This window comes from Lysobacter sp. TAB13, from assembly GCF_052113885.1.
Taxonomy (GTDB): Bacteria; Pseudomonadota; Gammaproteobacteria; order Xanthomonadales; family Xanthomonadaceae; genus Lysobacter; species Lysobacter gummosus.
The window spans coordinates 1-41,806 of sequence record NZ_JBFRDR010000034.1 but is presented as its reverse complement, the minus strand read 5'-3'; the positions used below and the strand labels follow the sequence as shown (position 1 = coordinate 41,806).

35 protein-coding genes, 1 tRNA gene and 2 pseudogenes are annotated in these 41,806 nt (G+C 62.6%); 19 read left to right on the top strand and 19 right to left on the bottom strand.

What is annotated here, in order from left to right; genetic code table 11:
* On the top strand, positions 1–628 hold a 628-nt coding region (locus AB4Y92_RS24300; protein WP_441821962.1), incomplete at its 5' end, for a terpene synthase family protein.
* 415 nt (positions 629–1,043) lie between these two features.
* Positions 1,044–1,496, top strand: coding sequence for a hypothetical protein (locus AB4Y92_RS24295; protein WP_441821961.1), 453 nt, complete (start codon positions 1,044–1,046; stop codon positions 1,494–1,496).
* 91 nt (positions 1,497–1,587) lie between these two features.
* Here the strand turns inward: AB4Y92_RS24295 and AB4Y92_RS24290 are convergent, their stop codons facing one another.
* On the bottom strand, positions 1,588–2,205 hold the full coding sequence (locus tag AB4Y92_RS24290) for a TetR/AcrR family transcriptional regulator (protein ID WP_441821960.1): 618 nt from the start codon (positions 2,203–2,205) through the stop codon (positions 1,588–1,590).
* A 102-nt stretch (positions 2,206–2,307) separates the two neighbouring features.
* On the opposite strand from AB4Y92_RS24290, the gene AB4Y92_RS24285 reads away from it, so the two are divergent.
* Positions 2,308–3,795, top strand: a complete 1,488-nt coding sequence (locus tag AB4Y92_RS24285) for a phytoene desaturase family protein (protein WP_441821959.1) — start codon at positions 2,308–2,310, stop codon at positions 3,793–3,795.
* 100 nt (positions 3,796–3,895) lie between these two features.
* On the opposite strand, the gene AB4Y92_RS24280 is transcribed toward AB4Y92_RS24285, so the two are convergent.
* Positions 3,896–4,207: a hypothetical protein gene (locus AB4Y92_RS24280; RefSeq protein ID WP_441821958.1), complete on the bottom strand. Its 312-nt coding sequence runs from the start codon at positions 4,205–4,207 to the stop codon at positions 3,896–3,898.
* A 285-nt stretch (positions 4,208–4,492) separates the two neighbouring features.
* Between AB4Y92_RS24280 and AB4Y92_RS24275 the strand changes: the two genes are divergently transcribed.
* Positions 4,493–4,912, top strand: coding sequence for an H-NS histone family protein (locus AB4Y92_RS24275; protein ID WP_441821957.1), 420 nt, complete (start codon positions 4,493–4,495; stop codon positions 4,910–4,912).
* 292 nt (positions 4,913–5,204) lie between these two features.
* Here the strand turns inward: AB4Y92_RS24275 and AB4Y92_RS24270 are convergent, their stop codons facing one another.
* Positions 5,205–5,783 (bottom strand): hypothetical protein, encoded by a 579-nt coding sequence (locus AB4Y92_RS24270; protein WP_441821956.1) that lies wholly within the window; start codon positions 5,781–5,783, stop codon positions 5,205–5,207.
* Positions 5,784–6,649: 866 nt separating this feature from the next.
* On the opposite strand from AB4Y92_RS24270, the gene AB4Y92_RS24265 reads away from it, so the two are divergent.
* Positions 6,650–7,531 carry an alpha/beta fold hydrolase gene (locus AB4Y92_RS24265; protein WP_441821955.1) on the top strand — a complete coding sequence of 294 codons (882 nt, stop codon included), beginning with the start codon at positions 6,650–6,652 and terminating at the stop codon, positions 7,529–7,531.
* A 228-nt stretch (positions 7,532–7,759) separates the two neighbouring features.
* Positions 7,760–8,698, top strand: coding sequence for a hypothetical protein (locus AB4Y92_RS24260; RefSeq protein ID WP_441821954.1), 939 nt, complete (start codon positions 7,760–7,762; stop codon positions 8,696–8,698).
* Between the two features lie 351 nt (positions 8,699–9,049).
* Here AB4Y92_RS24260 and AB4Y92_RS24255 read toward each other — a convergent pair whose 3' ends face one another.
* The 5 genes from AB4Y92_RS24255 to AB4Y92_RS24235 all read right to left on the bottom strand — a co-directional run bounded on the left by AB4Y92_RS24255 (position 9,050) and on the right by AB4Y92_RS24235 (position 15,123).
* Entirely contained in the window at positions 9,050–9,787 is a 738-nt protein-coding gene (locus AB4Y92_RS24255) for a LytR/AlgR family response regulator transcription factor (protein ID WP_441821953.1), read from the bottom strand.
* On the bottom strand, positions 9,784–10,827 hold the full coding sequence (locus tag AB4Y92_RS24250) for a sensor histidine kinase (protein WP_441821952.1): 1,044 nt from the start codon (positions 10,825–10,827) through the stop codon (positions 9,784–9,786). Before AB4Y92_RS24250 ends, AB4Y92_RS24255 begins: the two co-directional genes overlap by 4 nt.
* A 95-nt stretch (positions 10,828–10,922) precedes the next feature.
* Positions 10,923–11,840, bottom strand: a complete 918-nt coding sequence (locus tag AB4Y92_RS24245; protein WP_441821951.1) for an alpha/beta fold hydrolase — start codon at positions 11,838–11,840, stop codon at positions 10,923–10,925.
* 1,509 nt (positions 11,841–13,349) lie between these two features.
* Complete coding sequence (locus AB4Y92_RS24240) at positions 13,350–13,901, bottom strand: dihydrofolate reductase family protein (RefSeq protein ID WP_441821950.1); 552 nt, start codon at positions 13,899–13,901, stop codon at positions 13,350–13,352.
* A 298-nt stretch (positions 13,902–14,199) separates the two neighbouring features.
* Entirely contained in the window at positions 14,200–15,123 is a 924-nt protein-coding gene (locus AB4Y92_RS24235; protein WP_441821949.1) for an FAD-dependent oxidoreductase, read from the bottom strand.
* A gap of 93 nt (positions 15,124–15,216) precedes the next feature.
* Here AB4Y92_RS24235 and AB4Y92_RS24230 point away from each other — a divergent pair, with 93 nt between their 5' ends.
* Positions 15,217–16,170, top strand: a complete 954-nt coding sequence (locus AB4Y92_RS24230; RefSeq protein WP_441821948.1) for a GlxA family transcriptional regulator — start codon at positions 15,217–15,219, stop codon at positions 16,168–16,170.
* Positions 16,171–16,343: 173 nt separating this feature from the next.
* On the opposite strand, the gene AB4Y92_RS24225 is transcribed toward AB4Y92_RS24230, so the two are convergent.
* The 4 genes from AB4Y92_RS24225 to AB4Y92_RS24210 form a co-directional block, all read right to left on the bottom strand.
* On the bottom strand, positions 16,344–16,625 hold the full coding sequence (locus AB4Y92_RS24225) for a hypothetical protein (protein ID WP_441821947.1): 282 nt from the start codon (positions 16,623–16,625) through the stop codon (positions 16,344–16,346).
* 112 nt (positions 16,626–16,737) lie between these two features.
* The gene (locus AB4Y92_RS24220; RefSeq protein ID WP_441821946.1) at positions 16,738–17,451 is read right to left on the bottom strand and encodes a type 1 glutamine amidotransferase domain-containing protein; all 714 of its coding nucleotides are present in this window, start codon (positions 17,449–17,451) and stop codon (positions 16,738–16,740) included.
* Positions 17,448–17,741: a hypothetical protein gene (locus AB4Y92_RS24215; protein WP_441821945.1), complete on the bottom strand. Its 294-nt coding sequence runs from the start codon at positions 17,739–17,741 to the stop codon at positions 17,448–17,450. The genes AB4Y92_RS24220 and AB4Y92_RS24215 overlap by 4 nt, the downstream gene beginning before the upstream one ends.
* Before the next feature lie 77 nt (positions 17,742–17,818).
* Positions 17,819–18,262, bottom strand: a complete 444-nt coding sequence (locus AB4Y92_RS24210) for a MerR family transcriptional regulator (RefSeq protein WP_441821944.1) — start codon at positions 18,260–18,262, stop codon at positions 17,819–17,821.
* A gap of 124 nt (positions 18,263–18,386) precedes the next feature.
* Between AB4Y92_RS24210 and AB4Y92_RS24205 the strand changes: the two genes are divergently transcribed.
* Positions 18,387–19,313: an NAD(P)H-binding protein gene (locus AB4Y92_RS24205; RefSeq protein WP_441821943.1), complete on the top strand. Its 927-nt coding sequence runs from the start codon at positions 18,387–18,389 to the stop codon at positions 19,311–19,313.
* Positions 19,314–19,799: 486 nt separating this feature from the next.
* On the opposite strand, the gene AB4Y92_RS24200 is transcribed toward AB4Y92_RS24205, so the two are convergent.
* From AB4Y92_RS24200 to AB4Y92_RS24190, 3 genes are all read right to left on the bottom strand, one after another.
* Complete coding sequence (locus AB4Y92_RS24200; RefSeq protein WP_441821942.1) at positions 19,800–20,216, bottom strand: hypothetical protein; 417 nt, start codon at positions 20,214–20,216, stop codon at positions 19,800–19,802.
* A gap of 765 nt (positions 20,217–20,981) precedes the next feature.
* Complete coding sequence (locus AB4Y92_RS24195) at positions 20,982–21,509, bottom strand: hypothetical protein (RefSeq protein ID WP_441821941.1); 528 nt, start codon at positions 21,507–21,509, stop codon at positions 20,982–20,984.
* Entirely contained in the window at positions 21,500–26,851 is a 5,352-nt protein-coding gene (locus tag AB4Y92_RS24190) for an RHS repeat domain-containing protein (RefSeq protein WP_441821940.1), read from the bottom strand. Before AB4Y92_RS24190 ends, AB4Y92_RS24195 begins: the two co-directional genes overlap by 10 nt.
* A gap of 233 nt (positions 26,852–27,084) precedes the next feature.
* Between AB4Y92_RS24190 and AB4Y92_RS24185 the strand changes: the two genes are divergently transcribed.
* The gene (locus AB4Y92_RS24185) at positions 27,085–27,738 is read left to right on the top strand and encodes a response regulator (protein WP_441821939.1); all 654 of its coding nucleotides are present in this window, start codon (positions 27,085–27,087) and stop codon (positions 27,736–27,738) included.
* Positions 27,739–27,984: 246 nt separating this feature from the next.
* On the opposite strand, the gene AB4Y92_RS24180 is transcribed toward AB4Y92_RS24185, so the two are convergent.
* A tRNA-Arg gene (locus AB4Y92_RS24180) sits at positions 27,985–28,061 on the bottom strand.
* A 329-nt stretch (positions 28,062–28,390) separates the two neighbouring features.
* Here AB4Y92_RS24180 and ubiA point away from each other — a divergent pair.
* The 4 genes from ubiA (at position 28,391) to AB4Y92_RS24160 (ending at position 34,237) form a co-directional block, all read left to right on the top strand.
* Positions 28,391–29,302, top strand: coding sequence for a 4-hydroxybenzoate octaprenyltransferase (gene ubiA / locus AB4Y92_RS24175; protein ID WP_441821938.1), 912 nt, complete (start codon positions 28,391–28,393; stop codon positions 29,300–29,302).
* A 91-nt stretch (positions 29,303–29,393) separates the two neighbouring features.
* Positions 29,394–29,918: a Rid family hydrolase gene (locus AB4Y92_RS24170; protein ID WP_441821937.1), complete on the top strand. Its 525-nt coding sequence runs from the start codon at positions 29,394–29,396 to the stop codon at positions 29,916–29,918.
* Between the two features lie 127 nt (positions 29,919–30,045).
* Positions 30,046–31,488 (top strand): short-chain fatty acid transporter, encoded by a 1,443-nt coding sequence (locus AB4Y92_RS24165; RefSeq protein WP_441821936.1) that lies wholly within the window; start codon positions 30,046–30,048, stop codon positions 31,486–31,488.
* A 1,000-nt stretch (positions 31,489–32,488) separates the two neighbouring features.
* Positions 32,489–34,237, top strand: coding sequence for a M64 family metallopeptidase (locus AB4Y92_RS24160; protein WP_441821935.1), 1,749 nt, complete (start codon positions 32,489–32,491; stop codon positions 34,235–34,237).
* A 65-nt stretch (positions 34,238–34,302) separates the two neighbouring features.
* On the opposite strand, the gene AB4Y92_RS24155 is transcribed toward AB4Y92_RS24160, so the two are convergent.
* Positions 34,303–35,031 (bottom strand): ComF family protein, encoded by a 729-nt coding sequence (locus AB4Y92_RS24155; protein ID WP_441821964.1) that lies wholly within the window; start codon positions 35,029–35,031, stop codon positions 34,303–34,305.
* A gap of 168 nt (positions 35,032–35,199) precedes the next feature.
* Positions 35,200–35,385: pseudogene (locus AB4Y92_RS24150) on the bottom strand (double zinc ribbon domain-containing protein); the annotation flags it as partial.
* A gap of 377 nt (positions 35,386–35,762) precedes the next feature.
* On the opposite strand from AB4Y92_RS24150, the gene bioB reads away from it, so the two are divergent.
* The 6 genes from bioB to AB4Y92_RS24120 all read left to right on the top strand — a co-directional run bounded on the left by bioB (position 35,763) and on the right by AB4Y92_RS24120 (position 41,643).
* Positions 35,763–36,800: a biotin synthase BioB gene (gene bioB, locus AB4Y92_RS24145; protein WP_441821963.1), complete on the top strand. Its 1,038-nt coding sequence runs from the start codon at positions 35,763–35,765 to the stop codon at positions 36,798–36,800.
* Between the two features lie 18 nt (positions 36,801–36,818).
* A complete protein-coding gene (gene bioF, locus AB4Y92_RS24140; RefSeq protein ID WP_057945041.1) occupies positions 36,819–38,051 on the top strand; it encodes an 8-amino-7-oxononanoate synthase in 1,233 nt (410 codons plus the stop codon).
* Positions 38,048–38,500 (top strand): ACT domain-containing protein, encoded by a 453-nt coding sequence (locus AB4Y92_RS24135; RefSeq protein WP_441821934.1) that lies wholly within the window; start codon positions 38,048–38,050, stop codon positions 38,498–38,500. The genes bioF and AB4Y92_RS24135 overlap by 4 nt, the downstream gene beginning before the upstream one ends.
* Before the next feature lie 340 nt (positions 38,501–38,840).
* Positions 38,841–39,638: a pimeloyl-ACP methyl ester esterase BioH gene (bioH, locus tag AB4Y92_RS24130; protein WP_441821933.1), complete on the top strand. Its 798-nt coding sequence runs from the start codon at positions 38,841–38,843 to the stop codon at positions 39,636–39,638.
* Between the two features lie 104 nt (positions 39,639–39,742).
* Positions 39,743–40,654, top strand: coding sequence for a malonyl-ACP O-methyltransferase BioC (gene bioC / locus AB4Y92_RS24125; RefSeq protein WP_441821932.1), 912 nt, complete (start codon positions 39,743–39,745; stop codon positions 40,652–40,654).
* Positions 40,651–41,643: a multidrug resistance efflux transporter family protein gene (locus tag AB4Y92_RS24120; protein ID WP_441821931.1), complete on the top strand. Its 993-nt coding sequence runs from the start codon at positions 40,651–40,653 to the stop codon at positions 41,641–41,643. Before bioC ends, AB4Y92_RS24120 begins: the two co-directional genes overlap by 4 nt.
* 52 nt (positions 41,644–41,695) lie before the next feature.
* Here AB4Y92_RS24120 and AB4Y92_RS24115 read toward each other — a convergent pair.
* A pseudogene (locus tag AB4Y92_RS24115) lies at positions 41,696–41,806 on the bottom strand (IS1595 family transposase); the annotation flags it as partial.

Sequence of the window (41,806 nt, the reverse complement as noted above, 5' to 3'; positions counted from 1 at the left end):
GTGGAAACGTCTTGAGGAATCGCTGCATACCATGATCCTCAGGCAGACCGATTCGCTGGCGCTGCAGATGGACAGCTTGAGCTTCGATCGCTACCTGGAGCTGCGGCGCGTCGACAACTATGGCGAGTGGGCCGCCATGATGACCGAGTACGCGATCGACGTAGACATGACCGACGCGCTGGCTGCCGATGAGTCTCTGGTCGCGGTCAGAACCGCGGCCATCGACTCGATCACCCTGGTGAACGATCCCTATTCGTTCCGGAAGGAGATATATATCGCCGACTCGGTCAATTCCGTTTGGTTGTTGATGCACCTGGAAGGGCTTACGCTTCAGGCCGCGCTGGACAAGCTGGCGGTGCTGGTGTCCGACAATGAGCGCAGGCTGATCGCGGCTCGCGACCGGGTGCTGGAGGGGCCGCTGGGAAACGACAGCGATGTGCGCGACTACCTGACGGAACTGGAGCATCTGGCGTCGGGCAATGCGGAGTTTCATGCCATCAGCACGCGCTACCACGGCAAGGACTTCAAAGGGAAACGTTTTATCTCCGGCGAGGTCACTATTATCCCGCTGCCGTCTACCGATGAAGTCGCGGCTGCGGATATCGCGCAGATGCGCGGGCCCGATTGAACCAGGCCGGAGATGCCCGCGTCCTTGGTGGTGCAGGGGCGATGACGCGCATTACGACGCAGCTCGCTCGGACGACACGATTGCGATTCAAGCCAATCTGGCCGGCTTGCTTATAGAGTGGCCGCGCGCAGTTTAGGCGCCGTTCGGGAAGCTGGGAGCGGTTCGACCCGGGTGCTTTCGGGAAGGGCGCGCTGATGAATCGCTCATGGCCACAGACCTTAACCGTAACCCCTATTTCACGCCGGACTGCACGGGCGCTTAGCAAATCGATCGCCAAGATAGCGGTGACACTGACCCGTTGCCATGACGCAACAGGATAAAGCCCTTCGAGAGTTCGGCATGAATCAGCAATCCCGAAGGCTATGACGAAGGCCGAAGTCACCGGCCTTCGCAACTTCCCCCAAGGAGGAACGACATGATTACGCGCATCGTTGGCTTGGCGGTTTTCACTGCAGCTATGGCTGGAGCGACCGCGCTTAACCCCGTGCATGCCGCCGCAGCCGAGACCAAATGTCACATGACATTCAATACCTCGGGCTGGGCGGCCATATACAAACATATCAACGGCGCGGGGCACGTGACTTGCGATAACGGTCAGACTGCGTCCGTCCGAATTCACATCCGCGGCGCTGGACTTACCGCAGGAAAGTACAGCATTGACAACGGCAAGGGTGAGTTCACCAAACTGAAAAACCTCGACGAGATTTACGGAACCTATGCCACGGCCGGCGCGAATGCCGGTGTCGTTAAAAGCGCGGAAGGGTTGGTCATGACCAAGGGCGAGGTGTCATTGGCGGTCAACGGCACCGGACGCGGCTTCAATCTCGGCGTCGACGTGAGCGGTTTTGAGATCGAGCGCGCGAAGTAAGCTCTCGCACGCTGTAGCGAGATAAGAACGGGACGCCGATCAGGCGTCCCGTTTTGTTTTCGTCTTTTGGTCGTGGGCGGACTGGCCCGCGCTATTGACCGCGTAACTTCCGGCTCGTTGAGCCAGCTCCCGCGCCTTCATTGAAGAACATCAGAACATCCGCGAACTGCTCCGCCAGCGACAGATCGCTGTCGGCCAGCCAGCGCATCAGCGCGGACAGATACAGAAAATGCAGATAGTGCGCGAGTTGAGGCGGCGATAAGTCGCGGCGAATTTCGCCGTCGAGCTGGCCGCGTTCGATCAGCATTTCGTAGGCCAGCGCCAAGTCGGACGTCGGCTCTTCGGCGCGCTGCGCCTGTCCGACACTCTCGAACCGGTAACGGATGTAGGGCGCCAGATAGCGGCGATTGAGATCCCACCAACCCGCCGACGCTTCCAGCAGCGTGAGCATCCGGCCGTTGAAGCCGGCACAGCGCATCACTGCCTCCATGAGCGGCGTGAGATCGCTCTTGAGCTGCGCATGCATCTGGTACGCCAGCACCGCTTCCTTTACGGCGAAGTGGTTGTAGAGGGTGCCGCGGGCAACATCGGCGGCGATCGCAATCTGATCCATCGTCACCGCGTCGTAGCCGTGAGTTTCAAACAGCTCGAACGCTGTCTGGGCTATGCGATCGCGCGTGTGTTGTCGCTTGCGTTCCAGGCGGGTCATGGTCGGCGCGCTTGCGCCCTTGTATGAACAGTGTATATATTTGCACATTGTTCAAAAATGATCAAGCGCGCGGTGTACCGCGACTCAAGCCGGATAAACACAATGGCCAGCAACGACGAACCTGTGGTGATCATCGGAGCCGGCTTGGCCGGCCTCAGTGCAGCCGTCCACCTTGCGCGATCGGGACGGAAGGTCACTGTCCTGGAGGCGTCCGACGCCGCCGGCGGATGCTGCTCCACCAGCACGGTGGACGGATTTACCTTCAACAACGGCGCGTTGTACGTAGCCGTGCCTTCCGTGTTGAAGGCGACGTTCGCTCGGTTGGGTATCGATTTCGACAGCGAGTTGTTCCTGGTTCCCATCGCAAATCCCCAGCGGACCGTTCTGGACAACGGCACTGCGATCCATCTTTCAAGCGCAGACGGGTCGTATGTGGAAGGCGCCAACGCGAGGGAAAGGACTGCCAGCCTGCGGCAGGGACTCGACAGGCTGCAAAAGCATTGGGGACCGATCTACCGAACCCTGGTCCGTGATGTTCTGCCCACCGAGCCCTCGTTGCCGCACGTCATCGCCCGCCTGTGGAAATACCTGCCGCGCATGCACGGCAGCGTCGAACGGCTGATATCCAAGTATTTTGCCGATCCTGACGTACAGGCAGCCGTTGCCTCGACGTTGCTCTACACGGGTACGGCGCCTGCGCGCTTGCCCGCCACGCAGATCATCGGCTTCATGGCGCTGCTGGAGGAGGGCTTCCATCTGCCGCGCGGCGGCATGGGCATGATTCCCGCAGCGCTGGTTCGAGCCGCCGAAACGCATTCGGTGTCGATTCGTTATGGACAGCGAGTGAGCAAACTGCGGGTATCCGGCGGAAAAGTGTGCGGTGCTGAATTATCGACTGGCGAATTGATCGAGTCGCGCCATGTCGTCGCTACCTGCTCCGGCTTCGAGTTGGCGACACGTTTGTTGCCGGAAGACGTGGTTCCTGCGGCGTTGTTGAAACGGGCCCGGCGTTCGCCGCTATCGCACCGGGCCATTGCGATACAGATCGGTTGCGACGCCATTGCCGACGACGCTTTCATCGTCAACTACGTTCCGAATATGCGCGATCAGAGGCAGATGCACACGGCGACGCCGGAAGTGCCCCGGTGGCTCTCATTCACCAACCCAACCGCAACGCTTCCGGAACTGGCTCCGGAGAACAAAGCGATCATCGAGTTCTTCGCGCCCGTCAGCGGCATCGCATCGGCGTCGGATTGGAGCCGTGAGCAGACGCAGCGCGCCGTGGAAAACTTCATCGCAGGACTCAGGCAGAAGCTGCCGGCGTTGTCGATCGATACGGTGCGCGTGCTGGACCCGAACACCTTCGCGACAGATCGGAACCTCTACGAAGGCGCCCTGTACGGCATCGCGCCAGGCGCGGCCCCGGGCCAATTCTTTCCCCATTCCACGCGCATCCAAGGCTTGTATCTGGCGGGTCAAACCACTTTTCCGGGCTATGGGGTGCCGTCGGCCATGTTGTCCGGCATCCAGGCTTCGGATGCACTGCTGCGTGATGCAGGTGGTACGCGTCCGCCGTCTCGATCAAGCTGATCGCGACGACTCGGGCCGAAGGTGTAGTTTCCGTTTCGCTTGCCCCAGGTCAAAGGGCTTACGCAGACCGCAATTACAGCTTTCATCCGCTGGCGTGGGCCTAGGGAAGCTTGAACTTACGGGTGGAGCGAAGCGGCCAGATCGAAGTCAATTGCGCGCCGCCCGAAAGGCGGAACGCCGCCGAAACCGCATTCAGCGCGCCCAGCCTTTCCAGAACGTCTTTCGCGCGCCGGAACGAATGGCGAGGGTCGGAAGTGAGCATGAAAAGATTGATCTCTTTTGCGCTGACGTCGAGCCCCTCCAATTCGACGGTGGTGCCTAAGGCCTGTTTCAACTCACCTTCGACTGTGGCGAGGAAGGCTTCGTCCGCCAGCGACTTGCGCCAGAACTTGATGATCAATTGATATTCCATGGCGCGATTGTAGGCCCAACGGAGTCAGGCGGGACCATGAAGGGGAGGGCGTCTGCCCGGGGTGCACCGCCAAAAGAAGGACGCTGATTCTTGTCTGACACCCTACCGAACCATTGGGCTGCTCCTGCGTCTGTGGCGGCAAAGACATATCACCCTGAAGAAATGGCTGCGCGGGCGAGTCTGTTTTGGGACGCAACGAATCGCGATCCCAGGCCGGGCGCAATCGCCCAGGCCCCCGGGGTTGGTGCTTGACAGGTAGATAGGTATGGCTGGACCCTGCGCGGCATGAAAATCGATGTCGAAAAGCTCAGCCTGTCGGAACTGACTTCCCTTCTGAACGCCGCGGAGCGGCGGAGGCGCTTGATAACCAGCCGTCGCCCCATTGCCGTGGTGCGTCGGACAGTGATCGCTCTCGCCGCTCAGAACGGTTATACGATCGACGAACTCTATGGCGATCGGCCGGTAGCTGAGATCGCTGGCAAGAAGCGGGCGCCGCGGCGAAAGGCGAGCAAGGTTGCCGCCAAGTACCGCGACCCGGACAACAAGCGCAACACCTGGTCGGGCCGTGGGCGGATGCCGCGATGGCTGGCGCAGAAGACGAAGCATGGCCGCAGCGTCGCTGATTTCCTGATCCCCGGCCTGGCCAAGCCGACCGCGCGCAAGAACAGTCCAATAGGCCGGCGAACGCTCATCAAGCAGGGCTGACGCAGAATCCTTCAGCCAGGGCCGAGCCGCGAAGCGGCTTCGGCTTGAATAAACTGTCCAATGCCTGCTCAGGCAATTGCGTCGCCGTATGTGCGAACGCCGCGAGAGAACCCGAGTTGAGTACGGCCTCATCAACGATCACTGTGCTGCGTTTCGCACTGCGATGCTGCGTTCAGCACAGTTGGTAAGCACAGGAAAATCCAAGCCACGCACTCCGCGCCACCGGCTTAATAGAGTTAAGCCTGACTACACGCACGAATAGACGTTATGGGTGTGCGCAAATGTGCCGGTCTCACGGTTTGGGAGCCACCTTGATCGCGAGTCCCTCCCTTTCGAACCTTATATAGTTCACGTCACAAGCGGAGTGCTTTTCCGCAACCGCCAAATATCGGCCGATCGGGTCTCGGACTTTATAGAGATCGCCCTTATATCTGCCCAGGTTTTGCGAGCCGAAGTCGTAGCTGCCTGCGGGAATGAACGAGAAGCGCTCGTTGCCGGAGGATCTGGACGGTCGAACGTAGCCATCTGACTGGTACAAGTAATAGCCGGTGTAGCTTCCGCTGACGACCTTGATCTCGCAGGCCAGATACCCGTCCGAGTCCTTGCCACAATTGGTCAGCTCGAAATCGCTGCCGCCTACATTCGTTCTGAGCAGATAGCTGGCGTAGGTTGAGCGTTGAATATTGGCGCATTTTCCATTAACTGGGGCGGCATAGTCGAAGCCACTCGAGTCGGTGGTCGGACTGCTGGGGCTCGGCTCTCCCAGGTTGAGTTTGAAGATATCGCCTTGTTGAATCGCATAGGCACTCATCGGAAAGATCAGCAGCAATGACAGGCAGGACAAGGCCTTCGACAAGCGCAGTGTTTTCATGGTTCATGGCTCCTTAGCCCTTCGGAATGTGAATACCGCTCCGTTTGTGGCGAGCCGCCGTAGCGTCGGCAACAGCTGCGGCCACGCGCCAAGTCAGTTGCAGGTGCCGACCCTCAGATACCCATCGCGGTTGCTGAGCGCCTTAGCATCTAATAACGCCAGTCAAGTCGAAATGAGCGGCCGCAATCCTGAAACGCGGTCGATGCACCGATGTTCAAGGTTGGGAAAACCTAGCCTCGCTCATCGGTTAAAGATGTGATTGCGATCCATAGGTGAGCCTTGGTGGGAGTCGGGCATTTACCTGCGGACGAATTCGCAGCTAGCGCTTCTCTTAACCTTGTCAAGCGCAGCCGCGAAGCGGCTTCGGCTTGAACAAACCGTCCAATGCCTGCTCAGGCAATTGCGTCGCCGTATGTGCGACCGCCGCGAAAGAACCCGAGTTGAGTACGGCCTCATCAACGATCACTGTGCTGCGTTTCGCACTGCGATGATGCGTCCAGCACAGTTGGTAAGCACAAGGAAAATTCAGGGAGACGCTTAGGCTCCGTGAGCTTTTGTGCTTGTCCGTTAAATTCGGTGATCCAATTGGAGTCCGTCTACCCCGTCTCGGAACCGGATCCGAATGGACGGTATATCCAGCAGAACTTGCAGCAGAACTTGTTCGCAAGCCGCGTCGGCTAGGGCTTAGGCAGCCGGCTCGTTCTTCTTGTAATTGCGTTGATGCCAGTTACAGGGCGGCTCGACCGCGGCTGACAGATCTGCAAACCCGCGCGAGTCGCTCAGTTGGTTGCAGTCGAAAAACGTTGGCCCGTTCTATCCACGGATCTATAAATACCCATCCACGATGCCACTAGCGGAGAAACCTTATGGCGGTGAAATCCGAAGACTTATTCGTTGAGATCGAAGATGTGAAATTGTGCTATCGGGTCGGCGGCGACCCATCGCACCCGCCCGTGCTGTTGATCATGGGCCTGAATTCCCAGTTGATCCATTGGCCGCAGCAACTCGTCGACAAGCTGAAAGAGAAACATTGGGTCATCCGCTTCGACAACCGCGACAGCGGCCTGACCCGATGGCGGACCGGGGCGCCGCCCGCCGACGGGTACCGTCTGGTGGACATGGCCGATGACGCCATCCAGTTGCTGGATCACCTCGGGATCGACAAGGCCCATATCGTCGGGGCATCGATGGGCGGCATGATCGCGCAAAGACTGGCGATCAATTATCCCGCGCGAGCGCGTAGCCTGTGCTCGATCATGAGCACCACCGGCAATATCTGGGTCGGATATGCGCAGCCCGGCGTCATCGCGGAGTTGATCAAGGAGCCGCCGTCCGACCCGGAAGGAGCGATCGATCACGTCGCGGCGCTGTACGCTCTTATCGGCTCGGATACTTATGCTGCCGAAGAGGCGCCGCGTCGTCGAGCGCTCGCCGAGGCGGCTTATAAGCGTTCGCTCGATTCGAACGGTGGCCCGGCCCACCCCGGCGGCGGCGCGCGTCAAGTCGGCGCGATCCTGCTCGCAGGCGATCGTACGAAGGAACTCAATGACCTGACCCTGCCGACGCTGGTCATCCACGGCAACGAGGACGCGCTCATCCACATTTCCGGTGGCAAGGCCACGCGTGACGCGATCCCCGGGGCCGAATGGCTGGGGGACCCTGAGAAGGGCGTCGAGGGCATGGGGCACGACCTGCCGCAACCGCTTCTCGATGCGATCACTGCCGGAATCATCGCTCACCTCAAATAGAGTGCGTTCGCGGGCTGGGCTAACGGCGAGTGGCTCAGCCCGCGAAACAACCATCGACCACGTTGGCGACGCCGTCTTTGCAACCGGCTGCCGAGGCGCAGTGCGGTTGCTATTCCTGTCGGCAGCGAGAAGCGATGCCGATCATGTTGGATCCGAAATGATTGAAGCGTTTGAACGTCGTGATCGGATGCCGCATCCTATGTCCGAACCGACTCAGGAAAACCCACGATGCAGCGTCGCGACTTGCTGCGCTTAACGACCTTCTCAGTCTTGCTTGCCGCTGTTGGACGGCTTCCCGCTGCCGAAGCGCAGCCACCTACCGATCTGATGCCCGCGTTCTGGCGCGCATACGACGCCGGGCGCGATGCCAGCGATCGGGTGGAGGCGATCCGCGCCGCGTTCTTCGTGCCCAACGCCGAGCTGTATGCCGGTGCCGGGCTCAAGCCGACCTACGAACGGCTAGCCAGCTGGCTGCCGAAGTTTGACGCCATCGCTGTCGATGCCCGGCGCCTGAGCCACGGGTTCGACGATCACTACAAGCGTCACGTGCAGCATTTCCAGCGGGAGTTTCCGGATTTCCGTCGCGAGCGAGCGCCGATTTACCTGATGCCCTCGCTGTTTATGTTCGACGGCCATTTACAGCCCTGGCAGGGCAAGTTGCCGCTCTTCGTCGGCATTGACGGAATCGTCCGTTATCACGGCGCCGACGCCAATCTGTCGGTGCTGCTTGATCACGAATCCTTCCATCTGTATCACGGACAGCACCTGCCGCAATTGCTGATGGACGAGGCGCCGCCGGTCTACGGTTCGCTGTGGTTGGAGGGTTTAGCCACCTACGTCAGCGAACGCCTGAATCCAGAGGCATCGCTTTTACATGTCCTGCTCGACGACCAGAAGCTCGCCTCCGCCGACGACGCTACAGTGCGCGAACTCGCCGCCAAGCTGCTGGCAGTGATGGACTCCACCGCGCCGGAGGACACCAACCGATTTTTCAGCGCCGGCTACAAGGGGCCAGAACCCGCGCGTGGAGGCTATCTGGTCGGCTTGGCAATCGCCCGCGAGATCGGGCGCGGCCGGCCGCTGGCAGAACTGGCGCGAATCCCGATGCCGGAAGTGCGCGGGTTGATGCAGCAACAGTTACGGGGCTTGGCCGGGCGCGAATCTTGATCGTTAAGGTGATCTGGGGGGTATGCCCTGTGCATCGAATGACGGGAAGCTTCGAAGACAGCGCCTTCTCCTGGCGTTGGCCTTCATTGGAATCCATGAATGAGTAGTGCCGAGCCGCGAAGCGGCTTCGGCGTCAAGACTTAGCATATGCATCCAACCCGCAGTGCGCGCTGATTAAAGCAACCAGAATCAGGGGCGACCAAATCAGTGATGGCTCGAAAATCACGGTCAATAGCGCTACCACTAACCCAGCCGCGCTGACGACTATCGAGACGATGACCGAATTCGCGAATTAAGTCTTCATGCGATGCGGCCGTCCTGAACTGCCAAACTCAATCCGGGCCATTATCGCTACAACGCCAAGCGCTCGCGCAACTCGCGTGACTGCCGCCTCGACACTTCGATCCGGCTGCCGTCCTTGAGTTCCAGTTCGAAGCCGTCGTTGAGCGCCAGATCGATCGCTTTGACCGCGCGCAGGTTCACCAAAGTGTTGCGGTTGGCGCGAAAGAACAACGCCGGGTCCAATCGAGCTTCGAGCGCACTCAGGCTGCGCGCGAGCAGCGCGCATTCGTTGCGGAACCAGACCCGCGCGTAATTGCCATCGACCACGATCCGGCTGATTTCGCGCAGGGCCACGAACCAGCAGCGCTCGCCTTCGCGCAGGAACACCTGATCGTCCGCGCCCAGCAGGCCGCGTGGCGCTGCGCCGAGCCAGGGCGCTTCCGGCAGGCGCGTACGCGCGCGTTGCAGCGCCGCGGCCAGGCGCGAGGAGTCGACCGGCTTGACCAGATAATCCAGCGCATTGGCTTCGAACGCGCGTACCGCGTACTGGTCGTAGGCGGTGGTGAACACCACCAGAGGCACACTGTCCAGCCCGTCGATCACGTCGAAGCCGGTGCCCGACGGCATCTGGATATCCAGCAGCACCAGATCCGGACGTAGGCGCGCGATCGCCGCCTGTGCCGAGGGCACGTCGTCGGCTTCGCCGAGCAGCTCGATGTCCGGCAGATCGGTGAGCAAGGTGCGCAGTTCCTGCCGCGCCAGCCGGGTGTCATCGACGATCAGTACGCGCAACGGGCGAGCGTTCATTGCGGTATCTCCAACTGCGCGGTCACCCGGTTGCCGCGTTGCTTGAGTTCGAAACGTCCGGCGTTGCCGCCGTGGGCCAGGCGGGTGCGCAGATAGGCCAGACCGACCCCGCGTCGCGCCGGCTCGGGATCGATGCGACCGGGATTGCCGACCTCGATATGCAGCCGTCCGTTTTCGCAATGCGCACGCACGCTGAGTTCACCGCCTCCGGGCGTACACGCGATGCCGTGCTTGACCGCGTTCTCGACCAAGAGTTGCAACGCCATCGGCGGCAACCGCGCGCACAACGCATCAGCGTTGATCTCGCGCTGCACGCGCAGGCGATCCTCGTAATGCACCGCTTCGACCGCAAGGTAATCCTCGACCACCGCCAGTTCCTCGGCCAAGCTGGCCTGCTCGCGCTGGCTGTGATCCAGGGCGTGACGCAGGGTATTGGACAGCCGCGTGACCAGTTCGCGCGCGCGCTCGGTGTCCTCGTTGATCAGCGCACGCAGGTTGTTGAGCGCGTTGAACACGAAATGCGGGTTCAGGCGCGCGCGCAATGAATCGAGTTCGAACGCGTTGCGCAACGACTCGGCATTGAGCCGGGCGATCTCGCCTTCGCGATAACGCTGCATCGCCATGGTCCAGCTCCACAACGCAACCCATAGACCCAGCATAAACGCGGTGTTGGCCCAGTACACGAACAGCATCGCCGGGCGGTAGCCGGTCGATTGCGGCAACGACACCCAACTCTGGCTCAGCGCCAGCTTCAGCGTGGGGATCAACAGCAACTGTGCCAAGGCCGCGCCGAGCAGCACGCATAGCAACAAGCGCGCGGCCAGCCGGACCGGCCCGAGTTCGAACCAATGCCGCCGCAACGCGATGCGTCGCATCGCGCCGCCGATAACCCACAGCTCCAGCGATAACAGCACGCTTATCAGAATCGAGCCTGAGCTCATGCCGCCGAATACCATCGCCGCCAGCGTCAGGTTGAACACGGCCAAGCCGGTCCAGAATGCGGCGTCGGCCAGGGCGGTACGCAGTTGCGTTCGCGACATGCGGCGGTTTCCGTCGAGAAAAATAAAACGTCGATAAGACAGGACACGGCCGCGGCGAACCGCGACCGTGGTGGAGCATTACACCAGTGGCGCGATCAGCCGCCGTTGCCGGCGCCGACATCGATGAAGCCGCGCACCTGATCCTGCAGCCACTTCGGGTCGTCCCACATGAGGAAATGGTAACCGGCCTGGCTCAGTTCGATATGCACTCCGTCTAGGGCGGCGTATTGGGCCTTGAAGATGGCGGTGGTCGACTCCTTGGTCGCGCCGTAGCTGGCGTACGCCGCCCACGAGCCGAGCAGCAGGGTCGGCGTCTTGATCTTCGCCAACTGCGGACGCAGGTCGGTGACCATCATTTCGTACATCGCCTGCGCGGTGGTGGCGCGGTCGCTGGCCTCGCCCCATTGGACCAGGATGGCCTCGCGCTTTTCGTCCAGGCTCATGCCCTTGACCGCCTTGGCGACGCCGAGACGGTAAGTTTCGGCATCCTGTTCGATCATCCGCTTGCGCATCGCCTCGGCCATCGGCTTGACCGACTCGACGGTCGCGACCGGGTTCTGCAATGCGCCCAGGAACGCCAGCGAGTCCACTATCACCAGACGATCGATCGCCTTGGGCTGTTCAATCGCCATCTCCAACGCGATGAACCCGCCCAGGCTATGCCCCATCACCGCCGGCTTGGCCAGCTTCCGGTCCTTGATGTAGGCCAGCAGACGGTCGCGCATCGAATCGACGAAACGATCGGTCTTGACCGCCGGCGCGCCGGCGAAACCGGGCAACTGCACGATGTGGCATTGCACATGGTCCGCCTGCAGAGCCGCGCAGGTCTCGCGCCAGGTTTCGCCGGCGCTGTTGAGTCCCGGAATCATCAGCACCGGCCGGCCCTCGCCGACGACCTCGACCGACAAGTCCTGGAACTGCACGATCTTGGCTTGTGCGCCGCCGGCCGAGATCAACACAGCGGCGGCCAACGCGATACGACGCAGCAAACGCGAACGGGATAGCGGATTCATCGAAGGGCTCCAGAGTCTGGGTGGTGGATACACCTTGCCCGGTTCCCCGCGCCGCCTCGGCGGATAAATGGCGAGCGGCCGCGGCGGCTGGCGAGCGGCTTGAGGGCAGGAGGAACGGTGGGGCGATCCTCGCCATTGCGCGTCGCCTATACCGCCGCTGCGATGCGCATCGCGGCAGGTCAGCTCGATACGCGGCTCAATCGTCCCGCTGCCGCAACGACCAAACCGGATTAGGCGACCGACGAATCTGCTTAGTCTGATCGTTTAGAAGCGCTTCGTCTTGACCAAACTGGGATCGGCCCAGCTAGCAGTCTCGACAAGATTGGAAGGTGATCAAGACGTCCAGAGGGGCGCTGCGGCAACTTCGCTTCGGGTCCACTTTCGGCCAAAAGCGGACATCAGAAGGAGCGACAACATCCCAGTCGTTAGTTAAGGGGTAGCTCGATCCCATCCCGGAGAACTGGAAGTCCTAGCAAATCTCTCGTACGTCTAATCGTGTCCATGATCTCAGCCTCAAATCCGTTACCCAGTTCCAGGCATCTCATGAGTTCGGCGGCGCGGCGCCTAATTTCAATGGCCCAAGACCTATCATCTGGATTAGACATCACATCAGCAAAAGACCGCCTGCTTTGGTCTGTTGCTCCAGCCATGCCTGCGGACACGGCAAGATGGTACTGATCCCATATCGAGATTGATGACTTAGCCGCGAGCCAGGCCTGCACATGCGAAGGCGATGGATAGCGATCGCGTAGGGCTATTACCTCCTGCCTCGCCCGTTTCGCCAGCTCGTCTGCTACTGACGCAAACTGCTCATCGTTTACGAACGAATGGAAGTTCTCAACTCTATCTCCGGCATCGAACGACAAGTAGTCCTTTTCGTACCAAAGCCAACACGCGCCTACGTTCAAGTAGCTCCCTCTAGCCCAGGATGACGGCTGGAACTCGACAACCCCCACCCACCAGGTCCGATCATCAAGCCAAGTTCTAGAGCGCCCCTTCTGCACGCAGCCAATAGGGCGAAGGGCTGCTTTGGCGGCCGCATTGATCAAGCGCGAATGCTGAAGTGTCTTCATTAGAGGCCCATTTTACGAATCGCGAATGTCCGCTTTAGCTCCGGCCCCATGACCGTTAACGGCCAGAAGCGGGCGCCAGCGAACGTCTGAAACGAGTGGAGTTGCGAAGCGGCTTCGGCTTGATTGACTTGTCAGGCCGCATCCACTTGTGCAAAACGCGGAAGACTTGAGTCCGCGAGGACATGATTGCAATCCCATCGTCGGCGCCAAAGCTGGTGCCGAGCGATTCTCCCGACGCAGAACCGAGGAGAACGACAGCCTCAACATTGAGTATGGTCGCTCGGGATCGGGCGGCCCACTCGTTGATTCTCTCCAGCAGGTCTTGAGCGCTTTCATACTTCCCCGTAAAGGCGAGAGCGGGTGTCTTGTCTTCTGGCGTGAAGTCTTTGAATTGGCCAGTCACTTTAAGAGTTGCGATTGTTTGTGGTCCGCGGCCTCATTTGAGTTCGTAATTGAGTAGCACAAGGCCGCTTTTGTATGGCGTCGCTCCTATGAGCTTGAACTGTTGCGAGTCCGCGAGTCCGCTGAATATTGATTTGCCTTTTCCAGCAGCGATAGGGTTAACGAACAAGTGAAACTCATCAATGAGCTTATTCTCAACCAAGGAGGCAACGAACGAAACGCCTCCATATACGATGATGTCATTCTTATTCGTGGCTTTTAATCGTTCTATTGCCTCTACGATATCTCCGCTTTCGATGGAGGTATTATTCCATTCGGGCTTGTCAAGCGTTCTTGAAAAAACGACCTTCCTCGCCGCAGCGATCCGTTTGGCAACTTCATACCATGAGCCGCCAGGTTGGGCGGCTGCAGAATCCCAGTAAGGGATGAAGTCGGTAGCAGTCTTCCTGCCGATAACAATCGTATCCGCGCTATCGAACAGATCGCGGGAATAATCCCTGATTTCATCCCATGCCAGATCGTCGTTTGGGCCGGTCGAGTCAAAACCGTCGGTGGTAATCTGCATTTGTAGCTTTAGTCTGCTCATGGCGTTGCTCCAGTAGTCATCGAGGGGGCGGCCTGTTTTCGGCATCCTTCTGGCCGACGAATGAGGTAGGTCCAGATCGACAGCTGCTACAGCAATTGAATGCGTCACTGGTCAGAGCAAGGAGCGAACGCTCGCAGCTGTCAGGTGGCCGCCCATGAGGCCTAACACCTGAATTGAGCCGAGCCGTGAAGCGGCTTCGGCTCCCCTGGTGCACCAACCGGTAATGCTATCTAGCTTTGCAGGTTATTGCCGCCTAGCTACGAAGTAGCCTTCACATCGGCACCCGTCACAAGTAGTGTCAAGTAGCGCTCGATGCATGGGTGAGCATTTCACTGAGTGCGCGATCGAGCGAGGATGCGGAAACGCCAAGAGTTTGTTGGGTGAGCGCTGCATCCATGACGAAAGGCTGCTCGAACATATAGAGCATCTCGGAAATCTCGGCCATGATTGAGTCGTCTCGACCGATTTTCTCTACTTCCGCTGAGTTCATCCTGATCAGATGCAGCGGGTCAATGCCTGCCAGCTGCGAGAGTCGGAAGGTTACCTCTCTTGCGGACTCGTTGCTCACCGGAGGGACATGCCACGCACGACCCCAAGCAGCATCGTTTAATGCGGCGGCAATCAGGGTGCGCGCAGCGTCTTCCGTGTAGGTCCAGCTATGCTCAACATCTAGATTGGCTGGATAAGCTATCGGCTCCCGACTTGTGAGCCGAGGCAAAATTGTTAACGTGTAGAGAGAACCGGCGTTTGCGCCCAAAAAGTCGCTCGCACGGACTTCGGCTACACGCACTCGGCCCGAGTGATGTGCGGTCATTGCGTCCGCCCACATTTTTGCGCGAACGCGCCCCTTGATGGATGTTGGCGCGATTGGCGAACTCTCAGTGATAGGTTCTGCAGATGGTTCGTATCCATAGCAGTTTCCGAGCATGACGTAGTTAGCGCCGCTGCGTTCGGCGGCGGCCAAAAGCGAGCTCCCAAGCGGGGGAAAGAGCTTCGGCCAGCTATCGTATGGCGGCATGGCGCAGTTAAACAACGTCTGTGCGCCAGCTGCGAGCATGGACATAAAATTTGCGTCGCTCGCATCGCCGGACACGTATTTGACTCCAGCGGGCGTTGCTACATTAGCGCGACGCGATACCAGCGTAACCTCGTGGCCGGCTTCAGCCAGTAGGCGTGCGGTGGCGACTCCGGTGGCACCTGCACCGACAACAATATTCTTCATCTGATTTCTCGCGGTTATTGGAGAAATCCACTGTGAATGCGCTGGCAGCGGTAATCTAGCGGCCAGAAAGACAGGTGTCGTGAGGTTCTGGCCATGCTCCGTGTTGCCGTAGTCGCTGTGCCTCCTGTGACGGCCTTTGATTTGGCCATCCCGGATCTAGTGCTTGGCCATACCGTTGTCGACGGTGCTCCGGGCTACGAGGTCCTGGTTTGCACTGCGCAGCCAGGTCCGATAAAGGTGGATGGTGGCTTCGACATCGTCGTTCGCCACGGGCTAGAAATGCTGCACGGAGCCGACATAGTGATAGTCACAGGCACCGGTGCTCGAGAGAACGCCAGTCCGGCCGTGCTGTCATCACTTCAGCAAGCTGCTGCAAATGGGAAGCGAATTGCGTCGATCTGCACGGGAGCCTTCGTACTGGCGCAAGCGGGCCTCTTGGATGGCCGATCCGCTACCACCTACTGGCTGTATTCGGCCGAGCTCAAAGATCGCTTTCCTAGCATCGATGTTCGTCCCGATGTCCTTTATGTAGAGGACGACGGAATCTTCACCTCGGCAGGGCTCGCGGCTGGCATCGACCTTTGTCTGCACCTTGTCCGGAGCGACTACGGCGCCGCAGTGGCCAACGTCGTCGCCAGGTTGGCCGTAGTTGCGCCTGTAAGGCCAGGCGGACAAGCTCAGTTCATTCAAACCCCAGTGCCAAAAGAGGAAGGAGCTTCGTTAGCTTCGACTCGGGCTTGGGCACTTCGGCATTTGGACAAGCCGCTGGCATTGGGAGACTTAGCTGCTCACGCGAGCATTAGCATCCGCAGTCTCACCCGGAACTTTCAATCAGAGACCGGAGCCAGTCCACTTCAGTGGCTCCTGCAGCGCAGACTGGATCGTGCAAGAGAGCTGCTAGAGACTACTGACCTGCCAATGGATCGGGTCGCCGAACACTGCGGATTGGGCAGCGCGGATTCATTGCGCCAGCACTTCCGGCGGCGCTTTAGCATCTCTCCCACTACTTATAGGGGCGCGTTTAGTAGGCGTAACCATCCATCTTAGAACGCTGGAAGCTACTGGTTGGATGGTGGCGGCGAGTCACAACTTCCTGGGCAGTCCACAACGGCTGAAGCGGATATCGCCGTCGGGAGGAACCATACAGGGCTGGAAATTTTCATAGAGACCCAACCCATGACTAAGCTGCGCCGCGAAGCGGCTTCGGCTTGAATGAACTGTTAGGCGTCACGCCCGGGAGGCTCATTGCGGTCATACCAGTTCTCCGAATGAACCTCACCGACTGCATCATCAAGCGCCTTACGCAAAAGAGCGGCTGGTATTTGCACAGCAATGTCGCCCACATATACCTGGACCCACAGCGCCTCGTCGTGCTCATCTGCAAGAATGGTTACCAGCTGGTGCTCCGGTCCATCAATTGTTGCCGATACCTCAAGGCGCATCCCACCGACGACAACGGATGCCCAATCAGTCCGCAGCTCTGGTCGCGAGAATTTTTCCATGTGACGCCTCATCCCTGAATTAAGCCGAGCCGCGAAGCGGCTTCGGCCTGACTCTGACATAGATCCGCATCCTCATCCGTCGGGACGGGCGGTTTTGACTCTGCTTTGCCGCTCACATTGCCTGACCGTTCCCACCCGAAGATGACAGAAGATCCGCAACCCGCTTTGCCGTCACCTTCGCTGATGCCGGATTTTGGCCGGTTATCAGGCGGCCATCGACGACAGCATTCGGAACGAAGGGTAGAAACGCCTTCTCGTATCTTGCGCCGCGCCGCTTCATCTCTTCTTCGGCGTTGTACGGCATGTCCTTCGCAACGCCGGCGAGTACTTCCTCCCGCCAGGAGAAGCCAGTGACCTTGCGCCCTGCGACCAGTAGCGAGCCATCGGACAGCATCGTGTTCAGCAGGCCGCAGTAGCCATGGCATACCGCAGAGACGATCCCGCCGCGCTCGTAGATGTCCCGAGTGATGCGTTGAAGTCCGATGCTGCCCGGGAAGTCCCACATCACCGCGTGTCCACCGGTGAAATAGATCACGTCGAAATCCGCGGGGTCGATCTCATCGGGGGAGGCGGTGTTCGATAGCAAGGCCATCCGATTCGGGTCGTTGAGCCATGCCTTGGCGGAGGCATCCAGGAGGGGCCATTTGAGAGCGCGGGGTTCGAGCGGCGATACGCCGCCCTTCGGACTCACGATGCGCTGCTCATACCCTTTCTCCTCGAAGAGATCGTAGGCATGGGTCAGTTCCGACAGCCATAAACCCGTTGGGAGGGACGGATCGTCATAGTGGGCGATGTTGCTGACGACATGGAGGATGCGTCGGGTCATGTGCGATGGTTCCTCTTCATGGGCGGGGCTGCGCGCAGGCGTGCAAACGGCGCCAGGAACAGCAATTGAACGCTGCTGGTCCGGTAGTAGAAATGGGGCGACCAAGCTGGGCCGATGCGGGTCGCCACCATCGATTTCGGGATGCGGCGGAAGAACTCGATAATGCCCGCGGCCGGATCCTGGGCCACCTCATCCAGATCCGGACTCATGCGGAATCGGTCGTAATACCCGCTCGACGGCACAAGTACCTTATGTATTCCGAACTCGACTTCCGTGAATTCCTGTTCCACCGTCGGCGCCTCGTCAATTACCCGACTCGTAGGCTAGGGTTCAACCACGGTTGAAGGTCAAGGCCGTGGACGCTGTCTCAGCCATCACGAGCCGGCTTGCGACGAGATGCCACCACGCCCTTGCTGCGCAGTCGGTCCAACACCCGTGTCCGGTTGTCCTCGCAGTCGATGCTGTCCGGCCGATTCTCGATGCTGTCGATGGCGACCAGCAATTGCGCCTTGTTCTGCTTCAGGCGCTTCTGCAACACCTCGACCTCGGCGACCTTGGCTTTAAGCGCCATCAGCAATTTCTCGTGATCCCAACTGCCATCGCCGAGAGGGAGCAGGTGACGAATCTGCTCCAGTGAGAAGCCGGCGCGTTGGGCGCTGTCGATGGTTTCCAGCACCGAGGCCGCCTCGGGCGGGTAATCGCGATAACCGTTGGCTTGACGTGCCACCGCACGGAGCAGGCCAGCACTCTCGTAGAAGCGGATGCGAGACGCTGTCAGGCCAGTGAGTTTCGACAATTCACCAATCTTCATACCGCACATCGGAAGCGCGTTGACATTAAAGTCAACTTTAGGCTTACGGTGTCGGGCCGGTCAAGCAGGATGGTCATGGAGCCTCGTTCGGCGCGGAGCCTCCGCCAAGATGCAAGAGAAAACTATGCAAACGATATTGGGCGCGAACGGCCAGATCGCCGTGGAACTGGCGCGCGAGTTGCAAGGTAATTACACCAGCGACTTGCGGCTGGTCAGCCGCAATCCGCGGAAGGTCAACGATACCGATACCGTGGTGTCCGCCGATCTCCTCGATCCCAGGCAGACAGCTAAGGCGGTTGAGGGCAGCAACATCGTCTATTTCACGGCGGGCCTGCCGCCGGATACCGAATTGTGGGAGAAGCAGTTCCCCACGATGCTGAGGAACGCCCTCGACGCCTGCCGGGCAGCGGGTGCGAAGTTCGCCTACTTCGACAACACCTACATGTATCCGCAGGACGGCCGGCTGCTGACTGAGGAGACGGCTTTCGCGCCGGTCGGTCGCAAGGGCCGGGTGCGCGCGCGCATGGCAACTATGGTGTTGGAGGAAATGATCCGCGGCGACATTCCGGTACTCATTGGTCGCGCGCCGGAGTTCTACGGTCCGGGCAAGACTCAGAGCTTCACCAATGCCCTCATCACCGACAAGTTGAAAGCAGGCAAGTCGCCACGCGTTCCGATACGCGACGACACCAAGCGCACGCTGATCTGGACCCCGGACGCGAGTCGGGGGCTGGCTGCGCTTGGAAACGCGCCCGATGCTTACAGCCAGACTTGGCACCTGCCTTGCTGCGACGTTCGACCGACATACAAGCAGTTCGTCGCCATGGCCTGCGAGGCGTTCGACAGGCCAATGTCTTACAAGGTCATCGGGAAATGGGCCTTCGCCATTGCGGGCATCTTCTCGCCGGAAGTGAGGGAAATCCGGGAACTGCTCCCGCGTTACGAGCAGGCCAACCTGTTTGATTCAAGCAAGTTCAAGCACCGGTTCCCTGAGTTCGAGGTCATGATGTATCGAGAAGGGATCAATCTGATCCGCCGGAGTGCGGGCTAAGCCGGGAATCCGCTAATGGCCGATAGCGGACAGTCGAGCGACGGAACAAGCCGGCCGTGTATGCCTTATCTCTAGAATCGATACTGCTCCAACTCCAATGCCGGCTGAGGTGCTGGCCCCGAGCACATCGGGCGACAGTTGGCGAGAACGGGACTGTCGAGCGCGACGGGGGACGCTCGTACCACTCGGGACGGATTAGGTGCGCAGGGCGCGGCAGGCGTCAGGCGCCTGCGCTCGCCGCGTCTATTGCACCAAGCGGCTAGTCGGCGCTGCACGCCAGGGGGCCGCCATCGAGGTTGCCTATTGTTTCTCGATGTGACCCGATGTGATTGAAAACCGGAGCCGTGGGCACCGTAAATTCCGCCGTCAGCCGCAGCGCTCAAGCCGAGCCGCGAAGCGGCTTCGGCTTGAATGCCCGTCCGCCATGGTGTGGTCTAGGAGCGAGCCTTTGAAAGTCCACTCTGAACCCTGTCTCCCACCGTCCGCTCAACCTCGCTGCTTTAAATTGGCGTCAAGGGCAGCCAGTGCAAGCAGGTAAGGACGAGTAGCCATTGGGCGAAGGCTTTCGATCCATGCGATCAAGATCGGCTTATGGATGTGAATGAGTGGGTCACTGCCTATGATGGAATTAATCGACTCCAGCGCTGCCTCCGCCACCTCGTTGCCGTGGCCTATCGCAGCCTTCATCAGCCAGTCGAGCGAGTCCCTCGTCGGAAGCTCGCCTAATGCGTCGGCGCATCGGACAAGCCAATCCGTCGGCCGGCTGGGTGCCGCGTCTCCGAGTTCGATCCAATCCCGTGCTTTGAAGGCACTCAGGATCTCAATGCAGTCGTTGATTCCTAGCTCGGACCAGTAGCCATGGTTGGTGTCTTTACTTAGTTCGGCATCGAGCTGGCTAAACACGAAAGGCTCCTGGACATATTGTGACGGGATCATGTTGGCGACCGAGCCCTTGGTGCGAATCTGAGGTTGGCTAGAACTCGAAAGCTCTAGGCTCGCCAAATTCCGCGGTCAACGTCATCAATGCCAACCAGAGGCCGCGAAGCGGCTTCGCCTTGAATATTTTGTCCGCTATGGTGCATCTGGGGACAGGCCTTTGTTCACTTCAGTGCCTTACGAGATTAAGGCGTACGGTAAAAACATCCGAGCGCTGTCGTAGACATGCCAGACATGGCGCGCAAGCCGCTAGTGCAGGCGGATGACTACCTCGATGCCGGGTCGGGCCGCACACAGGCTATCGAAGAATTTTGCGAGCATCCTCGCCTCGTGCGGCACTCGACTGTGCAACGCAGGAAGACCTTCGACGACAACCCGTTCGGGTAATTCGCCATTGTCAGGGCGGCAAATCAATCTGCCTAGGATGTCCCACGTAAACTCCCGGTCAAGCGGAAAAAGAAAGGCCCCGTTGCCGGGGCCCTAAAGATGGCTGCGAGATGTTTACGAAACACTGGGCGATTCACCGCGCACGGCAACTCGCTGAGCAATACGGCGACTCAGGCGGCTAAAACAAGAAGCCCCGCACTTGGCGGGGCTTCAATACTTCAATGCGGCGAGTCGAGACTCGCCTTACGCGGGTTCAAGTCAGGCAGGCCGTTCGACGCGCAGTTGGATAAGACGGTATTTACGTTGCTATAGGGCGGAATTCATTCCGCCTTACACGGGTTAAACTTACTGAAGTCCTGCCTCAATGGAAGCAGGTGTCAGACTGCATGCAACTACATTATTGGCTAGGCTTAATGCGGCGCCATACCCCTTGGGATCAGCGCTTTCGAACTCAACACTGACCATGTTGCCAGAGTCATCGAAATCGGACACCAAAAGGCTGCGCTTCCCTTCTGTTTGAATCACATGCACCGTCCGCCCTGGGGAGGAGGCAATCCTTTCTGACGTTGATTTCGGCTCAGTGCCGAATTTGCCAACAGCAATTTTCAACTCCGCGCCGTAAGCCGACAATTCGCCAACCGTGGGATAACCGCGCATACCATTACGAAGCGCACCGCGAACGACGCCCGCGTCCCTTAGGCACACTCCATAATACGTGCTCAGCGGATATAGGCTCGTCGAAAGCAACTCCCTGTTTGTAAGGCGGGTGCTCGCTGACTGCTCACCCTTAACCTCCTGATTATCAGGGGTGGGCTTGGTGCACCCAGGCAGGAGCAACACGGCACCTATCACGATGTACTTGATCAATTGCATTCGCATTCCTTGTCGGTCCACCTTTCAAGCAGTCTCGCAATATCCCACGCCGAAACGCTGAACGCAGGCACCGTGGTGTAATCAGTTCCCATTACTGTTGGCCTCTCTTTCCGAGGAGCCAAATTGTCAGGGTAGTTTAACAAATCATGTCCTACTTCGTGACCGAACGTGCTCCAATCAAAAGTGTTCCAATAATGGCCATCCGAGGGATTTGGAATGTACCAGTTATTCATATTATTTGTTTCGTATAAGTCCAGACGGCGCAATTGAACTTTGACAGCATTGGGATCATTTCGCCCATCGATGATCCGCATTCGAACATTGCACTTTCCAATTTTCTTCGTCCAAACTTTCTCTGCCTCTTCGAACGCCCTTCGTGCCGCTTCAGGAGTAACTCCCGGATCAATGCCGAAGTTAACAGGCTCAATTATCTTTATGTTATTCCCATTAACATAAATTCGTGGCTTCAGCCCCAGTGGGTCTACCGTCGTAACGGGGCTTGCACCAGCATATGAATATAGAGCTAGGCCACCACGAAGTCCAATTGGATCGCTCTGCACATACCGCCCGCTGGCCGCATCGTAGTCGCGGAAATAGTTGTAGACGAGTCCACTAGCGGCGTCGAACCGCTGCCCCGGGAACCGCATGTTGAACACGAACGCGGTGCCGTCCAGATCGGGATCTTGATTCGGGGGGTCGTTGCCGAAGGCCTCGCTCTTTGCGTTCCAGGTCCAGATCGCAACATCCCGGGCGGGGTCGATGACCGCGCGCGGTGTACCAAGATGGTCGGTCTGAACGTACTTCAGGGACTGAGTCGAACCACTGCCGACCAGAAGGCCCGCGGGCACACCGCCGAACCAAATCGCCTGCTGCTTGGCCACGCCATCGACGTCGTAGTCGCCGATCCAGTTACCGCTCTCGTCGTATAGTGTGTAGGTATCGATGGTACTGGTGGCGCCGTTCGTTGCTGTGACACGCTCTCCGAGCGCGTTGTAGCGATAGTTCGCTTTAACCACGCTAGCTTGCTTAACTTGGGTCAGACGATCATTAGCGTTGTACACATACTCCTTGGCAGTACCTCCGATGGCGACGGTATTGCCGACAGCGTTATAGCTGCGGCTGGCGGTGCCGCCGCCCGCTATGTTGATGCTGCCCAAGCGGTGGTTAGTGGTTGGATAGATGTAATCCTCCTGGACCGTGCCGCGGATCAATTTCTTTCGATTGCCCGTCAGGTCGTACTCGTAGGTCTCGATCGCGGTACTCGTCGGCCCGTCGCGGGTCGCCGTCAATCGGCTTAGCGTGTCGTAGTCGTACTTCGCCAAGCTGGTGCTCAGCAGGCCGTCCTTCAGCTCCTTGATCTCACCGACCTGGTTGTAGACATAGCCGAGTGACAAACCACCGCTTGCCATGTCGCGGATGGACTTGGTGCGGTAGTCCAGGTCCGAGTCGATCATCACGTAGCGGCCGTTGCCGTAGGTCCAGCCCAACGACGGTCCAAAGGGCTGATAAATAGCGCTTCCGAGCAGCTTGGTCCGAACGCCACTGGCCGGTGTGACGTAGATCTCCAGGATGCGGCCAACGGTGTCGCGCCAATAGTCGGCCACCGCACCATCGGGGTACGTAATTGCCTGAAGCTGGCCCGTCTTGTTGTAGGCATAGCGTAGGGTGAAGCTCTTGCCGGCGATCGTCTGCACCTTGCGGGCGACTTGGCCGAAGCGGTCGTAGCAGTACTGTAGCTCCGTGCCTTCGGCGCGCATGGCGGTGACGCGACCCAGGGCAAAGGTTTCGTCGGTGGTGCAGACCGTATTGACGGTGTCGTAGTCGTACTCGACATCTGCCGGACCGGTCGCCGTGTAGAAGATCGCCGTCGGCCGGTTCAACACGTCGTACGTATAACGATGCGCGGCGGCATCGTTGGCATCCTTCTTGGTCGCGGGCAGACCGGCGGCGTTATAGCTGTAGTCGGTGACGCCCGTGTCCGGGCTGGTCAGTTTGGTCCGATCGCCGAAGCCGTTATAGGCATAAACCGTATTCAGCCCCTTGGGATCTGTGATTTTGGTGACCTGATCGAGCGCGTTGTACTCCATGACGGTCTTCACCGCCAACCCACCGACATCTTGCAACGTCTCAGACAGGCGATTGAGCGGATCGTAAGATTGACTCGTCTTGCGGCCCAGCGCATCAGTGATCAAATCGGTGTTGCCGTTGGCGTCGTACCTGAAGCCGGTCGGGTTCTGCGATGCGTCCTTGGCCGTGATCAACTGCCCCAGCGTGTCGTAGACCCGGGACAAGGTGTGGGTCAGTTGGCCGCTGCCGGTGCGGTTCTCCTGCTTCTTAATGTTGCCGGCGCTGTCGAGCGTGTAGTCGATTATGTCACCTGTGCCGCTGCTGCTAACGGAATTCAAGCGGCGTGCGTTGTCGTAATCGAAATTGACTGGCCATTGTCCCGGCAGGGTGACGGTCTGAACTGGGCCATCCAGGTAATAGGCAACCTCGGTGATGCGGTCGTCTTGCTGGCTACTATCGTCCGGACCTCGCACCTTTGTCGTGGTCAGCCAGCCGCGTGGGTTATACGTAAAGTCGGTAACAAGACCATTGGCATCCACCACCGACAGCGGGCGGCCGTCCGGGTCGTAGCCAATGATCTCCGTCGCCCGGCCCAGCGCGTCGATGGTCTTACGCAGGTCTCCCTTGCGATACGTACAAAGCTCCGGCGTCGTCGTGCAGACGGAGTCGTCGCTGCCGTAGTATTCGAATCGGGTGACGTCGTTAACATCGGTCCGAGGACCGTCCATCGACTTCAACAGGCCCAGCACAGGACACGGGCTGTTGCTGGCTGCGACGTCAGCGGCCTCGCAGTACGCGTAGGTCGTGGTGCGAACTTCGTTACTGACCGTGTCGCGCACGCTTACGCTGGCCGGCTGCAGGCGGGCGTTGCGCACGATGCGGGTTTCTTGGTTGCCGACCTTCGCCAAGATCGGGCGATTGCTGGCCACATCGGTTACGGCAACGCTGATCCGCTGCTGGGGTGTTCCCTTGGCCTCGGTGACCGTATGGGTCCGTGCCGGCGCCCCGGTGACCAGATCGTTGGCTTCGGTGTAGGCATGCTCGGTCACAATGCCTTTGCGGTCGGTGGTGGTAGCTACGCGACGACGGAAGTCCGTCTCTTCGTCAAAGTACGTAGTTCCGGCCGTACCGCGGCTATCGGTCAAGTCGCTGATCTTGCGCGGCGCCTCGCTTGGGGGAGCGCTGGCCAATCCCAATGCGGTCTGCTGCCCCAGTGCATTGGTGATGATGGAGCCTCCTTCTTCGGGATAGCTCAGCGTCACGCCATCGGCCCCGCCATCGTGCTGGCTGGAGATCACCCGGCCCTTGGCGTCATAAACGAAGGTGCTGAAGCGCTTGTCGCCCTCGATGGTTACGCCGGTCAGATAGCGCGGAAAGCGCGTGTCCTCGTAGTGGTAGCGTCGATTCGTGGAGTTCGCATAGGTCGCCGTTTCGATCTGGCCGGCTGCGGTATACGCATAGGTAGCCAATGCCCGCCCGGACGAGCGGATCGCCGCGATGGGCGCGTCGCCGTCCGAGGCGGCATAGTCGAACACCAGACTACGGCCGCTGCTGTGGGTGATAGTGCTGAGCCGACGCGCCGCGTCGTAGGCATAGATCAACGACGTGCCGCTTTCGAACCGCTGTTCCAGCAGTCGGCCATCGGCGTCGAAACGCAGCACTCGGTCGCTGCGATAGACCCACCATTGATCGCCATCTTTGACGGCTCGATCGCCGCGGCCGTCATCGCTCTCATAGATATCGCCCACCGGAGTGAATGAAATCTGGGAACCATCGGCTTCGACCAGGCCGACGTGCACGGTGTCGTCCCAACTGGTCGGGTCCTTGCCGGCGGTCAGGCGCAGGTTGTGCGAATGCGTCCAGCCATCACCGAACCCACCCATCGGCGTCGAAGTGAGTGAGTGGAAGTACCGTGTAAAGCTGATCCAGCCCAGATCGAAATCGGTCTCCGGCTGCATCTTGTCGCCGGTGGATGGGTCGCAGGGATTTCCGACTTTGCATTGTCCCGGTGCTAGCACCGGTGCCGAGTAAATGGCCGAATTGCCGCTGGCGAACAGGCCCCCACCAGAACAGGCCTGCTTTTGAGGATCCCATTGCAGGTAACTGGGGCAGCCGACAGTGCGACCGGCGCCGATACCATAGCTGTCGCCGCTAAAAGTGATGGGTGTACAGGTACCTGACAATCCGCTTTGATAGACCACGGTGACGGGGAAGAATTCCTGCCGCAGAGTCACGCCATCGTCCCAAAAGGTCCTTTGGCTGCTCGGATGCACGAGCACAATCGTGTGGGGAGCGCACCCTGTGGCGACACTCTCTTTGTCGTAGTACGCCTTCGTTTGCGCGACCGCACTGTCCATGGAGGGTGCGTTGAACACGCGGGGCATGATGAATGAGTAGTCCCATTCCCCGGTCTTCGGTGGCATAGGCGTGATGCCGTACCAGTAGAGGGTCCGATCCTTTAGAATCAAACTGCCCTCACTGCGGAACTTGAGCATGGGGCCATCGGGCACGTTGTCCACAACGTCTCTTTTGATGGCGGCCTGGGCTTCGTACTCGCTTATGAAGGGGCTGCCAACCGCGTCGGAGGTCGTCCAGACTTTCTCGGTTTCTTGCGCCACTGCCCCAATGGAGGTGAGCGCGACGAGCAGCGTCACTCCGGCCATCCACAGGCGCCGTAGCTTCTGGCCCGGTGGGCTTTGATGAGGCAATGGTTTTGGCGCGATAAAGCGCTTTGATCTTGCATTCACGAGACAACTCCTTTTGGCGCGGTGCAACAGCACAGGCAGAGGGCCTGTGCCTAGGGAGGCGATACGAACAGGTGCGCAGAGCCGTTCCCAAAGGAGCGGCTGTTCAATGACGGCAGGTCGAGGCGCACCATAGGACATTTCCATGTCGGCGCGAGACAGGGCCACGGGGTCCGTGTGGCGGTGACGGACATCATTCTCCAACCCAGTGTCCATGGCAAGCGTCTCTGGGCGTGAGACCTTCGGTCGGCAAGCGAACGGTAGCTCGATACGCTCAATCGGGGAGTCATCGTGCTCGCTGTAACAATTAGCACATCTGAGCTGGCCGTCGTGGTCGGTCACCCGAACCTGGGTCGGCAGGCCTCGAAATAAATGAAACTGCCGGGCTTGTGCGCGGGCCGCCGCAGCTGCGCTATCGCGGGACGTAAAAGGAACCGGCGATGTGATGCCTTCGATGTTGATGCGCCATTGCCTGCGCCCGAGGCAAACGACATCGAAGTGGATAAACAATGAATCGTCAGTGCTTTCCATTCTGCGGCCCGCATTGGGTGAGGTGGAAACGCTAGCAGCGCGCGCTTGGGTTTGATGTAGGAGAAATCTGATTTGAATTCAGCGTTCTTATGGATGGAATAAGCATTCGTCTATGAGCATTTTCGATCCGCCGAAGTTCGCATCGGCGAAACGCAAATTCAAAATGATTGTGTTGATAAGGGCGCGGCCGTACTGGCTAAGTCCGTCCCCGGTAGTTGCTGCCGAGGGAAGAAATGATTCGCGTGTTTCTAATTGATGATCACCCGCTGGTACGTGTCGGCTTGAAATGGGTGCTGGAAACACACGCCGATTTGAGCGTGGTGGGTGAATCGTCCAGCGGCATGGACGCGCTTGGCGCAGTTGAGGACTGCGACCCCGATGTCGTGCTTTGCGATTTCCATCTCCCGGACTGGGACGGATTGGAGGTCACGCGCCGCCTATTAGCAAAAGATCCCGACCGGAAGATCCTCATCGTCTCGGTGGTGGACGGCGGCCCAGTGCCGCGCCGCCTGTTGGCTGCTGGGGCCATGGGCTATGTGTCCAAGGCCCGGGACGGCAGCGTGGTCGTTCGCGCTGTGCGCGAGGTCGCGGCCGGGCGCCGGTTTCTGGACGAGATACTGGGCCCGCGCGTTCTATTCGAGACCACGCCATTCGACCGGCTCAGTCCGCGTCAGCTGGAGGTCGCGAGGCTGATGGTGCAGGGCAAACGCAACAGCGAGATCGCCTTGGAGTTGGGGCTAACCGAGTCAACCGCCCGAACGGTACGGGCTAAGGTCATGGCCAAATTGGGCGTCCACGGCGATTTCGCTTTGGCGCGGCTGGCGATGGATTGCGACCTGCTTCCGCCGATGGGCAGCGGTACCGGTCGTTCGAATCGCGGTGGCTGATCCAAACGTCAATCCAATCGTAGAGTGATGCCCTTTGAAATCCACCTTGTTTTTGGCGCTTTGCGCACACGAGAGCTTGGTCTCTAGACCAACCGACCGGAGAAAAACGGGGTGGAGAGAGAGGAAAACCGCCGAAATGGGGATTTCGGCCGGGGCCCCAAAACCAAACGCCCCTCGCGGAAGGCCGCCAGGACTGGGGCTTTCGGAGGGGCGTGCGGAGAGCGGAGAGGGTTCACCGCTGGGAACTGGCGCGCCTGGAGGGATTCGAACCCCCGACCAATGGCTTCGGAAGCCACTACTCTATCCGGCTGAGCTACAGGCGCGTTGTCGGTGCGCACGAGGGTGTCGTGCGGCCGTGCATTCTAACGGAATCCGGCGGTTTGGGTGACGTCGCGTTACGGGCGGCCGCACGGTCCCGGGTTCGCGGGCCGGCAATGAAGGCACCAGCTTGATGGCGGAAGGCGTTCGGCCCTGAAACACGTAGCTTTATAAGCGACCGGCCGCTTGCGCCCAGGCCCGCTAACCCGCACCAGACGGCGGCCGCCATCACCGGGCCGCACCCGAACGCGCCCACACCGGCCAAACACCCGACCCATCCCCAACCCACCCCCAACGCAGATGCCGCGAAGCCCTCGCGCTAATCTATGCGCCTATGGAACACGCTCATCCCCCCATGCCCGCGCCGGACTGGCGCCGGCGGCTGTCGCTCTATTGGAAGTTGACCCGCGGCGATCGGCCGATCGGGTGGCTGTTGCTGCTCTGGCCGACCTGGTGGGGGCTGTGGATCGCGGCTGAGGGCGTGCCGCCGCTGTGGACGTGGTTCGTGTTCAGCGCCGGGGTCTGGCTGACCCGGGCGGCGGGCTGCGTGATCAACGATTACGCCGACCGCTGGCTCGATCCGCATGTCGAGCGCACCAAGCACCGGCCGCTGGCGACCGGCGAGGTGCGCGGGCGCGAGGCGCTGGCGGTGTTCGCGGTGTTGATGCTGGTGGCGTTCGGGCTGGTCCTGACTTTGAACCGGTTGACCATCCTGATGAGTTTCGTCGGCGTGGTGCTGGCGGCGAGTTATCCCTATCTCAAGCGCTATACCTATCTGCCGCAGGTCTATCTGGGCATGGCCTTCGGCTGGGGCATTCCGATGGCGTTCGCGGCGGTGCGCGGCGAGGTGCCGGCGCTGGCGTGGCTGCTGTATGCGGCCAATATCCTGTGGTCCACCGCTTACGACACTTGGTACGCCATCGTCGATCGCGAGGACGATCTGAAGATGGGTTCGAAGTCCACCGCGATCTTGTTCGGCGATCTGGATCTGATCGCGATCGGCGTGCTGTATGCGCTCATGTTCCTGGCGCTGGGTCTGGTCGGCCAGCGTGCGGAGCTGGGGATGTGGTACTTCGGCGGCCTGGCGGTCGCGGCCGCGCTGGTGGTGTATGAGTTCGTCATCGCCCGCCATCGCGAACGCGAGGCCTGCTTCCGCGCGTTCCTGCACAACCACTGGGTGGGGCTGACGATCTTCGCCGGCCTGGCGCTGGACTACGCCCTGCGCGCGACCTCCGCGGCCACCTGAGGCGCGAAATCCGCCGAAACCGCGATCGCGGGCAATGACAGCGCCGCGCCGCTGGCGTGCAATGGCCGCCTTATCGGTTGCGGAGTGGCTCATGCGCGTCTGGCTGCGTTCCCTGATTCTCCCGGCCGCGCTCTGCCTCGCGCCGGCATTGCCGGCCGTCGCCGCGCCGCCGGCTTCGGCGCCGGCTCGCGAGCATTTCGCGCCGGAAGGGTGGGAGAGTTCGTATCACGATCTGCACTACTCGCCGGTGGTGAAGATCGGCGATCGCGTGATCGTCTCGGGCATTCCCGCGCTGGAAGGCGCCGACGACGAGGCCAAGGCGCGCTGGCTGTTCCAGCAACTGCAGGCGCACCTGCGCAGCGCCGGCGCCAGCATGGACGATGTGGTGGAGATGCAGAGTTTCCACGTCGCCCGCGATCACGAGGAATTCCGCCGCCGTATCGCGCCGGTGCTGAAGGTGCATCGCGAGTTCTTCAAGGACCACTATCCGGCCTGGACCGCGGTCGCGACCAGCGGCTTGTATTCGAAGGACGCCAGTTTCGAGCTGCGGGCCGAGGCGATCATCGGCTCCGGCAAGCGGGCGAAGGCGCGGATCGCGCCGGCCAAGACACCGTAAGGCACGGCGGGCGCGCCGTGGCGGCGGCGCGCGCCCTCGCCGCGGCGGCGGGCGTGCGACTAAAGTGCAAGTGGCCCGTCCGGCCCAGGCTTGGACAATCGCCAGGCCCCGTCGCAGGAATCCCGCCATGAACTCAGCCGCCTCCGCTTCCGCCGACGGTCCGCTCGCGCGCTTCGCCCTGCGCAGCGCGGCCTGGGCTGAACGCTGGTTTCCCGACGCGTATGTGTTCGCCGCGCTCGGCGTGGTCATCGTCGCGGTCGCCGCGCTGGGTTTCGGCGCCACGCCCACGGCCACCGCGTCGGCGTTCGGCGACGGCTACTGGAGCCTGATTCCCTTCACCATGCAGATGGCCTTCGTGGTCATCGGCGGCTATGTGGTCGCGACCGCGCCGGCGGTGGCGCGGGTGATCGACGCGCTCGCCCGCGTCCCGCGCAGCGGTCGCGGCGCGATCTGCTATGTCGGCCTGATCAGCATGTTGACCTCGCTGCTGAGCTGGGGTTTCTCGCTGGTGTTCGGCGGCCTGCTGGTGCGCGCGCTGGCGCGGCGCGACGATCTGGACATGGACTATCGCGCGGCCGGTGCGGCGGCGTATCTCGGCCTGGGCGCGGTGTGGGCGATGGGCCTGAGTTCGTCGGCCGCGCAGTTGCAGGCCAATCCGGCGAGCATGCCGCCGGCCTTGCTGGCGATCACCGGCGTGATTCCCTTCAGCGAAACCATTTTGTTGTGGCAGTCGGTGGTGCTGACCGCGGTGTTGATCGCGGTGTCGCTGCTGATTTGCTTCGTCACCGCGCCGCGCGGTGCATCGGTGCGGCGCGCGCGCGATTTCGACGGCGCCGAGCATTTCGCTGTCGAAGAAAAGAACGCCGCCACGCTGCCGCCGCGCAAGCGCCCGGGCGAGTGGCTGGAATACAGCCCGCTGATCACGCTGCTGTTGGCGGCGATGAGCCTGGGCTGGCTGGTGGTGGAGTTTTCCGCCAAGCCCCTGGTCAGCGCCATCGCCAACCTCAACACGTACAACTTCGCGTTCCTGACCGCCGGCCTGCTGCTGCACTGGCGCCCGCGCAGTTTCCTCAACGCGGTCGCGCGCGCGGTGCCGAGCACCACCGGCGTGCTGATCCAGTTTCCGCTCTATGGCGGCATCGCCAGCCTGCTGACCGCGGCCAAGGGCAGCGACGGCCAGACCCTGGCGCATCATCTGTCCAGCGTGTTCGTGCGCGTGGCCGATACCGACACCTTCACCTTGGTCATGGGCGTGTACTCGGCGGTGCTGGGCTTCTTCGTGCCCTCCGGCGGCGGCAAATGGATCATCGAAGCGCCCTATGTGATGCAGGCCGCCAACGATCTGAAAGTGCATCTGGGCTGGGCGGTGCAGGTCTACAACGCCGCCGAGGCGCTGCCGAATCTGATCAATCCGTTCTGGATGCTGCCGCTGCTGGGCGTGCTGGGACTGAAGGCGCGCGACATCGTCGGATTCACCTTCATCCAGTTGCTGGTGCACATCCCGTTGGTGCTGGGACTGCTGTGGCTGCTCGGCCTGACCCTGAGCTATCACCCGCCGGTCATGCCGTAAGCGCAAAACCGCCGGCCGCGCAACCGGAAAAATCCTACCCCCGTTCGCGACGATGCCCGACTGCCCCGGACCGGGGCGGCGGGCGATGCTGAGCGGGTGGAGACGTCGCGTCGGGCTGCCGCGGCGGGAGCGCAACAAGGAGGTCGCGCTCCACCTCCACACTGGAATAAACCGCGGTTTTTTCCGTCGATACGCCCGCACTTCTCAGCCTGTGCGACCTGTCTGCGCGACAATGGCTCCACGCGAAAGGGAACGGATTTCCTGCGCTGAGTGGGGCTTGAAACGGACTTCGTCGGCTATCGGGAAAGGACTTCGGGAGACTTCAAAGGACTTCGGAATCGGACCAGGGAACATCGCACGCGACATGCGTCCTCGTCGGCCGAGCGCTCGCGATGAAGGTCGGTTCCGACACGGCAGGGACGCCGGTGAGTAAATCAGCAAACCCCCGCTCGATTCGATCAGGCTCGCCAGGAGGCGAGGCGTAGGGAAACCACCGCCATGGATGGCGGGCGATCGGAATCGGGGATGCGCCCGGGATGGCGCGCGTGGCGGAATGGATTCCGCCATCGGGTGGCGGGCGGGGCCGCGAGCGGTCTCGCCTGCGCCCGCATGCGCTTCGCGCTGCATGCGGGGCGCGTGCACGCGGACATGCGCGTGCATGGGATTCGGCGGACGTGGCGTATCGCTGCGTCTGTCTTCGTCTGGGCAATCCAGGCGATGCTTACGAACGCGTCGAGCCGGGCGACAGCCGCGGCGTGATCGGCCCATCGAATCGGCCCATTGATGCGCGAAAACGCATATTCGCTGGCGGGCATCACAAAACCTCCCGCATCGCGCCGGCGGATTGTGTGATCGCCGCGGCGAAGCGCGGCCAGCGCGTGGGTTAGCGTGCAGCCGTCGTGGCACACCCGGGGGCTGTGGCGCCGTGGTTGGCGCGGGTTCCGCGACAAAACCGTCCGCGCCGCGCGGACGCCCGTATCCCGTGCCGTTGGGAGATCCCATGATTTCGTCCAAGCTCACGCGCGCCGCCATGTTGTGGTTGCTGGCCAGCTCCTGCGCCTACGCCGCCGTTCCCGCTCACTACGTCGTGTTCGAAATGGACGCGCAAGGCCGCGCCGAGCCGGTGTTCTACACCCAGGTGCAATTGTCCGATCCGCATCGCGATCAGCGTAGCGAGCAGCCGGTCGAGCGCGGCGTGGAACGCGTGGGATACCGCGTGTCGCGCAACGGCGCCAAGAACGCGGCCGTGTACGAGGCACAGGTGCCCAACTTCATTCGCGCCGAATTCGCGCACGATCCCGAGCACGGCGACGGCGCGATCGAACTGCATCCGCTGGTGCGCGATCCGCGCCGCGCCTTCGTCGTCCGCGTGCCGGTGGAGGAGGCCGATACGATCGAACTGATCGGCAACGGCAACGCCAAATCGGCGCAGCGCATCGATCTGCGCGAACTGGCGATCCGTTCTTCGCAATTGCCGCTGGCGGCTACGATGCCGGCGCGCACGCCGTGGTCGCTGCCCGCGCCGGACGATGCGACGAAGGCCGGCGGCGCGAAAGCGGCCAACCCGGGCAATCGCCTCGACATCCTGGTGCTCGGCGACGGCTACACCAACGCAGAGCAGACCACTTTCGCCAATCAGGCCGCGGCGCTGAAGACGGCGATGTTCAACGTCAGCCCGTACAAGGACTATCAGAGCTTCGTGAACTGGCAGGCCGGCTTCGTCGCCTCCGCCCAGTCCGGCGCCGATCATCCGCCGTACCAGGCCGGCTGCACCGGCACCACGTGCTGCGCCGACACCGCCGCGCGCAACGATCCGCGCGCCGGGCAATTCGTCAGCACCGCGCTCGATGCGACCTTCTGCACCAGCCAGATCCATCGCCTGCTGACCACGCGCTCGTCCAAGGTGATGGCGGCGGCGGCGAGCTTTCCGGATTGGGACAAGATCCTGGTGACGGTCAACGATCCGGTCTACGGAGGCGCCGGCGGTTCGTTCGCGACGATCTCCGCGCACACCAGCGCGGCCTTGATCGCGATTCACGAGTTCGGCCACAGCTTCCACGGGCTGGCGGACGAATACGAAAGTCCGTATCCGGGCTTTCCGGCCTGCAGCGATATCAGCGGCAGCGCGCTGTGCGAGCCCAACGTCACCAACCAGACCAACGCCAGCCTGGTGAAGTGGCGCAGCTGGTTTACCCCGGGCCTGCCGATTCCGACGCCCGCCGGCACCAGCGGCACCGGTCTGTTCAAGGGCGCGCGTTATCTGAGCAGCGGCATGTACCGGCCGGTCGACAACACCTGCCTGATGCGCGCGCTGGGCAATACGTTCTGCCCGGTGTGCCGGCAGGAGTACGTGCGCAAGTTGTATCGCGGCGGCTTCGGGTCGCCGTCGGCGGGCATCGATCTGATCGAGCCGGGCACCGAATCGCCGTCGCCGGCCGCGGCGGTGGCGTATGCGCGCGGTACGACCAAACGGTTCTCGGCGACGCTGCTGCGGCCGAGCATCGGTACCGTCGCGGTGCAGTGGTATCTCGACGGCACCGCGATTCCGGGCGCGACCTCGGCGGCCTACGATTTCCGCCAGGATGCGGCCACGCCGGCAACGCGGACGCTGGAACTGCGCGTCACCGACAAGACTGCGTTCGTGAGCGCGGCGATGGCCGGTGGGCTGTTGCAGCATTCGCGCAGTTGGTCGATCCGGGTCAATGCGGCGCGGGTGCAGCCGGCGCAGGCGTTGGCGGGGTCGCCGTAGCGTTGGGGCGGGGCGGTCGCGGCTTGGGTTGCGGCCGCGTCGTGTTCTTGTAGAGAGCAACGTGCTCACAACACACGGGCGCAGACCCAGGCATCGACGCGTTGCACGCCCGCGCGCCGCAGCGTTCGCGCCGCGGCGTGCAGGGTCGCGCCGGTGGTCATGACATCGTCTATCAGCACCACGTGCGCGGGAACCGATGCCGTGCTGCGCCAGGCGAAGGCATCGTGCAGGTTGCGCCGGCGATGCGCGGCGTCCAGGCGCGATTGCGCGGGCGTGTTGCGCAGGCGCAGCAGGGCGTCGTCCAGCAAGGGCAGGCGCAGCTCGCGTGCGAGCGGGCGTGCGAGTTCGAGCGCCTGGTCGTAGCCGCGTTCGCGCAGGCGCGCGCGGTGCAGGGGGATCGGGATGAGGATGGGGGTGGTGGGTGACGTAGCGATCGGCGCGTTGATTGGCGAGGGCGTCCGCGATGAATGGCCTGTAGCGTCGCCCGCATGCGAACGGTTATCCGCTGGGTGGAATTCGAATGGATCGGCGCGGCTGGCCGAGATGCAGGACGTTGTCGTGGCCGGTACGCGCGTCACATCGTTAACGTCATCGAAGCGATGTAGACCAGCGGACTGGAATTTCGCCGCGATGGCCCGCGCCATCATCGTCGCGAGCAGACGGCCCGCGGCCAGATCGCGGTGGAACTTGAAGCGAGGCAGCAACCGGTCCAGCGGCGCGCGATAGACGCAGGCGGCGTGGACTTCGCTCAGCACTCGCGGGCGGCGCAGGCAGTGGCCGCAGATTGGAGTGATGCTTGCGGTGTCGGCATCGGCTGTTGCATCGAGCCAAGCGTGCGGCGAGCCGTGGGCGAGCGCGTTGTCATCGCCGATGCACGCGTCGGCTTCCGGATGGATGAGGTTGTCGGCCGCGTCCTCGGCGTTGAGCGTCCGTCCAACAAGCGCCGCCGGAGCCGCCAACGGCAAGGCGCAGGCCAGACAGGCCGTGCCCATCCACGGCCATGCCGCCGCGCAGATCGGGCACAGGTCGCGGCCGTCGGCGCCAACCTCGCCGCAGATCAGGCAGCGCGGCGGCCACAGCGACCAGCCCAGGCGGTGCCAGAGTCCGCCGGCGCGCGGCGCGTCTATCGCGGAGGCGGCGAAGGTCATCGGTGCAGCTTGGCTTGCCGCAAGGGGCGGGGCTGTCGGGGGAAGGCGGGTGCGGGCGTCGGGGAAGTCCGCGGGGAGGATGCTCTGCGGGTGGGGTCGCCGCTTCGGAACGGAAAGCTTCGGGCCTGAAGGCCCTCCCACAAAAGACTTCGCAGGGACGCGCACAGGGCGCGGTGGCGGGTCCTGCGCCCGGCCCCGCGCCAGGCCTCGCGACAAATTCCACCCATACGCCCCGCCCAAAGCTGTCAACTCGATCACCGCGAGATCAGTTGACAGTCGCCCGCGCGCTTACCAGACTGCCGGCTCCGGCCGTCCGGCGGCCGGTCCCCCTTTTGCCCGCCGTCAGTGCAGTCCCGCTGGAGCCAGCCCCGGTGCCTATGTCCTCTCCGAGTTCCACTCCGCTCCGCCACGATTGGTCCCGCGCCGAGGTCCGCGCGCTGTTCGATCTGCCGTTCCCCGAGCTGCTGCACCGCGCCGCGAGCGCGCACCGGGAGAACTTCGATCCGACCGAAGTCCAGGTCAGCACCTTGCTGTCGGTCAAGACCGGCGGCTGTCCGGAAGACTGCAGCTACTGCCCGCAGGCCGCGCGCTATCACACCGGCGTGGACGCGACCAAGCTAATGAGCACCGAGGCGGTGCTGGAAAAAGCCAAACAGGCCAAGGCCGCCGGCGCCTCGCGCTTCTGCATGGGCGCGGCCTGGCGCTCGCCCAAGGACCGCGATATCCCGAAGGTCGCGGCGATGATCCGCGAGGTGAAGGCCCTGGGCCTGGAAACCTGCGCCACCCTGGGGATGTTGTCTGGCGATCAGGCCAAGTCGCTGAAGGCGGCCGGGCTGGACTACTACAACCACAATCTGGACACCGCGCCGGAGTTCTATAACGAGATCATCCACACCCGCGAGTTCCAGGACCGTCTGGACACGCTGGAGCACGTGCGCGATGTCGGCATGAAGACCTGCTGCGGCGGCATCGTCGGCATGGGCGAGTCGCGCGGCCAGCGCGCCGGTCTGCTGCAGACCCTGGCCAACCTGCCGGCGCATCCGGACTCGGTGCCGATCAACCGGCTGGTCCAGGTCGAAGGCACACCGCTGGCCGGCACGGCCGAGCTGGACCCCTTCGAATTTGTGCGCACCATCGCAGTTGCGCGCCTGTTGATGCCCAAGTCGATGGTCCGTCTGTCGGCCGGACGCGAGGCGATGAGCGACGAACTGCAGGCGCTGTGCTTCCTGGCCGGCGCCAATTCGATCTTCTACGGCGAAAAACTGCTGACCACCGGCAATCCGGACACCGAGCGCGACCTCGCCCTGTTCGACCGCCTGGGCCTCAAGCCGATGCAAATCGTCGAGACCGCCGGCACCGTCCATGCGAGTATTGAGGAACATTCCGAACAGTCCGCCCACACCTGCGCCGCCTGAAGCGGCGGAGCTTCCGCGATGAGCAGCCAGCGAACCCTTTGGCGCGAACGGATTCAAACAGCCCAGGCCCAGCGCGTGGCGAACGCGCGCAGCCGCACCCACCGCGTGGTCACCCATCGCGACGGCGCGCGCTGCGAGGTCGAAGGCCGCTCGCTGGTCAACTTCTGCGGTAACGACTACCTGGGGCTGTCGCAGCATTTCGCTGTGACCAACGCCTTCCAGGATGCGGCGTCGCGCGAAGGCACCGGGGGCCTGGCCTCGCATCTGGTCTGCGGCCACCACGCCCAGCATGAAGCGCTCGAACGCGAACTCGCCGACTGGCTGGGTTCGCCGCGCGCGCTGCTGTTCGGCAGCGGCTTCCTGGCCAATATCGCCGCGGTGCAGGGCCTGCTGGAAGAAGAAGACGTCTGCGTGCAGGACCGTCTCAATCACGCCAGCCTGATCGACGCCGCGCGCCTGGCCGGCTGCCGCCTGCGCCGCTATCCGCACGCCGATCCGGAAGGCGCGATCCGGCAACTGCGCAACGTGCCCGACGGCATGGCGATGCTCGCCACCGACGGCGTTTTCAGCATGGACGGCGACATCGCGCCGCTGCGCGATCTGGCCCTGGTGGCGCGCGCGCAGAAAGCGGTGCTGTACGTGGACGACGCGCATGGCGTCGGCGTCATCGGCCCGGACGGGCGCGGCACGGTCGCCGCGGCGCGTCTGTCGGTGCAGGAAGTGCCGTTGCAGCTGGCGACCTTCGGCAAGGCGCTGGGCAGCTACGGCGCGGCCTTGCACGGCGACGCGGACCTGATCGGCCATCTGGCCGAAACCGCGCGCAGCCATCTGTACACCACCGCGTTGCCGCCGGCGCAGGCCGCGGCGACGCGCGCGGCGATCAAGCTCGCTCGCAGCGATCACTGGCGGCGCGAAAAACTCGCCGAGCTGACCGCGCATTTCCGCGAACGCGCGGGCAAGCTCGGTCTGGAACTGTTGCATTCGGGCACGCCGATCCAGCCGGTGATGTGCGGCGACGATCGCCGCGCGCTGGCGATGGCGCAGGCCCTGGAACAACAAGGGTACTGGGTCGCCGCGATCCGTCCGCCGACCGTGCCCGAAGGCCGCGCGCGTTTGCGCGTGACTTTCTCGGCGCTGCACACGCGCGAACAGGTCGATGGCCTGATCGAAGCGCTGGCGCGCGCGGCCGAACGCGTGGCGATCGAACGCAGCGACAGCGGCGCGGCCGCGCCGGCCACCGCGGCGCGATGAGCGCCGGGCCGTCTTCGACGTCGGACGCGGGCGCGGCGGCTGGATCGATCGCGCAAACCGATCTGGCGCAGATGCTGGCCGGCCTGCAGGTCGATGTGCGCGAAGGCGAGTACGTTTACGCGAGCACATCCGATGCGCGCTCGCCCTTGCGCGAGCTCGCCGTGGCGACGGTGACCGAGAACGAAGGCCTGACCTGCGTGCTGCGCCGCGCCGATGCCGACGCGCAGGGAGTGAAATACGACTTCGTCGCCGCGTGGCTGACCTTGCGCGTGCATTCGGCACTGGAAGCGGTGGGGCTGACCGCGGCGTTCTCGCGCGCGCTGACGCGGCACGGCATTCCGTGCAACGTGTTGGCCGGGTTTTATCACGATCATTTGTTGGTGCCGGCGGATCGCTGCGATGAAGCGGTGGCGGCGTTGCATTCTTTGCGCGGTGAGGCGGGGGTGTGACGAGGCCGGGTTCAGGACGGCGTTGCGATTCGAGCCGGAATTACGTTGCGTGCCGGAGCCGATGAACTTCGTCCACCGGGCCGCCCTCCTACCGTCATTCCCGCGAACGCGGGAATCCAGCGGCTTTCGTGCGAGTACCGTCAAAGTCACTGGATGTTCGGCTCCGCCGAAGTAAAGCGGAGCCCGCGTTCGCGGGAATGACGGAAAAAAAACCACGGCAAAAACACAAGTGCGAGGCCGGTAGAGCCGATACAGCCATCGCCATCGCCACCTCGCAAACACGCAAACACGCAACAACCCGCTCAGCACCAACGCACCGCAGTACGGACCTCCTTCCCCCATGTACATCCAAACCACCGGCGCTTCCCCCGACAGCGGACGCCCGGCCATCGCCCTGATCCACGGCTGGGCCATGCACGGCGGCCTGTTCGCGTCGCTGGTCGAACGCCTGGCCGCGCGCTACACCGTGCACCTGATCGATCTGCCCGGCCACGGCTACGCGCGCGAGGACGCCACCGCGCTCGATCCCAAGGCGCTCGCGGCGGACCTGGTCGAACGCATCCCCGATGCCTACTGGCTGGGCTGGTCGCTCGGCGGCCAGGTCGCGCTGCGCGCCGGGCTGGATCATCCGCGCAGCGTGCGCGGCCTGATCCTGATCGCGTCCTCGCCGCGTTTCGTGGTCGGGCCGGACTGGCCGCACGGCGTGTCGCCGGATCTGTTCCGTAATTTCGGCGAGGCCTTGCAGCGCGATTTCCGCGGCACGCTGGAAGGCTTCCTGGCCCTGGAAGCGCTGGGCTCGACGAGCGCGCAGGACGAACTGCGCCATCTCAAGCAACAAGCCTTCGAGCGCGGCGAACCGGCCGAACGCGCGCTGCACGAAGGCCTGACCTTGCTGGACGAATTCGACGTGCGCGATGAACTGCCCAAGCTGCAGGTGCCCAGCCTGTGGATTTCCGGACGCCGCGACCGTCTGGTGCCGTCCGGCGCGATGCCGGCCGCCGCCGCGCTGGCGCCGCGCGGCTGCAGCGTGGTGATCGCCCACGCCGGCCACGCGCCGTTTCTCGGCGCGACCGACGAAGTCGCGCAGACCATCGAAGCCTTCGTCGAGGCGGCGCAAGCAGAGTCGGCCACGGCGTGATACCGCCCGCCATGCGGCGATGACGCCGGCGCATTCGAATCCGCTCCGCGCGCGAACCCGCCGCGCATGAATCCCCTACACAGCAACAGGCAAGCCCGAAGTCCATGACCGATCTGTTCGACCACCGCCAGGTTCGCCGCTCGTTCTCGCGCGCCGCGCACGGCTACGACAATGCCGCCGCGCTGCAGCGCGAAGTCGGCGCGCGCTTGTCGGAGACCCTGGATTACCTCGACGATCGCGCGCCCGAAGTCGTGGTCGATGTCGGCTGCGGCCCTGGCCATCTGAGCGCGGCGATGCAGAAGCGCTGGCCGCGCGCGCAGGTGATCGCGCTGGATCTGGCCGTGCCGATGCTGCGCGAGGCGCGCACGCATTTCGGCGAAGGCAGCTGGCGCCCGCGCCTGCTCGGCGGCGCGCGCCGGCCCGATGCGGTCTGCGCCGACGCGCGCGCGCTGCCGCTGCGCGACGGCAGCGTCGATGTGCTGTTCTCGAACCTGTGCCTGCAATGGGTGGAAGACCTGCCGGCGGTGTTCGCCGGTTTCCGCCGCGTGCTCAAGCCCGGCGGGCTGTTGCTGGTGTCGACCTTCGGCCCGGACACCTTGTTCGAACTGCGCGGCGCCTTCGCCGAAGCCGATGCGGCGCCGCACGTGAGCCTGTTTCCGTCGATCGCCCAGTTCGGCGATGCTCTGATCGCGTCCGGGTTCAAGAATCCGGTGCTCGATCGCGACGAGTTCACCCTCGGTCATCCCGACCTGGGCCATCTGATGCGCGAGTTGCGCACGCTCGGCGCGACCAATGCGATGGTCACGCGCCGGCGCAGCCTGACCGGGCGCGCGCGCTTCGCCCGCGCCGCGCAGGCCTACGAGCCGCTGCGCGATGCGCGCGGCCAACTGCCGGCGACCTGGGAAGTCATCTACGCCCACGCCTGGGGCCCGGAGCCGGGCACGCCGATCCGGGTCGGCGGCATCGACGAAGTGCAGGTGCCGGCGTCGAGCATCCGCGTCCGGCAGCGTCCATGAGCGCCAGCCGCCAGGCCTTGTGGGCGGTGTCGATCGCACTGGCTTCGGCGCTGTTCTTCACTTGCACCTACGTGCTCAACCGCGCCGCCGCCAACGCCGGCGGCCATTGGGCCTGGACCGCGGCGCTGCGCTATCTGTTCACCCTACCGATGCTGCTGGTGGCGATGCCGCTGCTGGGCGGGGTGCGGCCGGTGTGGCGGGCGATCCACGCTCATCCCGGGCCGTGGCTGCTGTGGAGCGGGATCGGCTTCGTGCTGTTCTACCTCTGCCTGAGCTACGCCGCCTCCAGCGGGCCGTCGTGGCTGGTGGCCGGCACCTTCCAGCTGACCGTGATCGCTGGAATGCTGTGCGCGCCGTTTCTGTACCGCGACGCGCGCGCGCGGATTCCGCTGCCGGCGCTGGCGACCGGCGCGGTGATCGTGGCCGGCGTGCTGTTGCTGCAACTCGGCCACGGCGGCGGGCGGCTGGATCGCGCCGGCTGGATCGCGCTGGTCTGCGTGGCGATCGGCGCGGTGGCTTATCCGCTGGGCAATCGCGGCCTGCTGCTGCATCTGGAAAAGACCGGGACCGAACTCAACGCCACCCAGCGCGTGTTCGGCATGACCCTGGCCAGCCAGCCGCTGTGGTGGGCGGTGGCGTTGTACGCCGGGATCGAAGCGGGCCCGCCGCCGGCCGGTCAGGTGGCCCTGGCCGCGGGCGTGGCGCTGGGCGCCGGGGTGATCGCGACGGTGCTGTTCTTCCAGGCCACCGGCATGGTCCGCAACGATCCGACCGCGCTGGCCGCGGCCGAGGCGATGCAGGCGGCGGAAATCCTGTTCGCCACCGTGATCGGCGCGCTGTGGCTCGGCGAAGCCTGGCCGCAGGGGCGTGCGCTGGCGGGCGCTTGCGTGGTCATGCTCGGGATCGTCGCATTCAGCGTGGTCGCCGCGCGCGCGGCGGCGGGCAACGATCGCCGAGTGAAGGAACTGCGCAGCGATCGCGGCGGTTGAGTCGAAACGATGGTTCCCCCCTTTGAAAAGGGTCTTAGGAAGCAAACGCCCCTCAGAGGGGGTTGGATCGTAGCAACTTAAGGGTCGCCCGATAGAGGTCGTCGTGGCGATGGTTGAAGCGAAACTCGCACTCCTTGAGGTGCAGGTAGAAGGTGGTCTTCTT

Excerpts from the sequence above, each read along its gene's own strand:
- AB4Y92_RS24295 (WP_441821961.1), top strand. The coding sequence starts at position 1,044 with ATGATTACGCGCATCGTTGGCTTGGCGGTTTTCACTGCAGCTATGGCT.
- AB4Y92_RS24290 (WP_441821960.1), bottom strand. The coding sequence starts at position 2,205 with ATGACCCGCCTGGAACGCAAGCGACAACACACGCGCGATCGCATAGCC.
- AB4Y92_RS24285 (WP_441821959.1), top strand. The coding sequence starts at position 2,308 with ATGGCCAGCAACGACGAACCTGTGGTGATCATCGGAGCCGGCTTGGCC.
- AB4Y92_RS24280 (WP_441821958.1), bottom strand. The coding sequence starts at position 4,207 with ATGGAATATCAATTGATCATCAAGTTCTGGCGCAAGTCGCTGGCGGAC.
- AB4Y92_RS24275 (WP_441821957.1), top strand. The coding sequence starts at position 4,493 with ATGAAAATCGATGTCGAAAAGCTCAGCCTGTCGGAACTGACTTCCCTT.
- AB4Y92_RS24270 (WP_441821956.1), bottom strand. The coding sequence starts at position 5,783 with ATGAAAACACTGCGCTTGTCGAAGGCCTTGTCCTGCCTGTCATTGCTG.
- AB4Y92_RS24265 (WP_441821955.1), top strand. The coding sequence starts at position 6,650 with ATGGCGGTGAAATCCGAAGACTTATTCGTTGAGATCGAAGATGTGAAA.
- AB4Y92_RS24260 (WP_441821954.1), top strand. The coding sequence starts at position 7,760 with ATGCAGCGTCGCGACTTGCTGCGCTTAACGACCTTCTCAGTCTTGCTT.
- AB4Y92_RS24255 (WP_441821953.1), bottom strand. The coding sequence starts at position 9,787 with ATGAACGCTCGCCCGTTGCGCGTACTGATCGTCGATGACACCCGGCTG.
- AB4Y92_RS24250 (WP_441821952.1), bottom strand. The coding sequence starts at position 10,827 with ATGTCGCGAACGCAACTGCGTACCGCCCTGGCCGACGCCGCATTCTGG.
- AB4Y92_RS24245 (WP_441821951.1), bottom strand. The coding sequence starts at position 11,840 with ATGAATCCGCTATCCCGTTCGCGTTTGCTGCGTCGTATCGCGTTGGCC.
- AB4Y92_RS24240 (WP_441821950.1), bottom strand. The coding sequence starts at position 13,901 with ATGAGCAGACTAAAGCTACAAATGCAGATTACCACCGACGGTTTTGAC.
- AB4Y92_RS24235 (WP_441821949.1), bottom strand. The coding sequence starts at position 15,123 with ATGAAGAATATTGTTGTCGGTGCAGGTGCCACCGGAGTCGCCACCGCA.
- AB4Y92_RS24230 (WP_441821948.1), top strand. The coding sequence starts at position 15,217 with ATGCTCCGTGTTGCCGTAGTCGCTGTGCCTCCTGTGACGGCCTTTGAT.
- AB4Y92_RS24225 (WP_441821947.1), bottom strand. The coding sequence starts at position 16,625 with ATGGAAAAATTCTCGCGACCAGAGCTGCGGACTGATTGGGCATCCGTT.
- AB4Y92_RS24220 (WP_441821946.1), bottom strand. The coding sequence starts at position 17,451 with ATGACCCGACGCATCCTCCATGTCGTCAGCAACATCGCCCACTATGAC.
- AB4Y92_RS24210 (WP_441821944.1), bottom strand. The coding sequence starts at position 18,262 with ATGAAGATTGGTGAATTGTCGAAACTCACTGGCCTGACAGCGTCTCGC.
- AB4Y92_RS24205 (WP_441821943.1), top strand. The coding sequence starts at position 18,387 with ATGCAAACGATATTGGGCGCGAACGGCCAGATCGCCGTGGAACTGGCG.
- AB4Y92_RS24195 (WP_441821941.1), bottom strand. The coding sequence starts at position 21,509 with ATGCAATTGATCAAGTACATCGTGATAGGTGCCGTGTTGCTCCTGCCT.
- AB4Y92_RS24190 (WP_441821940.1), bottom strand. The coding sequence starts at position 26,851 with ATGGAAAGCACTGACGATTCATTGTTTATCCACTTCGATGTCGTTTGC.
- AB4Y92_RS24185 (WP_441821939.1), top strand. The coding sequence starts at position 27,085 with ATGATTCGCGTGTTTCTAATTGATGATCACCCGCTGGTACGTGTCGGC.
- ubiA (WP_441821938.1), top strand. The coding sequence starts at position 28,391 with ATGGAACACGCTCATCCCCCCATGCCCGCGCCGGACTGGCGCCGGCGG.
- AB4Y92_RS24170 (WP_441821937.1), top strand. The coding sequence starts at position 29,394 with ATGCGCGTCTGGCTGCGTTCCCTGATTCTCCCGGCCGCGCTCTGCCTC.
- AB4Y92_RS24165 (WP_441821936.1), top strand. The coding sequence starts at position 30,046 with ATGAACTCAGCCGCCTCCGCTTCCGCCGACGGTCCGCTCGCGCGCTTC.
- AB4Y92_RS24160 (WP_441821935.1), top strand. The coding sequence starts at position 32,489 with ATGATTTCGTCCAAGCTCACGCGCGCCGCCATGTTGTGGTTGCTGGCC.
- bioB (WP_441821963.1), top strand. The coding sequence starts at position 35,763 with ATGTCCTCTCCGAGTTCCACTCCGCTCCGCCACGATTGGTCCCGCGCC.
- bioF (WP_057945041.1), top strand. The coding sequence starts at position 36,819 with ATGAGCAGCCAGCGAACCCTTTGGCGCGAACGGATTCAAACAGCCCAG.
- AB4Y92_RS24135 (WP_441821934.1), top strand. The coding sequence starts at position 38,048 with ATGAGCGCCGGGCCGTCTTCGACGTCGGACGCGGGCGCGGCGGCTGGA.
- bioH (WP_441821933.1), top strand. The coding sequence starts at position 38,841 with ATGTACATCCAAACCACCGGCGCTTCCCCCGACAGCGGACGCCCGGCC.
- bioC (WP_441821932.1), top strand. The coding sequence starts at position 39,743 with ATGACCGATCTGTTCGACCACCGCCAGGTTCGCCGCTCGTTCTCGCGC.
- AB4Y92_RS24120 (WP_441821931.1), top strand. The coding sequence starts at position 40,651 with ATGAGCGCCAGCCGCCAGGCCTTGTGGGCGGTGTCGATCGCACTGGCT.